Raw genomic sequence first — 56181 nt, 5'->3', positions numbered from 1 at the left:
TTGGTGGCCAACCCCTCGATCAGTTCTATGAAGGCACCCAACGCACTGGCAGCACGGCCCTTGAGGGCCTTGGCGGCGAGCAGCTGGCACATGGCTTCCCACATCGACAGCTGGCTGTGGCGGGCGTGATCGCGAATGGCTTCGACGGTTTTTTCGCCGATACCGCGCGGCGGCACGTTGATTACCCGCTCCAGCGCCGCATCGTTGCCACGGCCTTCGAGCAGGCGCAGGTAGGCCATGGCGTTCTTGATTTCGGCACGTTCGAAGAAGCGCTGGCCGCCATAGATGCGGTAGGGGATGCGTTCGCGCAACAGGGCTTCTTCCAGCACCCGCGACTGGGCGTTGGAACGATACAGAATAGCGATTTCGTTGCGCGCATTGCCTTGCTTGACCAGGCTCTCGATGGTTTCTACCACATAGCGCGCTTCATCGTGTTCGTTGTAGGCCGCGTACAGGGTCAGCGGCTCGCCTTCGCCCATGTCGGTCCACAGTTCTTTGCCCAGGCGCCCGCTGTTGTTGGCGATCAGGGCGTTGGCCGCCTTGAGGATGCCGCCGGTGGAGCGGTAGTTCTGCTCCAGGCGGATCATTTCGGCGTCTGGGAAGTCGGCCGTGTACTGGTGGATGTTCTCGATCTTGGCGCCGCGCCAGCCATAGATCGACTGGTCATCGTCGCCCACCGCCATCAGGCTCTGGCCGCCGCGCGCGAGCAGGCGCAACCAGGCGTACTGCACGGCGTTGGTGTCCTGGAACTCATCCACCAGCACATGGCTGAAGCGGCGCTGATAGTGCTCCAGCAGCCCGGGGTGATCGCGCCACAGGTCGAGGGCGCGCAGCAGCAGTTCGGAGAAGTCGATGACCCCAGCGCGTTCGCAGGCCTGTTCGTAGGCGGTATAGACATCGCGCATGGTCGACAGGAACAGGTCACCGCCGGCCTGGATATGCTGAGGGCGCAAGCCTTCGTCTTTCTGGCCGTTGATGAACCATTGAGCCTGGCGTGCCGGCCACTTTTGTTCATCCAGGCCGAGCTCGCGCATCACCCGCTTGACCAGGCGCTGTTGGTCGTCGCTGTCGAGAATTTGGAAGTTCTGCACCAGCCGGGCTTCCTGCCAGTGAGCCCGCAGCAAGCGATGGGCCAGGCCGTGGAACGTGCCCACCCACATGCCGGCCGGGTTTATCCCCAGCAACTGCTCGATGCGCTGGCGCATTTCTGCCGCAGCCTTGTTGGTGAAGGTCACCGACAAGATCGAATGCGGCGAGGCCTGCTCGACCTGGATCAGCCAGGCGATGCGGTGCACCAGCACGCGGGTTTTACCGGAACCGGCGCCGGCAAGCACCAGTTGACGCCCGAGCGAGGCGGCTACGGCCTGGCGTTGGGCGTCATTGAGGGAGTTCAGCAGGAGGGAGAGGTCGTCTGTGCGCATCCGGCCATTCTAGGGGCAGGCTGGTTACGGGGCAAACGCCTACTGTATGAGTTTCCACCTTTACGTGCTGTCGCTCATCCGGATTGGCCTACAGCACCCTGCCAGACTCAGTTGAGTGCTACCCGGTGGCCGATCTCGACCATTTGCGAACCTTCGGCGTGAATGATCTCCAGCCGCTTCCACGAAGTCCCGCCTTCGCGCCTGAAGAATACCGGCTTCTGGGTCAGGACCTGCAGGTTGATGCCCCCCTTGTCCTCCAGTTTCAGCTGAAGCACTTCCCAGCCACCTTTGTGGCGAATCTTGGGCGCCACCAGAACCGGTTCGATGCCTGGGTGAGCAACGGTCACTGTTCCCTGAACTTCGAAGCAGACCGGTTCGCCTGGTACTTCGCTGTTGTACGCATAAAGGTTTTCGATTTTGCTCATGATGGATCCCTTTGCAGTTTGAGGTGTGCGCCAGCAGGCGCAGCGCTACTGTCTCTGCTCCAAAGGGGTAATGGGATCGGGCAGGCTTTCAGCCATGCCAATGGCTGCCGTGCCTGGCCAGCAGGCTGTTGGCCTGCTCCGGCCCGTTACTCCCGGCGGCGTAATGGCGCGGGGCCTGAAAGTGCTCTTCCCAGCCTTTGATGATCGGGTCTATCCAGGCCCAGGCCGCTTCGACTTCATCGCGGCGCATGAACAGCGTCGAATCACCTTCCAGCACGTCCAGCAGCAGGCGCTCATAGGCTTCCCAGCGGCGGGTCTGGCCGAATACCTGGGCCAGGTTCAGGTCCAGGTCGACCGGCTCCAGGCGCATGCCCTTGCCTGGGCTCTTGGTCATCATGCGCAGGCTGATGCGCTCTTGCGGCTGTAGCTGAATCAGCAGCTGGTTGACCTGGCCGCCGTTGAACAGCTCATGCGGCACGGGCTTGAACTGAATGACGATCTGCGACGAGCGGCGCGCCATGCGCTTGCCGGTGCGCAGGTAGAACGGCACCCCGGCCCAGCGCCAGTTATCGACGTGAGCGTGCACGGCCACGAAGGTTTCGGTGTCGCTGTCGTTGTCCACGTCCTTCTCGAAATAGTAAGCGGGTACTTCCTGGCCGCCGATGTGCCCGGCACCGTACTGCCCGCGCACGGTCTTGTCCTGCACGTCCTGGCCGCAGATCGGCTTGAGCGCCCGCAGAATCTTCACTTTCTCGTCGCGCACGGCCTCGGCCTCGAACTGCGCCGGCGGCTCCATGGCCACCAGGCACAGCAACTGCAGCAGGTGGTTCTGCAGCATGTCGCGGGTCGCGCCGGCGCGGTCGTAGTAGCCGCCGCGGTTCTCAACACCCAGGGTTTCGCAGACGCTGATCTGTACGTGGTCGACCTGGCTGTTGCGCCATACCGGCTCCAGCAGGGCGTTGGCGAAGCGCAGGGCCATCAGGTTCTGCACCGTCTCCTTGCCCAGGTAGTGGTCGATACGGAACACCTGGGCTTCTTCGAACACCGCTCCGATCGCCTCGTTGATGGCTGTGGCGGACGCCAGGGAATGGCCGATCGGCTTTTCCAGCACGATACGGGCTTCGGGGTCGGCCAGGCCGGCGATGCGCAGGTGGTTGGCGATGGGCACGAACAGGTTGGGGGCGGTGGCCAGGTAGAAGATGCGGGTCAGCCCGCCGGGCTCGCCGAGGTAGCGAGCCAGTCGGCCGAAATCGGCACTCTGCGAGGCGTCCATGGGGAAGTAGTCGAGCCGGGCGGAGAACCGTTGCCAGACCTCTTCGTCGAAGTCGTTGCGCGCGATCTGCGCCCGGCAGTGGCGCTCGGCGAGCTTCAGGTAGTCGTTACGTGGCAGGTTGCGCCGCGCCAGGGCGATGATCCGCACCGCGTTGTTCAGACGAGCCTCGCGAAACAGGTGATAGAGCGCCGGGAGCAATTTGTGCAAGGCCAGATCGCCGGTGCCACCGAAGACCAGAATGTCGCAAGGAATAGTCAAACCACCACTCTCCACGTTCGTTTAACTGGGCGGGTTGGCGCCCATGTAGTATAACTACAAGAAAGCTACATCCCGGCCAGCCGATCATAACCGAGTCCAGCCCGTGAATCTGTTGCAACATATCGCCCAATCGCGCCACCTGCTGCGCAAATCGGAACTGAAAGTAGCCGACCACGTGCTGCTAGACCCGGCTGCCGTCATGCACAGCTCGATGGCCGACCTGGCGCACAACGTGGGTATCAGTGAACCGACCATCGTACGTTTCTGCCGGGCGATTGGCTGTTCAGGCTTTCAGGACCTCAAGCTGAAACTCGCGCAAAGCCTGGCCGCCGGGGCCAGCTTTGGGCAGTTCGCGATCCATGAAGACGACTCGGTAGCCGATTACAGCCTGAAGATCTTCGACACTACCTTGCATACGCTGATGGAGGTGCGCGAGCACCTCGATCCACAAGCGCTGCAGCAGGCCGTGAGCGCCATGGCCCAGGCGCAGCGGGTAGAGTTTTATGGCTTTGGCGCATCGGGCGCGGTGGCTGCCGATGCCCAGCACAAGTTCTTCCGCCTGCTGCTCAGCGCGGCGGCCTATTCCGACCCGCACATGCAGGCCATGTCGGCGGTCACCTTGAAGCCGGGCGACGTGGCGGTGTGCATCTCCCAGTCGGGCCGTTCCAAAGACCTGCTGATTACCGCCAACCTGGTGCGTGAGAGTGGCGCCAACCTGATTACCCTGTGCCCGAGCGCCACCCCCTTGGCCGAGCTTTCGACCGTCAACCTGGCCATCGATGTGCATGAAGACACCGAAATCTATACGCCGCTGACCTCGCGTATCGCCCACCTGGTGGTGATCGATGTGCTGGCCATGGGTGTTGCCATGGCGCGTGGACCGAGCCTGGTCAACCACCTCAAGAGCGTGAAGCGCAGCTTGCGCAGCCTGCGCCTATCGCCCAAGTCAATCAAAGCCACCGACGATTGACTTGCGGCGCCTGCGCGGGCCTCATCGCCTGCGCAGGCAAGCAAAATTCACCATTTTGTAACCGCCCTGGCGCAAAACCGTAAACTCCCGAAGCCAGTCTGAAACTCCCGCATCCTAACTGGGAGACAGGCAATGGCTCGTGACTTCGACGGTACGTACCAACCCAACGCCAAGGCTCGCAAGCAGCAGGAAAAGGATCAGCGCCGGATGGAGTATCGCCGCGCTATCGAAAGCTACTGCGACCAGCGTCAATTGCTTCGTGACTTGGTTGACTACCCTGAGCTGCAAGCGCTCACGGTGTGGCAGACTTCGGCAGCATCTTCCCCGAAAAACGCTCAACAATCGCGCTGATCAGCACCCGTTCGCTGCGGATGAACGCCAAGAATGCCAGGGCCACCGGCGACTGCCGCTTGGCCTTGGCCTGTACCACGCACCAACTGCGGTACAGCGGCAGTTCCTCCACCGGCAACTCTTTGAGCACGCCCGCGGCCAGCTCCATGTTCAAGGCATGGCGGGTCAGCAGGGCAATGCCCAAGCCGGCGATCACGCATTCGCGCTGGGCATCTGCCGATGCCACTTCGAGGGTCTGGGTGAAGTGCACGCGTTTGTCCTTGAAGTATTCCTCACAAGCCTTGCGCGTACCCGAACCTTGTTCGCGGACCAGCAGCGTATGAGGCTCAAGGTCTTGCAGGCGCAGGTGGTCGAGCTTGCACAGCGGATGATCCGGCGGGGCCACGGCGACGATCGGATTGTTCAGAAACGGCAGGAATTCCAGCCCCATGTCCTGCGGCACCATCGACATGATGATCAAATCGTCACGGTTGTCCGAAAGGCGTCGGATCGCCTGGGCGCGGTTGACCACCGTGAGCGTCAGGTTGACCTCCGGGTGGCGCTGCTTGAAGGCGGCGAACAGGTGTGGCACGAAGTACTTGGCACTGGACTCGATCGCCAGTTTCAACTGCCCTTGCAGTGAGCCCTGCATGTCCGACAGTTGCATGTCGAGGCTTTCCAGGCGGCCAAAGATATCCCGGCTGGCACGTTGCAGGGCTTCGGCTGCCTCGGTCAGGTAAAGCTTCTTGCCGACGTACTCGAACAGCGGCTGGCCGATAAGCTCTTCGAGCTGGCGAATCTGTAGACTAACGGCGGGTTGCGTGAGCGCCATTTCCTCGGCTGCACGGCTGTAGGAGCGTAAATCGCACACCTCATTGAAGATCTGCAATTGACGCAAAGTCATACGCATCAAGGACTTACGCATTTTTGTCGCGGCTCCGGCAAAACCTTGTTACGGCACTATAAGCTTTTGCTAATACTGCCCCTAACAAATATTGATTTTTGTTTATCGACCTACAGCGCTAGGGTGAATGTGCGACTGGCCAGCAACGTCTGGTCACGCGCCGACCGGTAGAACCGGCTCGACTGTTCCTACGGCTTTGGGAAGACTCCAGTGATAAAAAAAATCCTGATCGCCAACCGAGGTGAAATCGCAGTCCGCATCGTGCGTGCCTGCGCCGAGATGGGCATACGCTCGGTAGCGATCTATTCCGACGCCGACCGTCATGCGCTGCACGTCAAGCGCGCTGACGAGGCCCACAGCATCGGAGCCGAGCCACTGGCCGGTTACCTGAACCCGCGCAAGCTGGTGAACCTCGCTGTCGAAACCGGTTGTGATGCCCTGCACCCAGGTTACGGTTTCTTGTCGGAAAACGCTGAACTGGCAGAGATCTGCGCCGAGCGCGGGATCAAGTTCATCGGCCCGGCTGCCGAAGTCATTCGCCGCATGGGCGACAAGACCGAAGCGCGCCGCGCCATGATCAAGGCCGGCGTACCGGTCACACCGGGCACCGAAGGCAACGTTGCCGATATCCATGAAGCCCTGAGCGAAGGTGACCGCATCGGCTATCCGGTGATGCTCAAGGCCACTTCCGGCGGTGGCGGCCGCGGCATTCGCCGTTGCAACAGCCGTGAAGAACTGGAACAGAACTTCCCCCGCGTGATCTCCGAGGCCACCAAGGCTTTTGGCTCTGCGGAAGTGTTTCTGGAAAAGTGCATCGTCAACCCCAAGCACATCGAGGCGCAGATCCTGGGTGACAGCTTTGGCAGCGTGGTGCACCTGTTCGAGCGCGATTGCTCGATCCAGCGCCGCAACCAGAAGCTCATCGAGATTGCCCCGAGCCCTCAGCTGACTCCCGAGCAGCGCGCCTACATCGGCGACCTCGCGGTGCGTGCAGCCAAGGCCGTGAATTACGAAAACGCCGGTACCGTGGAGTTCTTGCTCGCCGATGGCGAGGTGTACTTCATGGAGATGAACACCCGGGTGCAGGTGGAACACACCATCACCGAAGAAATCACCGGCCTGGACATCGTTCGCGAGCAGATCCGCATCGCTTCGGGCCTGCCGCTGTCGGTCAAGCAGGAAGACATCCAGCACCGCGGCTACGCGCTGCAGTTCCGTATCAACGCTGAAGACCCGAAGAACAACTTCCTGCCCAGCTTCGGCAAGATCACCCGCTATTACGCACCCGGCGGCCCAGGCGTGCGCACCGACACGGCGATCTACACCGGCTATACCATTCCGCCCTTCTATGACTCCATGTGCCTGAAGCTGGTGGTCTGGGCGTTGACCTGGGAAGAAGCCATGGACCGCGGCCTGCGGGCCCTGGACGACATGCGCGTGCAGGGGGTGAAGACCACTGCTGCGTATTACCAGGAAATCCTGCGCAACCCGGAATTCCGTAGCGGCCAGTTCAACACCAGCTTCGTCGAAAGCCACCCTGAACTGACCAACTACTCGATCAAGCGCAAACCCGAAGAGCTGGCCCTGGCCATCGCCGCCGCCATCGCCGCCCACGCAGGCCTATGAATTCAGCTGCAAGCTGTAAGCGGCAAGCTACAAGTAAAAGCAGACCAGCTTTTCTTGGCGCTTGTAGCTTGAAGCTTGCCGCTATGAGGAGATAACAATGTCCAAGAAAATTCACGTAACCGACACGATCCTGCGCGACGCCCACCAGTCCCTGCTGGCCACCCGCATGCGTACCGAAGACATGCTGCCGATCTGCGACAAGCTCGACAAGGTCGGCTACTGGTCGCTGGAAGTCTGGGGTGGCGCCACCTTCGATGCCTGCGTGCGCTTCCTCAAGGAAGACCCGTGGGAGCGCCTGCGCAAACTGCGCGCCGCACTGCCCAACACCCGCCTGCAAATGCTGTTGCGCGGCCAGAACCTGCTGGGCTACCGCCACTACAGCGATGACGTGGTCAAGGCCTTTGTCGCCAAGGCTGCGGTCAACGGCATCGACGTCTTCCGTGTTTTCGACGCGATGAACGATGTGCGTAACCTGCGCGTGGCCATTGAAGCGGTCAAGGCCGCCGGCAAGCACGCCCAGGGCACCATCGCCTACACCACCAGCCCGGTGCACACCATCGAAGCCTTCGTTAACCAGGCCAAGCAGATGGAAGCCATGGGTTGCGACTCGGTGGCGATCAAGGACATGGCCGGCCTGCTGACCCCCTATGCCACGGGCGAGCTGGTCAAGGCGCTGAAAGCCGAGCAGTCGCTGCCGGTGTTCATCCACTCCCACGACACCGCTGGCCTGGCTGCCATGTGCCAGCTCAAGGCCGTGGAAAACGGCGCCGATCATATCGATACGGCAATCTCCAGCTTCGCCTGGGGCACCAGCCACCCGGGCACCGAGTCGATGGTCGCCGCGCTCAAGGGCAGCGAGTTCGACACCGGCCTGGACCTGGAACTGCTGCAGGAAATCGGCCTGTACTTCTACGCCGTGCGCAAGAAGTACCACCAGTTCGAAAGCGAATTCACAGCGGTGGATACCCGAGTACAGGTCAACCAGGTACCGGGCGGCATGATTTCCAACCTGGCCAACCAGCTCAAGGAGCAGGGCGCCCTCAACCGCATGAACGAAGTGCTGGCGGAAATCCCGCGCGTGCGTGAAGACCTCGGCTTCCCACCGCTGGTAACCCCGACCTCGCAGATCGTCGGCACCCAGGCGTTCTTCAACGTGTTGGCCGGCGAGCGCTACAAGACCATCACCAACGAGGTGAAGCTGTACCTGCAAGGCGGTTATGGCAAGGCCCCAGGCGTGGTCAACGAACAACTGCGCCGCCAGGCGATCGGCAGCGAAGAAGTAATCGACGTGCGCCCGGCCGACCTGCTCAAGCCAGAAATGACCAAGCTGCGTGGCGACATCGGCGCCTTGGCCCGCTGCGAAGAAGACGTGTTGACCTTCGCCATGTTCCCGGACATCGGGCGCAAGTTCCTTGAGGAACGCGAAGCCGGCACCCTGACCCCGGAAGCCCTCTTGCCGATCCCTGAAGCCGGGGCCATCGCCGCACCCGGCGGCGAAGGCGTACCGACCGAGTTCGTCATCGACGTGCACGGCGAAACCTATCGCGTCGACATCACCGGTGTGGGCGTCAAGGCAGAGGGCAAGCGTCACTTCTACCTGTCGATCGACGGCATGCCGGAAGAAGTGGTGTTCGAGCCGCTCAACGAGTTCGTCGGCGGTGGCGGCAGCAAGCGCAAGCAAGCCACCGACCCAGGCCACGTCAGCACCACCATGCCAGGCAACATCGTCGATGTACTGGTCAAGGAAGGTGACATGGTCAAGGCCGGCCAGGCCGTGCTGATCACCGAAGCCATGAAGATGGAGACCGAAGTGCAGGCGGCCATCGCCGGCAAGGTCGTGGCCATCCACGTGGCCAAGGGCGACCGTGTGACGCCGGGCGAGATCCTGATCGAGATCGAAGGTTGATGGAAACCTTCGTTTAACTAGCGGTTTACCTCTGGGGAGCGGATGCTCCCCTTTTTTATGCATTAGATTGCATATTATTGAAGATAATTGTCAAAAATGTGCATTTTAATGCATATTTTTAGCGTTCAGAACGACTGAACGAACGGGGCGAGGGGAACCCTACCCTCAAATCAATGAATGCGGTACTTCGCCCGTTCGGCTTGCAGATAGGTGTGGTCAGGCGCCAGCGTCAGATCACCTGACCCTCACTGCTGATAGCCCTTGCCAAAGTGCCTTTCCAGCTTGGCCTGCACCAGCTCCAGCAGAATCGACAGCACCCAGTAGATCACCGCTGCAGTCGTCAGCATCTCCAGGTAGCGGTAGCTGGAGCGGCCGTAGGACTGGGCCAGGAACATCACTTCCCACACGCCCATCACCGAAATCAGCGATGAATCCTTGAGCATCGAAATGAACTGGTTCGCGCTCGGCGGGATGATGGTGCGCATGGCCTGGGGCAGGGTGACGTGCCAGAAGATCTGCGCTGGGCCAAGGCCCAGGGCCATTGCCGCCTGACGTTGCCCAGGCGCCACACCGAGGATGCCGGCGCGGAAAATTTCGCTGAGGTAGGCGCCATAGTTCAGCGACAGGGCAATGATGCCGGCGCTGATGGCCCCAGGGACCACGCCCAGCTGCGGCAGGCCCAGGTAGATCAGCAGGATCTGGATCAGCAGTGGCGTGCCACGGAAAAACGACGTGTAGAAGCTGGCGATGCCCAACAGCACCGCGCTGCTCGACAGCCGTGCCAGCGCGGCGGCGAAGCCCAGTGCCACGGAAACCACTATCGAGCACAGGCACAGGAACAGGGTCAGTGCCGCGCCTTGCAAAAAGCCATTCGGCCCCAGCTTGAACCCCGCCAGATACGGGAATTTTTCGACAATGATCGAAAACTTCAAGTCAAAGCTGAGGAAGAACGCCGCAAACAGCACAAACAACCCGACCCAGGTCAGATACAGGCGTGTGCGAAAGCCGAACAGTTGTGTGCCCGACGCTTTGACGGCGGGACGCGGGGCAGGTTGTTGAGCACTCATTTACTGATATCGGCGCCGATCCATTTCTGTGACAGCTTGGCCAAGGTGCCATCGGCCTTCAGCTCGGCGAATACCTGACGCAGCTTGGCATCCCACTCGGGGTCGCCTTTTTCAATCGCCACCGAATTGGGTTCTTCGTACAGCGGCGCACCGGCCAATTTGAAGCGCTTGTCCTGATCCAGGCGCGGCTGGGCGGTGACCAGGTTGGTCAGGATGGCATCCAGGCGCACACCTGCGCCCAGGCCCAGGTCCTGGAAGGCGACGTTGTCAGTGTCATAAGGGGCGATCTGCACCCTCTCGAAGGGATAGTCGATCTTCTTGTCCTCATCACCCTCGATGACCAGGTTCTTGTTCAAGTAGCTCTCGTAGCTCGAGGCGCTGGTCAGGCCGACCTTCAGGCCGTCCAGGTCTTTGGCCGAATGGATGCGTTCGTCCTTGGCGTTGACCACGATCACCGCAGGCGAGGCGTAGTACTCCACCGGGAAATCAAACACCTCGGCGCGCGCCTTGCTTGGGGTCATGGAGCACACACAAAGGTCATAACGGCCGCTCCAGCGCCCTGCGGCAATCACATCCCAGGAGGGTGTTTCCAGGCGCAGCTTGACGCCCAGCTTGTCGGCGACGGCCTTGGCCACATCCACGTCGAAACCATCCAGCTGGTTCTGATCGTTCAGAAACGAGAACGGCGGATAGCTTTCCATCAGCACGTTGACCATTTCCTTGCGCGCTTGCACTCGGTCCAGCGTGGCACCTGCGAAGGCCTGAGTGGTGGCACACAGGGCGATGAGGCCGGTGCCGAGCAAGGGAAGCAAGCGCATGGAGGTACCTGAAAAAGTTGTTGGACAATCCGTGTCGGGTATTTAATAGTTATAACAAGTTACACACTAATGAATTTTATTTATAAACATATAAGTGATAGGCATATGGGCGAACAATCGCTGGTAATTCTGGATGGCGGTATGGGGCGAGAGCTGCAGCGTCGTGGTGCGCCGTTCCGGCAGCCCGAATGGTCAGCGTTGGCCTTGAGCGAAGCACCTGAAGCGGTGGTGGCGGTGCATGCGGCGTATATCGAGGCCGGGGCGCAGGTCATCACCAGCAACAGCTATGCGGTTGTGCCGTTCCATATTGGGGAAGCGCGCTTCGCCCAGGAAGGGCGTGCATTGGCCGCAACGGCAGGGCAACTGGCCCGTGCCGCAGCCGATGCGGCTGCTGTACCTGTTCGTGTTGCCGGGTCGTTGCCGCCGCTGTTCGGCTCTTACCGCCCGGACCTGTATCAGCCGGAGCGGGTCAGCGAAGTACTGACACCGCTACTGGCAGGGCTGGCGCCTTATGTGGACCTGTGGTTGGCCGAAACCCAGAGCTCGATTGAAGAAGTGCGGGCCATCAGCTCGCACCTGCCGCAGGACGGCAGGCCGTTCTGGGTGTCGTTCACCCTTGAAGATGAAGGCGTCGTGGACGTGCCGCGCCTGCGCTCCGGGCAGACCGTTGCCGCGGCAGCCGAAGCGATTGCCGAGCTGGGCGTCAGCGCGTTGTTGTTCAACTGCAGCCAGCCCGAAGTGATCGGTGCTGCGCTGGATGTTGCGCGCCAGGCCTTCGAGCGCTTGGGCGTGGACATCGCCATTGGCGCTTACGCCAATGCCTTCCCCCCGCAACCCAAGGACGCCACCGCCAACGATGGCCTGGATGAGCTGCGCGAAGACCTCGACCCGCCGGGTTATCTGAGCTGGGCCAGCAGCTGGCGCCAACGCGGTGCCAGCCTGCTCGGCGGTTGCTGTGGTATCGGCCCGGAGCACATTGCAGAACTCAGGGCCAAGCTGGCCTGATCACGCGTTGCGGCAAGCTTCCAGCGTCCTGGCTTGCCCTTCAGGGCGTTGGTTGTCGGCACTCAACCAGCGCTCGAACCCCGCCGCTACCGTTGGCCACTCGTCATCGGTGATCGAGTACCACGCGGTATCCCGGTTGTGGTCCTTGACCACCAGGTGCTTGCGGAACACCCCCTCATAGACAAAGCCGAACCGCTGCGCCGCGCGCTTGGAGCGGGCATTGGCGTTGTTGCACTTCCACTCGAGCCTGCGGTTGCCCAGCTCGAAACCCAGCTTGCCCAGCAGGTATACCGCTTCGGTCCCCTTTGGCGTGCGCTGCATGGCGGCGCCGAAGGCGATGTGGCCGATCTCGATGCGGCCATGGTCGGGCACGATCGACATCAGGCTGAGAATGCCTTGGGCCTGGCCGGTTGGGCGGTCGATAACGGTGTAGAACAACGGATCAAGGCTGGCGGCATGGCCTTGCAGCCAACGGTCGAAGGCGCCGCGTTCGGGGAATGGGCCATAGGGCAGGTAATCCCACAGGGCCGGGTCGGCTTGCGGGCCTTGCAAGACGTTCCACAGGTCGTCGCCGTGACGTGCCGGGTCGAGTTTTTCAAGGCGGATGAAGCGGCCCTCGATGGTGTCTGCCGTGGGTGCCTTGGCGGGTTTCCAGTTCAGTGCGTCGGTCATGTCGTGCCTACAACCCTTTGCGGAATTGAATGAAGCCCGGCCGCTCGGCAACCTGCTGGTACAGGCTGATGGCGGTGGCGTTGGTTTCGTGGGTCAGCCAGTGCACCTTGGCACAGCCGGCCGCCTTGGCGGTGGCGTAGACATGCTCGATCAGCTGGCGACCGATGCCCAGGCCGCGTTGCGTGCCATCCACATAGAGGTCCTGCAGGTAGCATGAGTTCTCGATGCTCCAGTTGGAACGATGGTAGATCCAGTTGACCATCCCCACTGCCTTGCCATCGACCCAGGCCAGGGCAGAGTGGGTCGGCTCGTGGCTGTCCAGCAGGCGCTGCCAGGTGCTGGTGCTGACCGCTTCGGGCAATTCGGTCTCATAGAAGCGCAGGTAAGCCTGCCACAGGTCAAGCCAGGCGGGATGGTCGTTGGCGCTCACGGGGCGCAGAGTGACGCTGGGCATGGGCTTTTCCTTCAGAGTTGGCGCATGTGCGCTGCAAGTTGGTTGTCCTGGTAGTCGGCACTGTCGCCGAGGCTTTGACGCACCCCGGCGATGTCCTCGGCCGAACGGTTCTGGCTGAGCTTGCGGGCCCCTTGCAGGCGCGTGATCGGCAGGCGAATGCCGACAATGGCGCGGAGCATGCCTTCAAGGTAGTCGCTGGGGGCGTCGGACACTTTCCAGGGTTCGCTGCGGCCGTGCTCATGGCGCTCGGTCAGGCGGCTGACGATCTGCAGCAGCGGCTCGGCCTCGTGGATGACTTCGACTGGGCCATAGGCGTGCACCGCCAGGTAGTTCCAGGTGGGGACCACCTTGGGGTTGTCGGCCTTGCTGGGGTAATAGCTCGGGCTGACATAGGCGTCGGCACCGGGGAACACCAGCAGCGCTTCAGCGCCTTGCTGCAGGTCTTGCCACTGAACGTTGGCCCGGGCCAGGTGCGCGTAGACCGTGCCAAACTCGCCTTGCTGGGTGTCGACCAGGACGGGCAGGTGGGTCGCCTGCAAGCCGTGTTCACCGTGGCTGATGAGGACGGCGAGGCGCGTATCGGCCATGTGCCGGTGCAGGCGTGCTAGGTCATGTTCCTGGTGGGGCTTGCTGTTGTACATGGCGGGTTCCTTGTCGAATGGCTCCATCCTAGGCAGGCTATTGGTTCTGTGTAAGATCCATTTATGGCTGATTTGATAGGTCCAATACGGTGAACAAGCGCCCCCTCATATTGCCTTTCGACCCGGCTGGCATCGTGCTCGACCGCCGCCGCGGGCTCAGCCAGCAGCTCTACCAGGCCTTGCGTGCGCGGGTGTTGGATGGGCGCCTGAGCAGTGGTACGCGATTGCCGGCCAGCCGTGACTTGGCGGCGATACTGGCGCTGTCGCGCAACAGCGTGGTGCGTGCCTATGACCAGTTGTATGCCGAGGGGTATATCGAAAGCCGGGTGGGCGACGGCACCTATGTGATTCAGCTTGAAAAACTATCCACACAACTGTCCACAGGGTTATCCCTAGGGTTATCAACAGGGTTATCCACATTTTCTTTAGAAAATGCTGAGGATTTATCCAGCTCTGAGCGCTCCAGCGAGGCGCTTGAGCGTCTGAAAAGTAACCACTTGCCCGTTCCTAGAAGTGGCGCCCCACGTGCGTTCAGGGTCGGCATCCCGGCCTTCGATCTGTTCCCGTTTGACGTGTGGGCCAAGCTGCAAGCGGCTTTCTGGCGTAACCCGGACCCTGCGCAGCTGGGTTACGGTGACCCGGCGGGTGAGCTGCAGCTTCGCGAGCTGATCGCGGCCTATCTGCGGCGTTCACGGGGCCTTTCGTGCACGGCTGAACAAATTGTGATCACCAGTGGTGCACAGCAGGCCATCAGCCTTTGTGCACAGTTGCTGTTGCAGCCTGGCGAGGGGGTAGCTGTGGAAAACCCTGGCTATCGGGCCGCTGGGCATACCTTTGCCGTGGCAGGGGGCAAGGTGATGGGCGTACCGGTGGATGAAGAGGGCATGGACTGTGAGCGCCTCGTACAACTGGCGGACTGCCGCCTGGCCTACGTCACGCCGGCGCATCAGTACCCCACCGGGGTGACCATGAGCCTGGCGCGACGCCTGGCATTGCTGGCCTGGGCCGAGCGCAACGATGGCTGGATCATCGAAGACGATTACGATGGGGAGTACCGCTACAGCGGTGCGCCATTGGCACCGCTGGCGGCGCTGGACCGACAGGGGCGGGTGCTGTACGTCGGCACGTTCGGCAAAATTGCCTTTCCCGCGTTGCGTCTGGGCTACCTGGTGTTGCCTGCGCGCCTGGTACAGGCGTTCAGCCAAGGGCGGGCGCTGGCCATGCGGCATTCGGAAGTGGGCAGCCAGTGCGTGATGGCCGAGTTCATGGCCCAGGGGCATTTCCAGCGCCACATCCGGCGTATGCGCCGGGCGGCGTTGAGCCGGCGCAATGTACTCAAGGCTGGTTGGCCGCTGGGTGTGCCTGGGTTGGGTGGTATGCCGGAAGTAGCGGCGGGGCTGCATGTGAAGGTGGATGTGGATAACTTTGCGCGCGAGCAAGAACTGGTCGCCACGGCAGAAGCGGTAGGGGTTGAGGTAAATCCGCTGAGTAGCTATTGGCTGGAAGACAGCCAGGTGGCTGTGGATAACCGTGCGGGGTTGGTGCTGGGGTTTGCCGCAGTGCCAGAGGCCGACATTGCCAATGCGCTGATGCGCTTGCGCCGGGCCTGGAAAAAGTGAGCGGGGCCGCCTAGCGACCCCGCCACGGCTCAGGTGCCGGACTTGATGCGGGTCCAGGCTCTGGTGCGTGCCCGTTCGGCATCACGTGGCAGTGGTTTGAGGGTGTACAGCTTGGCCATCGCCTCTGCCGTCGGGTACAGGTTGGGGTTATTGCGAATCGCTGGGCTGACCTTGTCGGTCGCGTCCTTGTTCGGGTTCGGGTACCCGACAAAGTCGCTGATCGGCGCTATCACCTCGGGGCGCAGCAGGTAGTTGATGAACGTGTGAGCCTCTTGCGGGTTGGCGGCGTTTTTCGGAATCGCCAGCATGTCGAACCAGATCGGCGCGCCTTCCTTGGGCAGGCGCATGTCGACCACCACGCCGTTCTTCGCATCGTGAGCCCGATTGGCGGCTTGCGAGAAGCTGCCGCTGTAGCCCACCGCCACGCAGATATCGCCATTGGCGATGTCGGCCATGTATTTGGAAGAGTGGAAGTAGGTGATGTGCGGGCGAATCTTAAGCAACAGCGCCTCGGCCTTCTTGTAGTCGTCGGGCTTTGCGCTGTTGGGGTCCAGCCCCAGGTACTTCAGGGCCAGCGGCATAATCTCGGAAGGCGAATCGAGCAGGGCAACGCCACACTGCTTGAGCTTGGCGATGTTCTCTTCCTTGAAGATCAGGTCCCAGCTGTCCACGGGTGCGTTTTCACCGAGCGCCGCCTTGACCTTCGCCGGGTTAAAGCCAATCAGCACGGTGCCGTACATGTAGGGCACGGCAAACTTGTTGCCGGGGTCGTTGGCTTCGATCAGCTTCATCAGGGCCGGGTCCAGGTGTTGCCAGTTCGGCAGCTTGCTGCGGTCCAGCGGCTGGAACACACCGGCTTCGATCTGCTTGGCCAGGAACACGTTGGACGGCACCACCACGTCATAGCCGGAGTTACCGGTAAGCAGTTTGGCTTCCAGCGCCTCGTTGGTGTCGAAAATGTCGTAGATCAGCTTCACGCCGCTGTCTTTCTGGAAGTCGACCAAGGTCTGCGGGGTGATGTAGTCGAACCAGTTGTAGACGCGCAAGGTACGCTGCTCGGCCTGGGCCTGCAGGGCACCGGTGAACAGGGTGGCAGCGATTAACGGGGCGAGCAGACGCTTGAGTCGGGCCATTACCGGGCTCCTGGCTGGGCGTGCTGGAAGCCTTCCAGCACATTGACCGCGTTGATACCGATTTCTTCCACAGCGTAGCCGCCTTCCATCACGAACAGGGTCGGCTTGCCGAGCTGGGCGATGCGCTTGCCCATCGCCAGGTAGTCCGGGCTGTCCAGCTTGAACTGCGAGATAGGGTCGTCCTTGAAGGTGTCCACGCCCAGCGAGATCACCAGCACATCGGCGTCGTAGTCGGCGATGCGCTGGCAGGCGTCCTCCAGTGCGGCGCTCCAGGCTGCCCAGTCACTGCCGGCCGGCAAAGGGTAGTTGATGTTGCAGCCTTCGCCGGCCCCTTCGCCGGTTTCGTCGGCGTAACCGAGGAAGAACGGGAACTCGGCTTGCGGATCGCCATGAATCGAGGCAAACAACACATCGTTGCGGGCGTAGAAGATGTCCTGGGTGCCGTTGCCGTGGTGGTAGTCGACGTCGAGGATGGCGACTCTGCGGCGGCCCTGGTCAAGGAAGGCCTGGGCGGCGATGGCGGCATTGTTGAGGTAGCAGTAGCCGCCCATGACTTCGGCGGCGGCATGATGCCCTGGTGGGCGACACAGGGCGAATGCCGAATGGGCGCCTTGCTGGATCGCCGCCTGGGCGGTGAGTGCGACCTGGGCGGCGCTGTAGGCAGCCTGCCAGGTACCGGCTGTGATCGGTGCGCCTGCGTCGAAGCTGTAGTAGCCGAGTTCACCATGCAGGCCGGTGGGTTTTAGCTGGCGCAGGGTGCGGGCTGGCCAGGTGAAGGGCAGCAGGTCGCCGTCGTGGCCCAGTGCGGCCCAGCGCGCCCAGGCGCCCTCGAAGAAGTCCAGGTAATCGGCGCTGTGGATTCGCAGCAGCGGTGCACGGCCGAAGTCGGTTGGGCCCTGTACATCGCCGAGTTGGCGTTTGTTCACTTGATCGAGCACATGGTCGGCGCGCGAGGGCATTTCGAAGCAGGGCATCAGCTTGCCGTCGATCAGCTCGCAGCGGCCGTGGTGCAGGCGGTGGTCATCGGAATAGATCGTCAGCATTGTTGTTCTCCGGTTGAACTGGCGTGGGCCCATTTTCAGTGCAGGCCCTGCCAGGGAGAACGACGCAAACGGCCAAAAGGGGATCGATGTGGCCAAGCTCGCTGGCCACTTTTGCGGGCTTACCCGCGAAAATGGCTAGGCGCCACTCCGCTCCAGCGTTGGAAGGCATGGCGGAAGCTGGCCGTTTCGCTGAACCCCAAGGTTTCGGCAATGCGGTAGATCGGCATGTGCTCATCGGCCAGCAACTGCTTGGCCCGCTCGAAGCGCAGTTCATCGAGCAACTGTTGATAACTGCTGCCCAGTGCCTGCAGGTGCCGGCGCAAGGTCCGCGATGAGCAGTTCATCTGCCGCGCCAGGCCCTCAAGCCCGGGTGCTGCATCCAGTTGTTGGGCCAGTAGTTGGCGAATTCGCCCGAGCCAGGCCTGGCGCCCTGTGAACTCCAGGTTCAGGCGCCGGCAGCGCTCGCCCATGGCTTTGTGGGTGATGGGGTCGGCCAACGGTAGCGGCATGTCCAGCCAACGCCGTTCGAAGGCAAAGGCGTTGTCCTCGGCAGCGAAGCCGATCGGGCACTGGAAGGCACGGGTATATAGGCTGTGGTAGCCCGGCCGGGCATGTTCGAAACGGGTGCCGAGCAGCGGCAGTGGACGGCCAAGCAGGTCGTCGCAGATCACTTTCAGCGAGACCAGGCAGAACTCGGCGTTGAAGGCGGTCAGCGCGGGGCTGTCACGGTAGTCGCTGGCGCTGAGCCAGACGCGCTGGCCATCGTCGATCAGGCGTAGCTCGAAGACTGTTCCCAGCAGTGCCGGAAAGCGCAGTGCCAGGCGCAGGGCGTCACCCAAAGTGGCACTGGAGAGCAGGGCGTAACCGAGCATGCCATAGCACGACACATGCATGCGCTGGCCCAGCTCCAGGCCGATGTCTTCACGCCGGGCAACGGCATTGGCACACACTTGCAGCTCTTGCTGGGTGGTGATGCGTGCGTCGGCATGCCCCAGGTCCGCCGGGCCGATGCCGCTGCCGGCCAGCAAGGCCGCCGCCTCGCAACCCTCTGCCTGGAAGACGTTGAGGATCAGCGAAACCGCGTTGAGGGTGGTCAGGTGGCTGTGCAGCATGCTCGGTATCCCGTTGGGTGGGATGCATTATGGAGCAAGTTGTGTGCCGGGATGCGCAGGTTGCACGGCGGCTCGAAACGCGCAGGCAAAAAAAAGGCCCGAAGCATGCGCTCGGGCCTTTGAAAGGTTGAGAGGTGTCTAGTCCCTCGACCTGGTGAGACAGGTGAAGCGGTCGGTTACGCCTTCAGCGGAACCAGACGCGGTGCGATCATGTTTTCCGGACGCAGGATGTCGTTGAGCATCTCTTCGTCCAGCAGCTTCTCTTCGCGCACCAGTTCCAGCACACCGCGGCCTGTTTCCAGGGCAACGCGGGCGATACGGGTGGCGTTTTCGTAGCCGATGTAAGGGTTCAGGGCGGTGACCAGGCCGATCGAGTGCTCGACCAGTTCACGGCAGCGCTGTTCGTTGGCAGTGATACCGACGATGCAGTGCTCGCGCAGCATGTCCATGGCGCGCTGGAGCAGGCGGATCGAATCGAAGATCTTGTAGGCGATCAGCGGCTCCATCACGTTCAGCTGCAGCTGGCCACCTTCGGCGGCGACGGTCAGGGCCAGGTCGTTGCCCATGATGGCGAAGGCCACCTGGTTGACGGCTTCCGGGATAACCGGGTTGACCTTGCCTGGCATGATCGAGCTGCCTGGCTGACGCGCTGGCAGGTTGATCTCGTTGATGCCGGTACGCGGGCCGCTGGAAAGCAGGCGCAGGTCATTGCAGATCTTCGACAGCTTGACCGCGGTACGCTTGAGCATGCCGGAGAACAGCACGAAGGCGCCCATGTCGGAGGTGGCTTCGATCAGGTCGGCAGCCGGTACCAGCGGCTGGCCGCTGATGGTCGCCAGGCGCTGAACGGCCAGCATCTGGTAACCAGGGTCGGCGTTGATGCCGGTACCGATGGCGGTACCACCCAGGTTGATTTCGGTCAGCAGCTCTGGCGCCAGCGAACGCAGACGGTTGAGGTCTTCGGTCATGGTGGTGGCGAAGGCGCGGAATTCCTGGCCCAGGGTCATCGGCACGGCGTCCTGCAGCTGGGTGCGGCCCATCTTCAGTACGTGGTCGAATTCCTTGCCCTTGGCAGCGAAGGCCTGGATCAGGCTGTCGAGGCTGGCGAGCAGGGCGTCATGACCCAACAGCAGACCCAGACGAATAGCGGTCGGGTAGGCGTCGTTGGTCGACTGCGCCATGTTCACGTCGTTGTTCGGGTGCAGGTACTGGTACTCACCCTTCTGGTGGCCCATGGCCTCCAGCGCAATGTTGGCGATGACTTCGTTGGCGTTCATGTTGGTAGAGGTACCAGCACCGCCTTGAATCATGTCCACCACGAACTGCTCGTGGTAGTCGCCCTTGATCAGTCGTCCGCAAGCGGCGCTGATGGCGGCGTGCTTGGCATCGCTCAGGTGCCCCAGCTCTCGGTTGGCGTCAGCAGCTGCCTGCTTGACCATCGCCAGGCCGACTACCAGTTTCGGGTAGTGCGACAGCGGAACACCGGAGAGGTGGAAGTTGTTGGCAGCGCGCAGGGTCTGGATGCCGTAGTAGGCATCAGCAGGAACTTCAAGGGTACCCAGCAGATCTTTTTCGACGCGGAACGATGCAGCGGAAGACATGATGTATATCATCTCGAATTTGACCCGGCACATGCCGGAATGGCGCTAATCCTAGGCCTGAAGAGGATTTTGCGGCCAATGCTGTTGCACGCTAACCTATGCACAAACGGCATAGTGTTTCATGTGACGCCAATTGACATTCGAGCGTGTTCCATTTTGGTGCATGCCGGGAGATGTGCTTCGTGAACCTGGAAAGCAAATGGCTGGAAGACTTCAGCGCGCTGGCCGCCACCCGCAGTTTTTCGCAGGCGGCAGAACGGCGTTTCGTCACTCAACCGGCCTTCAGTCGTCGTATTCGCAGCCTGGAAGCAGCCTTGGGCCTGCAGCTGGTGAACCGTTCCCGCACGCCGATTGAGCTGACCGAGGCCGGGCAGCTTTTTCTGGTCACAGCGCGTACCGTTGTCGACCAGTTGGGCGAAATTCTGCGCCATTTGCATCACCTTGAAGGTGGCCAGGGCGAAGTTGTCCAGGTGGCAGCAGCACACTCCTTGGCCTCGGGGTTCTTCCCGCGGTGGGTTGCCCAGTTGCGCAACGATGGCTTGAACATCGCCACCCGCCTGGTTGCGACTAACGTCGGGGATGCGGTGCATGCCCTGCGTGAAGGGGGTTGCGACCTGATGCTGGCCTTCTATGACCCCGACGCCGCGCTGCAGATGGACGCCGAAATCTTCCCCTCGCTGCACATGGGCAACACCGAAATGTTGCCGGTGTGTGCCGTCGATGCCGGCGGGCAGCCATTGTTCGACCTGGAAGGCGAGGGCAGTGTGCCGCTGCTGGCCTATACCGCCGGCGCCTTCCTCGGCCGGTCGGTCAACCTGCTGCTGCGCCAGCGCAACCTGCGCTACACCACCGTTTATGAAACCGCCATGGCCGACAGCCTCAAGAGCATGGCGCTGGAAGGCATGGGCATCGCCTGGGTGCCACGCCTGTCGATGCGCGGCGAGCTGGAACGGGGCGAGCTGGCGATCTGTGGTGGCAGCCAATGGCATGTCCCCCTGGAAATCCGCCTGTACCGCTGCGCCCTGGTGCGCAAGGCCAACGTGCGCTTGCTGTGGCGCAAGCTCGAAGGTGCAGCGGCGGTTGACCCAAAAGTCAGCCAAAGCCCCGAAAAATAGGGCCGACAGTTGGTCGCCGGGGGTGCCAGCATCGCCCTGGGTTACGGTATACTGCGCGGCCTTTCGACCGGATAGCTCCGGTCCTGATCAGCAAACAAGCCACGCCGGTCGTCCCGCGTGGCTTGTTGTTTTTTGACGCGCCCAAGGGCGCACAAGCGAAGAGGCTCGACGATGAGTGCACTGGTTGGCGTGATCATGGGCTCCAAGTCCGATTGGTCCACCCTTAGCCACACCGCCGATATGCTGGAAAAACTCGGCATTCCCTACGAAGTGAAGGTGGTTTCCGCCCACCGTACTCCGGATCTGCTGTTCCAGTATGCCGAAGAGGCCGAAGGCCGTGGCATCGAGGTGATCATCGCCGGTGCCGGTGGCGCAGCCCACCTGCCAGGCATGTGCGCCGCCAAGACCCACCTGCCGGTGCTGGGCGTGCCGGTCCAGTCGTCGATGCTGTCGGGCGTCGATTCGCTGCTGTCGATCGTGCAGATGCCTGCCGGCGTACCGGTCGCGACCCTGGCCATCGGCCGGGCTGGCGCGATCAACGCGGCACTGCTGTCGGCGAGCATCCTGGGCGCCAAGTACCCGCAGTACCACGCGGCGCTCAAGCAGTTCCGCACGGAACAGACCGACACCGTGCTGGACAATCCAGACCCGCGCCAGGCTTGAGGCTGACCCCATGAAGATCGGTGTAATCGGTGGTGGCCAGCTCGGCCGCATGCTGGCTCTGGCGGGTACTCCGCTGGGCATGAACTTCGCTTTCCTCGACCCGGCACCTGATGCTTGCGCCGCGCCGCTGGGCGAGCACCTGCGCGCCGACTACGGTGACCAGGACCATCTGCGCCAGCTGGCCGACGAAGTCGACCTGGTGACCTTCGAGTTCGAAAGCGTTCCGGCCGAGACCGTAGCGTTTCTCTCGCAGTTCGTCCCGGTCTACCCCAGTGCCGAGGCACTGCGCATTGCCCGTGACCGGCTGTTCGAGAAGAGCATGTTCCGCGACCTGGGCATCCCCACCCCGGCCTTCGCCGACATTCTCTCCCAGGCCGACCTGGACGCGGCAGTCGCCAGCATCGGCCTGCCGGCCGTGCTCAAGACCCGCACCCTGGGCTACGACGGCAAGGGTCAGAAGGTCTTGCGCAGCGCTGAAGACGTGGTCGATACCTTCGCCGAGCTGGGCAGCGTGCCCTGCCTGCTGGAAGGCTTCGTGCCGTTCACCGGCGAAGTCTCGCTGGTGGCCGTGCGTGGCCGCGACGGTGAAACCCGCTTCTATCCGTTGGTGCACAACACCCACGACAGCGGCATCCTGCGCCTGTCGGTGGCCAGCGCAGCGCACCCGCTGCAGGCCCTGGCCGAAGACTACGTCGGCCGCGTGCTGCAGCAGCTGGACTACGTGGGCGTGATGGCCTTCGAGTTCTTCGAAGTTGACGGTGGCCTGAAGGCCAACGAAATCGCCCCGCGTGTGCACAATTCCGGGCACTGGACCATCGAAGGCGCCGAGTGCAGCCAGTTCGAGAACCACCTGCGTGCCGTGGCCGGCCTGCCGTTGGGTTCAACCGCCAAGGTCGGTGAGAGCGCCATGCTCAACTTCATCGGCGAAGTGCCAGCGGTGGACAAGGTGGTTGCCATCGGCGACTGCCACCTGCACCACTACGGCAAGGCTTTCAAGGTCGGGCGCAAGGTTGGCCATGCCACCCTGCGCTGCCATGACATGGCCACCCTCGAGCGCAAGATCGCCGAGGTAGAGGCTTTGATCGCCAGCTGATCGAACTTCTGCGTGCTACCTGCCCTCTGAAATGGCAACAAGTCAAAGCGCTGTCTAGGCTTTGGCTTGTTCCATTTTCACTGCAGAGGGATTGCCATGGGCATCATCGGGACCATCTTCATAGGCCTTATCGTCGGGCTGCTGGCGCGTTTCATCAAGCCAGGGGACGACAGCATGGGCTGGATCATGACCATCCTGCTGGGTATCGCAGGCTCCTTGCTCGCCACCTACGGCGGCCAGGCGCTGGGCATTTATCAGGCCGGGCAGGCGGCAGGTTTCTTGGGGGCACTGGTCGGTGCCGTCGTCCTTCTGGTGATCTACGGATTGATCAGAAAGCGCTGAATACCGTTTAGAATGCCCGGCAATTCATCCGAGTTGCCGAGCATTGCCATGCGTGCCTTTTTTCTCATCCCCTTGCTTCTGGCCAGCACCCTGGCCCGTGCCGAGCTGCCTGAAACCGACTGGCTGGAGCTGATGCCCAAGTCGGACCAGAAGGCTCTCGAACAGATGCCCGAAATCGATCACGACTCGCCGGAGGCCCTAGGCACCTTCACCGACAAAGGCGGCCTCAAGCAGAGCAAGGGCTTGCCGGCGGTGATGTACTCGACCAAGACCGTGGCGGCCATGAACGGCAAGGACATCCGCCTGGGCGGCTACCCGGTGCCGCTGGAAAGCGATGCCAAGGGCAACAGCACCTTGTTCTTCCTGGTGCCATACCCTGGCGCGTGCATCCATGTGCCGCCACCGCCACCGAACCAGCTGGTGCTGGTGCGTTATCCGAAGGGGCTGAAGATTGATGATATCTACACGCCGCTGTGGGTCAGCGGGGCGTTGAAGGTGGAGAAGGTCAGCAACGACCTGGCCGATGCAGCCTATGCCTTGGATGCGCAGAAGGTGAGGGTGGTGGAAGAAGCTGATCTCTGAGGTTGCCTGTACCGGCCTCCTCGCGGGGCAAGTCGGATCGCCGCACCGCGAAGAGGCCGGCAAAGTCACCGCAAGGCTCAGATGGCTTCACTGCCGATACTGACACTCAGCGAGCAAGTCGCCCCAGGCCTCAGCTCCACCACGTCATCCCACACATTGGCCGTCTCGATGCACAGCATCCGCTGCCATCCGTCATCGGCCATGTCCGCCAGCTCCCGGGCCCGCTCGGTCCACGGGTTCCAGATCACCGCCGAGCGTGAGCCGCTGCTGGTCAAGGTAATCCGCCGCTGCCAATGCGGGTCGACAATGCTCAGGGTTTGCGGGGTGGCGAGGTAAATTCGGTCGGTCTCCCCGGCAAACCCCAGCGGCCCTTGCTGCTGGCGCTGTTCCCAGTCAGCCAGGGTCTCGATATAGCCCAGCCCCTCGACCCCTTCGACCCGCGCCTGGCGCACATCGCTCACCGCAAAGTAGCTGTGCAGGGCCTGGCTGAGGGTGACAGGGGTATTGCCCATGTTGCGGCTGGTCAGGCTCAGCGCCAGGCGCTCGCCGAGTTCCACCACCAGTTTCAGCTGCACATCATGGGGCCAGCCGGGCAGGTCGCCCTGGGCTTCGGGCAGTTCGAACTCGATGCGCAGGCCATCGCCCACTTCCTCGATACCCAGCAACTGCCACTCACGCGCGCGCGCCAGGCCGTGGGCGGGCGCTTGCTCGCCGCAGTACATGGCCTGCACGGCCTGGGGGTTGCGCTGCAGGTTGCCGAACCAGGGCCAGCACACCGGTACACCGGCGCGTACCGATTTGCCCTGGCGGAAAATGGCCTGATCGCTCAGCCACAGCAGCGGCGGTTCGCCCACACGCTGGTAGCTGAGGATCTGCGCGCCCTGCTGGGCGATCAGTAGTTCGGCCCGCTCGCTGGTGATGCGCCAGCAGTTGAGTTCGCCGTGTTGCTCGGTGTCGACCTTGAAGGTAGCCATTACGTTCGTCTCATTGATTGCCAGTGGGCCTTGGACCCGGGCACATGCAATGAGTTTACCGCTGGCCGGGCTTAGCGACGAGGCACAGAGCGGGTGCGGCCACTGCCATCGATGGCGACGAACACGAAGACCGCTTCGGTCACCTTGCGCCATTCGCTGGACAGCGGGTCGTCGCTCCAGACTTCGACCATCATCTGGATCGAGCTGCGGCCGATCTCCAGGGTCTGGGTATAGAACGACAGCTGCGCGCCCACGGCTACCGGGACCAGGAAGGCCATGCGGTCGATGGCCACCGTGGCCACACGGCCGCCAGCGACGCGGCTGGCCATGGCGGTGCCGGCCAGGTCCATCTGGGCAACCAGCCAGCCGCCAAAGATGTCGCCGAAGCCGTTGGTCTCACGAGGGAGTGCGGTGATCTGCAAGGCCAGGTCGCCTTGCGGGATTGGATCTTCTTGTTCGAGCTCAATCATGCGATGGGGCCTCTGACCCGTGACGCTTTTCGTTGGTGTGGCGCAAAGGCCGGGTAAACGATTCAGCTGGAAACATACTACGCCGATTTCGTTTCACTGGGCGGCCGTAGGGAAACTCTGCGAAACCGCCTGACATAAAGACCGGCGTTTTCGCACAACATCCCACGCTAGGAGCAACCTTTTCCTACGAATGGCCAGTATATAGAGCATAACGGCCAGCGACGACCGCGCATTCATGAATATCTGTATGGATTTTGTATCGCTTTCGGCGCGGCTCGGCAATTTGCTATCTTCGCCCGTCTACCAATCCAGAAGTCGCGCACCCAGCGGCCTGCATGACCTACAAGAGAAAGACCGATGACCTCCGTGCCGAGCAGTATCGAGCAGCCTTCGCGGCCGCTGACCCGCAGCGACTACAAGACCCTTTCATTGTCCGCACTGGGCGGTGCCCTGGAGTTCTACGACTTCATCATCTTCGTGTTCTTCGCCACGGTGGTCGGCAAGCTGTTCTTCCCGGCCGACATGCCTGAATGGCTACGCCTGATGCAGACCTTCGGCATTTTCGCTGCCGGCTACCTGGCGCGGCCACTGGGTGGCATCGTCATGGCGCACTTCGGCGACCTGCTGGGGCGCAAGAAGATGTTCACCCTGAGCATCTTCATGATGGCCCTGCCGACCCTGATCATGGGCCTGTTGCCCACTTATGCACAGATCGGCCTGTGGGCGCCGATCTTGCTGCTGTTGATGCGCGTGATCCAGGGCGCGGCGATTGGCGGTGAGGTGCCGGGGGCCTGGGTGTTCGTCTCCGAGCACGTCCCTGCACGCAATACCGGTTACGCCTGCGGCACGCTGACGGCCGGCCTGACTTCGGGCATCTTGCTCGGCTCGCTGGTCGCCACGCTGATCAACAGTGTCTATACCCCTGGCGAAGTGGCCGATTACGCTTGGCGTATCCCGTTCCTGCTGGGGGGGGTGTTCGGCCTGTTCTCGGTGTACCTGCGCCGCTGGTTGCACGAAACCCCGGTGTTCGCCGAGATGCAGCAGCGCAAGGCCCTGGCCGAAGAGTTGCCCCTGCGTGCGGTGCTGCGTGACCACCGTGGCGCGATCGTCCTGTCGATGCTGCTGACCTGGCTGCTGTCGGCCGGCATCGTGGTGGTGATCCTGATGACACCGGCGCTGCTGCAGAGCTTCTATCAGGTCAGCCCGACCGACTCGCTCAAGGCCAACAGCCTGGCCATCGTCCTGCTCAGCCTCGGCTGCATCGCTGCCGGCCGCCTGGCCGACCGCTTCGGCGCCGGGCGCGTATTCATCGTTGGCAGCCTGCTGCTGCTGGCCAGCTCCTGGACCTTCTACCACAGCCTGCCAACCCGCCCCGACCTGTTGTTCCCGCTGTATGCGCTGACCGGTCTGTGCGTCGGTATCGTCGGCGCCGTGCCCTACGTGATGGTCAAGGCCTTCCCGCCGGTGGTGCGTTTCAGCGGCTTGTCGTTCTCCTACAACATGGCCTACGCCATCTTCGGTGGATTGACGCCGATGGTGGTAACCGCGCTGTTGAAGGTCAGCCCAATGGCGCCGGCTTATTATGTGGCGGGGCTGTGTGCCGTCGGGCTGGTGGTAGGGCTATATCTCTTCGCCAACAAGCGTTAATGAGTGAAATTTCTGCGGGTGCAATTATCTCGAACAAGAAATTGCCCCATGGAGCAACTTCCACGTCATTGATTGAGTAATGGGCTCTGGTGGGAGCGGGCTTGCCCCGCGAATACCGGCGAAGCCGGTGCCAGGCACCGCGTGCCCCCATTCGCGGGGCAAGCCCGCTCCCACAGGTAACATCTCAGCACGTGCCGAAGCGCCTCTGTAGTGTCTGCCGCAGTGGCATCCGGTGTGGCCGCCTCGCCCAGCAACATTTTGAAAAGGCCATCCCGGACAACCGGTGATGGCCTTTCATCCAATTGTCATATTGAAGTCATATCGTATTCATGCGGCCTGCAGATACTTGGGCCCGATCCATCCAACACCCCCAATATTCCTGCTAGGAGCAAGGCATGAAACTGAAGCGTTTGATGGCGGCCCTTACCTTTGCCGCCGCTGGCGTTGCCACCGCCAATGCGGTAGCCGCTGTCGACCCAGCAATCCCGACCTACACCAAAACCACCGGTGTATCGGGCAACCTCTCCAGCGTTGGCTCCGACACCCTGGCGAACCTGATGACGCTGTGGGCCGAGGCCTACAAGAAGGAATACCCCAACGTAAACATCCAGATCCAGGCCGCCGGCTCCTCCACCGCGCCACCCGCGCTGACCGAAGGCACCGCCAACCTGGGCCCGATGAGCCGCAAGATGAAAGACGTCGAGCTGCAGGCCTTCGAGCAGAAGTACGGCTACAAGCCAACCGCCATCCCGGTTGCCGTAGACGCCCTGGCAGTCTTCGTGCACAAGGACAACCCGATCAAGGGCCTGACCATGGCGCAGGTCGATGCGATCTTCTCGTCCACCCGCCTGTGCGGCGCCAAGGCCGATGTCAAAACCTGGGGTGACCTGGGCGTGACCGGCGACCTGGCCAACAAGCCAGTGCAGCTGTTCGGCCGTAACTCGGTATCGGGCACCTACGGTTACTTCAAGGAAGAAGCCCTGTGCAAAGGCGACTTCAAGCCTAACGTCAACGAACAGCCTGGTTCGGCTTCGGTCGTGCAGTCGATCAGCTCCTCGCTGAACGGCATCGGCTACTCGGGTATCGGCTACAAGACCGCCAGCGTCAAGACCGTCGCCCTGGCCAAGAAAGAAGGCGGCGAGTTCGTCGAAGACAACGAAGCCAACGCCCTGAACGGTACGTACCCGCTGTCGCGCTTCCTGTACGTCTACGTCAACAAGGCCCCGAACAAGCCTCTGGCCCCGCTGGACGCCGAGTTCATCAAGCTGGTGCTGTCGCAAGCTGGCCAGCAGGTCGTGGTGAAGGATGGCTACATCCCGCTGCCTGCCAAAGTGGTCGACAAGACCCTGGCTGACCTGGGCCTGTCCCACGCCGGTAACGTTGCAAAGAAGTAAGTAACTGAGGAAGAGGCCGGTACCGATGCCCGGCCTCCTCCACGAATTCTCAGTCCGAAGCCAGGATCCCTGCGCGTCGGGCTTTCTTGCGTCACTGCATTGTCATGTTTTTGTCATACGGGACCGCTAGGGTGTGCGCATGAATGATCTGGCCAACTCCACCATGACCCAAAATTCCCAACCCGTGCGGATTGATTTCAATACGCCGGAGTTGCAACGCAAGCGCCGCATGCGTGCGCTCAAGGACCGCCTGACCCGCTGGTATGTACTGGTGGGCGGGCTTGCCGTCTTGGCGGCAATTACCCTGATTTTCTTCTACCTGGCCTACGTGGTGCTGCCGCTGTTCCAGGGCGCCGAACTGACCAGCAAGAAGGCCCTGGAGCCGACCTGGCTGCAACAGGATGCCGGCAAGCCGCTGATGATCGCGCTTGAAGAGCAGAACCTGGTGGGCATGCGGGTTTCCGACAAGGGCCAGGCGCTGTTCTTCGACACCAAGACCGGTGCCGAGCTGCAGCGCGTCGACCTGCCGCTGCCGGCAGGTACCCAGGTGAGTTCGATCAGCACCGATCAGCCGGGTAGCCCGCTGGTTGTGCTGGGGCTGTCCAATGGTCAGGCGCTGGTGTTCCACCACACCTACAAGATCACCTACCCGGACAACAAGAAAACCATCAGCCCAGGCATCGACTACCCCTACGGCAAGGACGCGTTCGTGCTTGACGACCAGGGCCGCGCGCTGGAGCACGTGAGCGTCAACGTCAACGGCGAAAACCTGATGCTGGCGGGCTCCACCGGTTCGCACCTGCAGGTCACCCAGCTGACCCGCGAAGAGAACATGATGACCGGTGAGGTCACCAGCGAGCAGAGCCGTATCGACCTGCCGCAGATGACCGAGCCGGTCAAGGCCATCTACATCGACCCGCGTCAGCAGTGGCTGTATGTGGTCAACGGCCGTGCCACCGCCGACGTCTTCAGCCTGCGCGACAAAAGCCTCAACGGCCGCTACAAGCTGCTGGAAGATGGCAATGCCGAGATCACGGCCAGTGGCCAGCTGGTCGGCGGTATCTCGCTGATCTTCGGTGACTCCAAGGGTGGTTTGAGCCAGTGGTTCATGGCCCGTGACCCCGATGGCGAGTCGCGCTTCAAGTTGATCCGCAGCTTCCAGATGGGCAGCGCGCCGGTCGTCCAGATCGATGCCGAAGAGCGCCGCAAGGGCTTCATCGCCCTCGACGCCGACGGCAAGCTCGGTGTGTTCCACAGCACCGCGCACCGCACCTTGCTGGTCGAGCCGGCTGCAGAGGGTGCTGGCATCCTGGCCCTGTCGCCGCGTGCCAACCGCATCATCATCGAGGAAGGTGGCAAGCTGTTGCCGCTGAGCCTCAAGAACCCGCACCCGGAAGTCTCCTTCAGCGCGCTGTGGGGCAAGGTCTGGTACGAGAACTATGACGAGCCCAAGTACGTCTGGCAGTCGACCGCGTCGAACACCGACTTCGAGCCCAAGCTGAGCCTGTCGCCGCTGACCTTCGGTACCTTGAAGGCTGCGTTCTACGCGATGATCCTGGCAGCCCCGCTGGCCATTGCCGCCGCCATCTACACCGCCTACTTCATGGCCCCGGGCATGCGCCGCAAGGTCAAGCCGGTGATCGAGCTGATGGAAGCGATGCCAACGGTGATCCTTGGCTTCTTCGCCGGCCTGTTCCTGGCGCCGTACCTGGAAGGCCACCTGCCGGGTGTGTTCAGCCTGTTCCTGCTGATGCCGTTCGGCATCCTGCTGGCCGGTTTCACCTGGAGCCGCCTGCCCGAGTCGTTCCGCCTGCGCGTCCCGGATGGCTGGGAAGCGGCGATCCTGATCCCGGTGATCCTGTTCACCGGCTGGTTCGCCCTGACCATGAGCCCTTACCTGGAAACCTGGTTCTTCGGCGGCGACATGCGCCTGTGGATCACCAATGACCTGGGCATCACCTACGACCAGCGCAACGCCCTGGTGGTCGGTATCGCCATGGGCTTCGCGGTCATCCCGAACATCTACTCGATTGCCGAAGACGCCGTGTTCAGCGTGCCACGCAGCCTGACCCTGGGCTCCCTGGCCCTGGGTGCGACGCCGTGGCAGACCCTGACCCGCGTGGTCATCCTCACCGCCAGCCCGGGTATCTTCTCGGCGCTGATGATTGGCATGGGCCGTGCGGTGGGCGAGACCATGATCGTGCTCATGGCCACCGGCAACACCCCGGTAATGGAGATGAACCTGTTCGAAGGCATGCGCACCCTGGCCGCTAACGTGGCGGTGGAAATGCCGGAGTCGGAAGTCGGTGGCAGCCACTATCGCGTGCTGTTCCTGGCGGCACTCGTGCTGCTGATGTTCACCTTCGTCATGAACACCTTGGCCGAGCTGATTCGCCAGCGTCTGCGCAAGAAATACTCGTCGCTTTGATAGAAAGGTAGAGATCCGTGAAAAAGGATTCCCTCAAAGGCTGGTTCAAGAGCGGCGCCCCTGGCGTCTGGATCAGCGGTGGCGCGGTTGCCATGGCGGTGATCATGACCATCGGCCTGCTGTCGGTCATCGCCGTGCGCGGCCTGGGCCACTTCTGGCCGGCCGACCTGATCCAGGCCACCTACAAGGTGCCGGGCCAGGCTGATCACGTCGTCATCGGCGAAGTGGTGCAAAAAGAAGAGGTGCCCCGTGCCCGCCTCAAAGGTGCCGGCTTGCCGGTACCTGAGCAGGGCCCGGAGTTCATGACCCGTGAGCTGATCAAGGTCGGTAACCGCGACCTCAACGGCAGTGACTTCTCCTGGGTGGTGGGCGAGTGGCTGGTCGACGAGCAACGCCCGGCCGACCTGATGGCGCTGGAACGTCGCGAGTGGGGCAACTTCTACGGCTACCTGGTCAGCGTCAAGGAACAAGGCCGCGTGGTTGCCGAGGGCCCTGCCGCCTGGAACGAGCTGCAGGCCCGCCTCAAGCGCGCCAACCAGCTCAACGGCGAGCTGCAGCAACTCGAGAAAAAAGACATCGGCGCCATCAACCATGGCCTGGAGCGCCTGCGCCTGCACAGCCGCAAGCTGGAACTGGACGGCAAGCTCGACGCCGCCGCCCAGGCCGACATGGACGCCGAGCGTGCCGAGCTGAACAGCCGCTACAAGGCCATCGAAGACCGTCTCAGCGGCCTGCATCAGGCCTTCTCCCGCGACAGCCTGGTAGCGCGCGACGGCAACGGCCGTGAAGTGGAGATCAACCTGAGCAAGGTGGTGCACGCCATTCAGCCGAACGGCATGTCCGGCCTGACCAAGATGGGTACCTACTTTGCCAAGGTCTGGGAGTTCCTCAGCGACGACCCACGCGAAGCCAACACCGAAGGCGGGATCTTCCCGGCCATCTTCGGTACCGTGATGATGACCCTGATCATGGCGGTGATCGTGACCCCGTTCGGCGTGCTGGCTGCAGTGTACCTGCGCGAATACGCCAAACAGGGCCCGGTGACCCGCCTGATCCGCATTGCAGTGAACAACCTGGCAGGCGTACCGGCGATCGTCTACGGCGTATTCGGCCTGGGCTTCTTCGTCTATGTGCTGGGTGGCTCGATCGACCGGCTGTTCTTCCCCGAATCGTTGCCGGCACCGACCCTGGGTACCCCGGGCCTGCTGTGGGCCTCGCTGACCTTGGCGCTGCTGGCGGTGCCGGTGGTGATCGTGGCCACCGAAGAAGGGCTGGCGCGTATCCCACGTACCGTGCGCGAGGGCTCCCTGGCCCTGGGCGCGACCAAGGCCGAGACACTGTGGAAGATCGTCCTGCCAATGGCCAGCCCGGCCATGATGACCGGCATGATTCTCGCCGTGGCCCGTGCTGCGGGTGAAGTGGCGCCGTTGATGCTGGTGGGTGTGGTGAAACTGGCACCGTCGTTGCCGCTCGATGGCAACTACCCGTACCTGCACCTGGACCAGAAGATCATGCACCTGGGCTTCCACATTTATGACGTCGGCTTCCAGAGCCCGAACGTCGAGGCCGCCCGGCCGCTGGTGTACGCCACCGCGCTGTTGCTGGTGCTGGTGATCGCCACCCTCAACCTCTCGGCAGTGTGGATCCGTAACCACCTGCGCGAGAAGTACAAGGCCCTCGACCACTGATTGAAGCTTTAAGCCACAAGCGGCAAGCTCCAAAAGGAGTGCCGCTTTGCCCTAACTTGCAGCTTGCAGCTTAAAGCTTGCAGCTACAAACGGAGTGAGACCATGCAGCACGAATCCCATACCCACGGCATCGACATGTCTGCCCTGGGCCGCGACAAGCAGAGCCTGCGCCTGGCCGAAGAGACCGTGGCCATCGAAGTACCGGGCCTGAGCCTGTACTACGGCGACAAGCAAGCCTTGTTCGACGTCAGCATGAATATCCCCAAGCAGCGCGTGACCGCCTTCATCGGCCCGTCCGGCTGCGGCAAGTCGACCCTGCTGCGTACCTTCAACCGCATGAACGACCTGGTTGACGGTTGCCGCGTGGAGGGCGCCATCAACCTGTATGGCACCAACATCTACCGCAAGGGCGAGGACGTGGCCGAGCTGCGCCGTCGTGTGGGCATGGTGTTCCAGAAGCCGAACCCGTTCCCCAAGACCATCTACGAGAACGTCGTCTACGGCCTGCGTATCCAAGGCATCAACAAGAAGCGCACCCTCGACGAAGCGGTCGAATGGGCCCTCAAGGGCGCTGCCCTGTGGGACGAGGTGAAGGACCGCCTGCATGACTCGGCCCTGGGCCTGTCCGGTGGCCAGCAGCAGCGTCTGGTGATCGCCCGTACCATTGCCGTGGAGCCGGAAGTGCTGCTGCTCGACGAACCGTGCTCGGCACTGGACCCGATCTCGACGCTGAAGGTCGAAGAACTGATCTACGAATTGAAATCCAAATACACCATCGTCATCGTGACCCACAACATGCAACAGGCGGCGCGCGTTTCGGACTACACCGCGTTCATGTACATGGGCAAACTGGTCGAATTCGGGGATACCGATACCCTGTTCACCAACCCGGCGAAGAAGCAGACCGAAGACTACATCACCGGTCGCTACGGCTAGCCGGTCTGCCAGCCGCAGGCCGGGGGCCAAGGGATAACACGAACGACTTGAAGCTTGCGGCTTGAGGCTTGCAGCTTTTTCGCGGAGCGAAACGATGATCAACAAAGAAAGCCTTACGCATCACATCTCCCAGCAGTTCAACGCCGAGCTTGAAGAGGTGCGCAGCCACCTTCTGGCCATGGGCGGCCTGGTCGAGAAACAGGTCAACGACGCGGTTACTGCTCTGATCGAGGCCGACTCGGGCCTGGCCCAGCAAGTGCGCGAGGTCGATGAGCAGATCAACCAGATGGAGCGCAACATCGACGAGGAGTGCGTACGCATCCTTGCCCGCCGCCAGCCGGCGGCCTCCGACCTGCGGCTGATCATCAGCATCTCCAAGTCGGTGATCGACCTGGAGCGCATCGGCGACGAGTCGACCAAGATCGCCCGTCGTGCCATCCAGCTGTGCGAAGAGGGCGAGTCGCCACGCGGCTACGTCGAGGTGCGCCACATTGGCGACCAGGTGCGCAACATGGTCCGCGATGCCTTGGATGCCTTTGCCCGCTTCGACGCCGACCTGGCACTGTCGGTGGCACAGTACGACAAGACCATCGACCGCGAGTACAAGACCGCCCTGCGTGAGCTGGTGACCTACATGATGGAAGACCCGCGTTCGATCTCGCGGGTGCTCAGCGTCATCTGGGCCTTGCGTTCGCTGGAGCGCATCGGCGACCACGCGCGCAACATCTCCGAGCTGGTGATTTACCTGGTACGCGGCACCGACGTCCGCCACATGGGCCTCAAGCGCATGAAGGCGGAAGTGCAGGGCACCCCCGTCGAAGAGGCTGAAAGCGCTAATGTTCCGGCTGAACCGGACGATAAATAGTACTGCTCCCGAGCATCAACGCCCGGCCTAGGCCGGGCGTTTTCGTTTGCGGTCGAGCAGCCACCAGGCACCCGCGAACGGTGTGAAGAAGTCCCGCTACACGCGCAGCTGTGGCAAATGGCCATTGCTTGCCGGTAGGCTAGTCGGGATTCAAGAGGAGTATCGATGAGTAAAGTCAATGTACTGGTCGTGGACGACGCCCCGTTCATCCGCGACCTGGTCAGGAAATGCCTGCGCAATGCCTTTCCCGGCATGGTCATCGACGATGCGGTCAACGGTCGCAAGGCCATGGCCATGTTGGGCAAGGAGCCGTTCGACCTGGTCCTGTGCGACTGGGAAATGCCGGAAATGTCTGGCCTTGAGCTGCTCAGCTGGTGCCGCCAGCAGCCTGCGTTGAAGAGCCTGCAGTTCATCATGGTGACCAGCCGTGGTGACAAGGAGAACGTGATCCAGGCCATTCAGGCGGGGGTTTCCGACTTCGTCGGCAAACCGTTCACCAATGAGCAGTTGCTGACCAAGGTGAAGAAGGCCTTGGCCAAGATCGGCAAGCTCGACAGCCTGATGGCAACCGGGCCTGCGCGGGTGAATTCGGCGTTTGCCAATGACTCCTTGAGTGCTTTGACCGGCGGCAACCCTCAGGCGGCCAAGGTTGCGGCACCTGCGCCAGCGCCGGTGAAGCCTTTGGCGAAGGCACCTGCGCCAGCCACAACCGCACCGTCTGGCCGTGGCCAAGGCCAGCTGCGCTTGGCCAGCGGGATTCAGCCTTGCGTGATCAAGGCATTGAGCCTTAAGGAAGCGCTGTTGGTGGTACGCCGCAGCGAAGCGCTGCCGCAAGTGCTAGAGGGTGCAGTACTGGACCTGGAGCAGGGCGAAAACGCCGAAGTTGCGCGGCTGAACGGTTACCTGCATGCCATCGCGGCGCTGGAGCCCAAGCCCGATAGCGACTGGCTGCAGCTGACGTTCAAGTTCGTCGATCAGGATGCGCAGAAGCTCGATTACCTGTCGCGGCTGATTGCTCGCGGCACCGCGCAAAAGCACTTCACGCCCGGCGCCTGATAGCCACTGCCCTCCTGTGGGTGCGTGCGGCCTTGCGCGACGCAAGGCCGCTGCCACAGCGGACGATCACCATCCGACCAACTGTCATACTCACCGCAAAAGCCGCTGCTAGGCTTCGACAGATCATACCTGTCAAAAAGCCACTATCATGCCCGCCCGCCTGCTGCTGTTCTGTGCATTGCTCATGGCCTCGGCGTCGAGCCTGGGCGTGACCCTCTACCCGATCACCGATGCCGACGGTGTAGCGGCCTATTCCGACCGCCCAGGCCCCGGCGCCAAGCCACTGGAGCTGCGCGAATCCATGGTCGAGTACCAGGAAAGCCAGGTGCGGCTCAACGCGGTCGTCTTCCAGGGTGGCGTCAGCTTTTCTGCGCGCAATGAGTCGCACGTGCCGGTGCAGGTCGAGTTGCACCTGGACAAGCTGATAAACGCGCAGGGCGGCAATGCCCCCCGTATCGTGCGCAGGGTGCTGCCGGGGCGTTCAACGCAAATGCTCAGCGTGCTCAGGGGCCGCCCCGGTACGTTGCTGGGTTACCGCTCGACGCTGCTGCAAGCCATGGGCGACCCGGGGCTGCGGCCGCAGGGCTTTCGCTACGCCTTCCCCTGGCTTGGCGGGCCATTCCGGGTGAGCCAGGGGCCCAACGGCCGTTTCAGCCACTTCGGCCCCAAAGGGCGCTACGCCATGGACATCGCCATGCCTGAAGGCACCACCATCGTTGCCGCGCGCGAAGGCGTGGTGGTGAGGGTCGAGAACAGCCAGACCGGGCGCGGCAGCAACCCCTCGGGCAATTTCGTCAGGGTGCTGCACGCGGACGGCACCATGGGCGTGTACCTGCACCTGATGCGCGGTTCGGTGGTGGTGGGCGAGGGGCAGCGGGTCAAACAGGGGCAGATGCTGGCCAAGTCGGGCAATACCGGCAACAGCAGCGGGCCGCACCTGCATTTTGTGGTGCAGCGCAACGTGGGCTTGGCGCTGGAGTCGATACCGTATCAGTTCGACAGGCCAATCAGCGGGTTGCCGGACTTCACCGCCGGCAACCCTTGAGCGGGCTGGGGCCGGAAGGCGGCCCCGCCTGAGGTCAATCCAGCTTCAGCACCTTGGCCAGGACGATCTTCGGCCCTTTCATCTTCTTGATGATGATGCGCAGGCCTTCGACCTCCAGCACTTCCTCTTCCTCAGGCACGCGCTTGAGGGTTTCATAGATCAGCCCAGCAAGGGTTTCGGCCTCGATGTGGTCAAGGTCAATACCCAGCAGGCGCTCGACCTTGAACAGCGGCGTGTCACCGCGCACCAGCAGCTTGCCCGGCTGGTAGGCGAGGATGCCGCGCTCGGTCTTGCGGTGTTCGTCCTGAATATCGCCCACCAGCACTTCCAGCACGTCTTCCATGGTCAGGTAACCGATCACCTTGCCATCGGCTTCTTCCACCAGCACGAAATGCGCACCGCCCTTGCGGAACTGCTCCAGCAGCTGCGACAGCGGCATATGCCGGGAGACGCGCTCCAGCGGCCGGGCCAGGTCTTCGAGGTCGATGGTTTCGGGCAGGTGGTCGAGCTCGGCCAGCTCCAGCAGCAGGTCCTTGATGTGCAGCAAACCGGTGAACTCTTCGCGCTCGGCGTCGTACACCGGGTAACGGCTGAACTTGTGGCGGCGCAGCAGTGCCAGGATCTGCTTGAGCGGGGCGTGGGCGTCGATGCTGACCATGTCCTCGCGGGAGTTGGCCCAGTCGACCACCTCCAGCTCGCCCATTTCCACCGCCGAGGCCAGCACGCGCATGCCTTGGTCGCTCGGGTCCTGGCCGCGGCTGGAGTGCAGGATCAGCTTGAGCTCTTCGCGGCTGTAGTGATGCTCGTGGTGCGGGCCAGGTTCGCCCTGGCCGGCAATGCGCAGGATGGTGTTGGCGCTGGCATTGAGCAGGTAGATGGCCGGGTACATGGCCCAGTAGAACACGTACAGCGGCACTGCCGTCCACAGCGACAGCAGCTCGGGCTTGCGGATCGCCCAGGACTTGGGCGCCAGCTCACCGACCACGATGTGCAGGTAAGAGATGACGAAGAAGGCGACGAAGAACGAAATGCCCTTGATCAGCTCCGGCGTGTCGACGCCCAAGTAGGCCAGCAGCGGCTCCAGCAGGTGGGCGAAGGCCGGCTCACCGACCCAGCCCAGGCCCAGCGAGGCGAGGGTGATGCCCAGCTGGCAGGCGGACAGGTAGGCGTCCAGCTGATTGTGTACCTTGCGCAGGATGCTGCCACGCCAGCCGTGCAGTTCGGCGATGGAATCGACGCGGGTGGAGCGCAGCTTGACCATGGCGAACTCGGCGGCTACGAAGAAGCCGTTGAGCAGTACCAGGAGCAAGGCAAAGATGATCATGCCGAAATCGGCGAATAACGAGGTGAGGCTGATACCAGGGGAAGGGTCCATGATGGATTTTTTACGGGGTCCGTCTTTGGGGAATGGAGAAAAAAAGTGCCAGCACAGGCTGGCACAGGGGATCCAATGTAGCGGTTGAAGCCGCAAAAGCAAAGGGTGATGGACGTGATGGGGCTGTTGGGCAGCCCACTCAACCCTTGCCGTTAGCCAATTGTGCTGGTGCAAAATGGCAGGTGAAGGTGCTCCCATGCCCCGGCACACTGCTGATCTCCAACCGCCCGCGATGGCGCAACAGCACATGCTTGACGATCGCCAGGCCCAGCCCTGTGCCCCCGGTATTGGACGCCCGGCTGGAGTCGACCCGGTAAAACCGCTCGGTCAATCGCGGCAAATGCTTGGCATCGATACCAATGCCAGAATCCTGCACGCTCAGGTGTGCGCCGTGCGCATCGGCCCACCAGCGGATGCGAATGCTGCCCTCGTCCGGGGTGTACTTGACCGCGTTGAACACCAGGTTGGAGAACGCACTGCGCAGCTCGGCCTCGCTGCCCTTGAGGCACACGCCGGGTGTGGCCTCCAGGCTGATGCGCTGGTTGCGCGGCCCGGACAGCGCCTGGGCATCACCCTTGATCGACTGCAGCAGGGCTTCGACCGGCACTGGCAGGTTGTCGGAGGGGTAGTCGGTGGCTTCCAGCTTGGCCAGCAGCAACAGGTCGTTGAGCAGGGTCTGCATGCGCGAGCCTTGCTGGCTCATCTGCTGCAGGGCCCGGCGCCAGCGCGGGTTCACGTCCTCGACGTTGTCCAGCAGGGTTTCCAGGTAGCCGGTAATCACCGTAAGCGGTGTCCGCAGCTCGTGGGAAACGTTGGCGACGAAGTCCTTGCGCATCTGTTCAAGCTGGTGGATGCGGGTGACGTCGCGTACCAGCATCAGGTGCTCGTTGTTGCCGTAGCGAGTGATGTGCAGTTGCACGCGCATACGGTCATTGATCGGCGAGGGGATTTCCAGCGGCTCGACGTAGTTTTCCGCTTCGAAGTACTCCTTGAAGCGCGGGTGGCGTACCAGGTTGGTCACCTGCTGGCCGCCGTCCTGCGGGGTCTTGAAGCCCAGCAGGGTTTCTGCGGCGCGGTTCCACCACTCCAGGTTGCCGTCGCTGTCGAGCATGATCACCGCATCGCGCAGCGCGGCAGTGGACTCCTGGACCCGGTCGATCACTGCCTGCAGGCGGCCGCGCACGCGTTGGTCGCGACGTTGCAGGTGATAGATGCTGTCGAACACTTCGCCCCACAGGCCGTAACCGTCGGGTGGCGCCTCGTCGGGTTGGTGGTTGCGCAGCCAGTCATGCAGGCGCAGCAGTTGCTTGAGGGTCCAACCCAGGTACAGCGCCAGGCCGATGGCCAGGCTCCAGCCGTAATAGCCGCTGACCAGCCCGCCGACCAGGCAGACAGTGATCAGCAGCAGCAGGTGGCGAATCAGGGTCGCGTGCCAGTTCTGGTTCAATTGACGGTCCTTGTACAACGACGTGCAGCCAGGCGTGCAGGCTTGTCAGCTCTTGGTCGAGAAGCGGTAGCCAGTGCCGCGGACGGTTTGTACCAGATTTTCGTAAGCTTCACCCAGCGCCTTGCGCAGGCGGCGGATGTGCACGTCGACGGTACGCTCCTCGACATAGACGTTGCCGCCCCAGACCTGGTCGAGCAGCTGGCCACGGGTGTAGGCGCGCTCCTGGTGGGTCATGAAGAACTGCAGCAGGCGGTATTCGGTGGGGCCCATCTCGGCGGGCTTGCCGTCGATGGTCACGCGGTGACTGATCGGGTCGAGCAGCAGGCCGCCCACTTCAATCGGTGCCTCGCTGTCGCTCGGGCCGGTGCGACGCAGCACGGCCTTCAGGCGGGCGACCAGTTCGCGCGGTGAGAACGGTTTGGTGATGTAGTCGTCGGCACCCACTTCCAGGCCCTGGATCTTGTTGTCCTCCTCACCCTTGGCAGTGAGCATGATGATCGGGATGTCCCCGGTCAGCTCGTCACGCTTCAGGCGGCGGGCCAGCTCGATACCCGAGGTGCCCGGCAGCATCCAGTCGAGCAGGATCAGGTCAGGCTTGCGGTCGACGATGATCGCGTGGGCCTGCTGGGAGTTTTCTGCTTCCAGGCAGTCGTAGCCGGCCATTTCCAATGCAACGGCGATCATCTCGCGAATAGGCGCTTCGTCGTCGACGATCAGAATGTTCCTGCCAACCATGCTCAAAACCTCTCCTGGAAAATCGTGTCTGGCCCGCATTAGATAACGGAATTATTGCAGCTGTGTGACAGGACATTGGCTGTTATGGCGACATTGCATGACTGGGCTAGGCTTCAAGGGGCCGCTGTGGCGGTTAGTCGAACTCTTTCCACCCCCGAATACATGGTGATTCCAATGACACGACACACGCTGAACTGGATGGCCCTTTTCGCTGCACTGGCGCTGCCGGGGGTAGCGTCGGCCCACCATCAGGCCAAGGAAATGAACGGCATGTTGGTCACGCCTAAAACAGAGATGACGCTGTATACCTTCGACAAAGATTCTGGCGGCAAGTCGATGTGCAATGGTGAGTGCGCGAAGAACTGGCCACCGTTGGCGGCCCAGGCAAACGAAAAGAATGAAGGCAAGTGGACGCAGATCAAGCGCGATGATGGTTCGATGCAGTGGGCCTATGACGGCAAGCCACTGTATACCTTCATCAAGGACAAGAAAGCCGGTGACATGACCGGTGATGGCGTGAAAGACGTCTGGCACGTCGCCAAGCCTTGAGGCACTTTGCATGACCCTGTGGAAGCGGTTAGACCCGCTCCCACAGGGTCTGTATTGACTGTCAGCGCAGCGCGTAGTCCAGGACAACGCCAATGAAGACCAGCAGCCCCGCCCAGTGATTGTGCAAAAACGCCTTGAAGCATGAATCCCGGTCCAGTTTGCGTGTCGACCAGAACTCCCAGGCAAAGCACACGGCAGCCGCCAGCAGCCCCAGGTGGAACCAGCCGCCCAGTTCGAAGCGGCTCCCCGCCAGCAGCAGGCAGCCCAACGACAGCAGCTGCAAGGTCAGGATGATCACCCGATCCGCTTCGCCGAACAGGATAGCCGTCGACTTCACACCGATCTTCAGGTCATCGTCGCGATCGACCATGGCGTAATAGGTGTCATAGCCCACGGTCCACAGCAGGTTGGCGATGTACAGCAGCCAGGCGCTGGCCGGCAGCTCGCCCCCGGCCGCCGTGAAGGCCATGGGGATGCCCCAGGAATACGCGGCGCCCAGCACCACCTGCGGGTAATAGGTGTAGCGCTTCATGAATGGGTAGCAGAACGCCAGGGCTACCGCCCCGAACGACAGCCAGATCGTGCGGCTGTTGGTGCACAGCACCAGCAGAAAACTTACCGCGACCAGGATCGCGAACAGCGCCAGCGCCTCGCGTGGCTTGACCCGGCCGCTGGCCAGGGGGCGGTCGGCGGTGCGTTTGACGTGGCCATCGACCTTGCGGTCGGCAAAGTCATTGATGCAGCAACCTGCGGCGCGCATCAGCACAACGCCAAGGCCGAAGATCAGCACGTTGGCCAGGGTCGGCGAACCTTGCCCGGCAATCCACACCGCCGACAGGGTAGGCCACAGCAGCAGGTAGATACCGATCGGGCGGTCCATGCGGCTTAGCTGGACAAAGTCCCAGGCGCGCGGGTGCCAGCGGTTGAGCGACTTGAGCAATTGCAGGTACATCAGCGGGTTTCCTCCTTGGCCGCTTGCCACAAGGCTGGCAGGAATACCTCGGCCACCAGCAGGTCCAGGCCGTCCCGTTCGAAACGTGAGCGGCGGCCCCAGAGCCCGTCGTGCGCGGCTTCGGCCGGCAACCAGGCCTGTGGATAACTGCACACCTGGATTGGGTGGCGAATGAATGCCTGATCACAGAACAGCAACTCGCCCAGCGAGCGGCTGCCCAGGGTCTCGAGGTCCAGGCCGCCGCGCTCCAGGGCGCTGCGGCTGGCCACGCTGCGGGCGAATACCCAGGGCTGGCCATGGCCGCGCAGGTAGACTTCGCGCACCCAGCCTTGTGCCCCGGGCGCAATGCCCAGCGCCTGGCACTCGTCATCGCGCAGGGTCTGCCAGCCTTCATGCAGCGGGGTCACGCAGAAATGCTCGCGGGACAGGTGGGTGAGGCGGCGAGTCAGCGAGCCCTCGTCGAACAGCCAGCCCAGGGTCGGCTGGTCGAGCTTGGTCGCCAGCTGTGAATACGCCAGCCACGCGACAGCGGCTGCTTGCGGGGATTCGTACGACACGTCGGTATGCTTGTTACAGCCAGAGAGGCGGCGAGCTTAGCATGTTGCCCCGACTGCTTGCATACTGCTGGCAGGGCCAGTAAAAAGCCCCCAAAGATTGCGCGATGGCCCTATGTGCGGCTTGCCCGCGAAAAGCCCATCAGCAGCGACACAACGCCTGAACCGAGGAACCGCGTACCCATGAAGAAGTGGCAATGTATTGTCTGTGGCCTGATCTACAACGAAGCCGAAGGCTGGCCGGATGACGGCATTGAGCCCGGTACCCGCTGGGAAGATGTGCCGCAGGACTGGCTGTGCCCCGACTGCGGCGTGGGCAAGAGCGACTTCGAAATGATCGAGATTGGCTGATCACAACCCTGTTTCAACTGAGGAAAGCACGACATGACGTCCCCTGTAGTCATCATCGGTACTGGCCTGGCCGGTTACAACCTGGCCCGTGAATTTCGCAAGCTCGATGGCGAGACGCCGCTGCTGTTGATTACCGCCGACGATGGTCGTTCCTACTCCAAACCCATGCTCTCCACGGGCTTCGCCAAGCTCAAGGATGCCGATGGGCTGTGCATGGCCGAGCCGGGCGCGATGGCCGAGCAGCTCAAGGCCGAAATCCGCACCCACACGCGCATCAGCGGTATCGACCCCGGGCACAAGCGCCTGTGGATCGGCGAAGAGGCTGTGGCCTATCGCGACCTGGTACTGGCCTGGGGGGCCCAGACCGTGCAGGTGCCGATCGAGGGCGATGCTGGCGGGCAGGTTTTCCCGATCAATGACCTGGAGGATTACGCACGCTTTCGCGCCGCCGCTGCCGGCAAACAGCGCGTGCTGGTGCTGGGGGCCGGGCTGATCGGCTGTGAGTTTGCCAATGACATGAGCCTGGGCGGGCTCAAGGTCGATGTGGTGGCCCCGTGCGAACAGGTCATGCCGACCCTGTTGCACCCAGCCGCCGCCGCCGCCGTGCAGGCCGGGCTCGAAGGGCTTGGCGTGCGCTTTCACCTGGGCCCGGTGCTGACGCGTCTGCAGCGTGTGGCTGAAGGCCTTGAAGCGCATTTGTCGGACGGCAGCGTGATCGCCTGTGACTTGGTGGTGTCGGCTATCGGCCTGCGCCCACGTACCGATCTGGCCGCTGCCGCCGGCCTCAAGATCAACCGCGGCGTGGCTGTGGACCGCCAGTTGCAAACCTCCCACGACAACATCTACGCCCTGGGTGACTGTGCCGAGGTCGATGGCATCAACCTGCTTTATGTCATGCCGCTGATGAGCTGTGCCCGGGCCTTGGCGCAGACCCTGGCGGGCAACCCCACGGCCGTCAGCTACGGCCCGATGCCGATCACCGTGAAGACCCCGGCGTGCCCGCTGGTTGTCTCGCCGCCACCGCAAGGGCGTGAAGGCAATTGGCAGGTGCAAGGGCAGGGCAGTGACCTCAAGGTGCTGTGCCACGATGCCGACGGCACGCTGCTGGGCTATGCCCTGACCGGTGCGGCAGTCATGGAGAAGCTGGCCCTGAATCGCCAGTTACCGCCTGTAATGGCCTAAATAGACGTCGTTCTGTCGGATTTACCCTGTTGTTGCCCACACAATGGCCGCCCAGATACTGGCGCGGCCTCGGTGGGCGTGCCATTCTCACTTCCGTCTGCCGCAGATTAGAGCCTGCGGTGCCTTGAGCGCTGCCCCCAGAGGCAGCACGGCATAACAACAAAAAATCCCGTCAAAGAGGCTTTACCATGCGCAAACCAGAACTCGCCGCTGTCATCGCCGATAAGGCCGATCTGACCAAGGAAAAGGCCAACGTGGTGCTGAATGCGATTCTCGACAGCATCACGGGTGCCCTGGACAAGGACACCGTAACCCTGGTCGGTTTCGGCACCTTTGAAAAACGTCACCGCGGCGCGCGTACCGGCAAGAACCCACAGACCGGCGAGCCGGTAAAGATCAAGGCCAGCAACACGGTAGCCTTCAAGCCTGGCAAAAACCTGCGCGACAGCGTCAACACGACTGCCAAGCCGGCCAAGAAAGTCAAATGATCCACACCTGACAACCCCCAGTGTCAGCCAAACGGGCGCCCTAGGGTGCCCGTTGTGCTTTGTGTGGGGATATGTTGCGAACTTGCGTAAATCGTTCGAGAAGAGGATAAACTGCGCGACTCAGTCATTTTTTATTCGAGGCGCGTTGATGAAGTTCCGCTTTCTTCTCTGGGCCATGGGGCTGTTGATGGCCAGGGCCAGCCGTAACAACCCGGCGTTCAAGCAGCAGCTCAAGGACAAGGACCTGGTTTTCCAGATGCAGACTCTGGACGGCAAAATCGCCCGGCACTTCATCGTCAGTGACGAACGCATCAGCAGCAAAGGTGGCGTACACCCACAGCCGGCTTTCGCCATTGCCTTCAAGGATGCCGCTTACGGGTTCGCCACGCTGCAGGCGGGCAACAAGCAGCTGGCCTTCATGCAGGGGATTCAGGACAAGAACATCCAGATCAAAGGCAATCCGGCGCTGGTGATGTGGTTCCAGGGCTTGATGAAATACCTGAAGCCGAAGAAGAAGCGCTGAGGTCGCATGTACTGTGTGGGCGGGTTAACCCGCCCACACAGGGCCAATATGCATCAATGCGGGGCGTGGAACTGCGAAGCCAGTTCGCGCAGCAAAGTCTCTGCCTCCAGCACCTTGTTCACCACATCCTCGGCCTTTTCCCGCGTTACCCCCAGCCGCTCCAGCAGCTCATCGGGTACTTCCTCCTGTGGCCCCGAGCCAATGCCGCGCGAACGCAGCAGGCGCGTCGCCAGGCATACCAGGTTGGGGAATGCCGCGTAGTCGCCGTCATAGGACGGGTCGTGCTGGAAGCGCAGCGCAGTCGAGAGCTCTTCGGGCATGTCCCACAGCTTCATCAGCCAGGCGCCGATCTGTTCACGGTTGATACCCAGCAGGTGTTGTTCCACGTAGGTGTGGCACAGGTGCGGGTTGACCTCCAAATGGCGGCAGATCAGCGAGAAGTGGGGCGGGAACACATGCGCCAGCAGCAGGTAGCCAAAGTTGTGCAGCAGCCCGGCCAGGTAGGTCAGGCCAGCTTCGGGGCGTTCTGCCCGCGGCATGGCGCGGGTCAGGCCCTCGATGATGGCTGCGGTGTAGATCGACTGTTGCCAGTACGGTGTGGCTTGCTGCGGGTGGTCTTTGGGCAGGCTCAGGGTCTTGCCCAGGGCTAGCCCAAGGGCCAGGTTGATCACCAGATCGAAGCCCAGCACGCGCACGATGGCGTCTTCCACCGAGCGGATCTTGCCGGGTGAGGCGTAGTAGGGCGATGCCGCCCAACTCACTACCTGGGCAGCCAGTGCCGGGTCGGTCTCGACCACGCCGGTAATGTCATCGATGCTGGCGTTGGGGTCTACGCGCAGCTTGATGATCTTCTGCGCGGTGTCGGCCAAGGGCGGGATTTCGATGGTTTCTTCAAGGCGCTTCTGGATACGGCGTGCTGTGAAGGCCTGGACGGCCTGGCTGATCTCGTGAGGGTCGTCATGCGGCCGGTCGAGGTTAGGGCTGATGGCCTTGACCTCCTGGCCAAAGCTGCTGGCGCTGGCCTTGGTGAGCATGCGCTTGAAGTTCGCGCGGTCGATCTCCAGCAGCAGGCCGGCTTCACCGGACTGAATCAGCACGGTCTCGCAGTCGAGCAGGCTTTTTTCGTATTGGCACGGCGAGCTGGTCAGCGCCGGAATGCCCGGCAGGCGCTTGAGGTGGTGCTTGTCGAGCATCTGCTTGAGCCGTGGCACCGATACCGCCGTCAGCTTGCGACCGGTCAGCTCGCCCAGCCGATTGAGGTCAAGCAGCTGGCTCTGTGGGAACAACACCATCAGGGCGCCGATTTCGTCGTCGAGCAAGACCGCCTGCACCCGCGAGGCGGCGGGCAATTGCGCATGCTCGACCACTTCGCGGTAGGTGACGCCCACCTTATCGAGCAGCAGCCTGATGACAGAGGGGGCGTGTGGGGTTGCGGTGTCCAGGGCAACTTCAGTCATGGTCCGTATCCACTCGTTCTTTTAAACGCGAAGTATAACCAGTCCCGCCGCAAATCTGGATCCATTCTGGGACTGGCGTCACACTTGGCCATATTGCTGGCCATGGCGCAGCCAGCGGTCAAGCAGCGGGCTGACGTGGTCCGGCCAGCGCGCGATCAGGGCTTGGGCGGCATCACGCACGGCCGGCAGCAGGTCTGCATCGCGCATCAGGTCAGCGACCTTGAACTGTAGCAGACCGGTCTGGCGGGTCCCCAGCATCTCGCCAGGGCCGCGCAGTTCCAGGTCTTTTTCGGCGATGATGAAGCCATCGTTGGTTTCGCGCATGATCCCCAGGCGTTCGCGGCCGATCTGCGACAGCGGCGGGTGATACAGCAACACGCAATGGCTTGCAGCGCTGCCCCGGCCTACCCGGCCGCGTAGCTGGTGGAGCTGGGCCAGGCCCAGGCGCTCGGGGTTCTCGATGATCATCAGGCTGGCATTGGGCACGTCCACGCCCACCTCGATGACCGTGGTCGCGATCAGCAGCTGCAGCTCTGCGGCCTTGAACTGCGCCATGATCTCGGCCTTTTCCGCAGGCTTCATGCGCCCGTGGATAAGGCCGACCCGCAGCTCGCCCAGGGCGCTGCCAAGCTCCTCATAGGTGCTCTCGGCCGCCTGGCAGGTGAGTTCTTCGGATTCTTCGATCAAGGTGCACACCCAGTAGGCCTGGCGCCCTTCGGCACAGGCGGCGCGTACCCGCTCGACCACCTCGAAGCGGCGGCTGTCGGCCACCAGCACGGTGTTAACGGGGGTACGCCCGGGTGGCAACTCGTCGAGGACCGAGGTATCGAGGTCGGCGTAGGCGCTCATCGCCAAGGTCCGCGGGATCGGCGTGGCGGTCATGATCAGCTGGTGCGGGCAAAGCTCGCCGGCCACGCCTTTCTTGCGCAGGGCCAGGCGTTGCTGCACGCCGAATCGGTGCTGTTCATCGATGATCGCCAGGGCCAGGTGCTTGAATTTGACCTCTTCCTGAAACAGCGCATGGGTGCCCACCACCATCGGTGCGCCGTTGGCGATCTGCTCCAGTGAACTGGCGCGGGCCTTGCCTTTGAGCTTGCCAGCCAGCCATGCCACCTCGATGCCCAGCGGTTCGAGCCAGCGCTTGAAGGTGATGTAGTGCTGTTCGGCGAGGATCTCGGTGGGCGCCATCAACGCCACCTGGTAACCGGCCTCCAGCGCTTGCAGCGCCGCCAGTGCAGCGACCACCGTCTTGCCGGCACCGACATCGCCCTGTACCAGGCGCATCATCGGCTCGGCCTGGGCAAGGTCGTAGGCAATTTCGTTGGCCACACGCTGCTGGGCACCGGTCGGCTTGAAACCCAGGTTGGCCAGGTACTGCGCCGGCAACCGGCTGGCCTTGGGTAGCACGGGGGCACGCAGGCTGCGCAGGCTCTCGCGCAGCCGTTGCTGCGACAGCTGATGGGTCAGCAGTTCCTCGAAGGCCAGGCGGTGCTGAGCCCAATGCTGGCCTTCGGCAAGCTCGTCGAGGTCGGCATCGGCCGGCGGGTTGTGCAGATAACGGATGGCGTCGTCCAGCGGTGCCAGCTGGTAGTCCCGGGCCAGCTCATCGGGCAGCCAGTCTGGCAGGCTGCGCGGGCCAAGCATGCCCAGGCTCTGTTGGCAGAGCAGGCGCAGACGTTGCTGGGTAAGGCCTTCGGTGGTCGGGTAGATCGGCGTCAGGGTCTGTTCTACCGGGGGTGGAGGCTCGTCGCCGTTCAGCGCCCGGTACTCCGGGTGATAAATCTCCAGGCCAGAGGCGCCAGGGCGTGCTTCGCCATAGCAGCGCAGGTGCGTGCCGCGTTTCAGGCCTTCTTTCTGCGCGTTGCTGAAGTGATAGAAGCGCAGGCTCAGCACTCCGCTGCCATCACCCAGGCGCACCACCAGGCTGCGGCGCTTGCCCATGGTCACGTCAGCGCCACTGACCACCCCTTCGATGACCGCGTCCTGGCCTGGGCGCAGGGCGCCGATGGGCACCACGCGGGTGCGGTCCTGGTAGCGCAGCGGCAAGTGGAACAATAGGTCCTGCAGGTTCTCCAGGCCGACCTTGGCGAGTTTTTCCGCCATGGCATCGCCCACGCCCTTGAGCACCGTGACCGGGACCTTCGACAGCTCACTCATGACTCAGGCCGGCTGTTCCGCAGAGGGTTTGGCGACCGAGCAGAGGCGGATCGAGTCGGCGAGGATCTCGATTGCCTTGGGCCGCGGGAAGCTGGCACGCCAGGCAATGGCTACGGTACGGAACGGTGCCGGTGCAGTCAGTGGGCGCACTTCGATGACGCCCGGCGCGTAGTGGTGGCTGTGCACAGCCGACAGCGGCAGGATCGAGACGCCAAGGCCCGAGGCAACCATGTGGCGAATGGTTTCCAGCGAGCTCGACTCCACCGTGGTGTGCCGGGCGCCTTCACCGCCCTTGTTCAGGGTCGGGCAGGCTTCCAGGACCTGGTCGCGGAAACAGTGGCCTTCGCCCAGCAGCAGCAGGCTCTTGTCGTTGAGCATGGCGGTATCGATGGTTTTTTTCGCCGTCCACGGGTGATCGGCGGGCATCAAGGCGCAGAATGGCTCATCGTACAGCGGCAGGGTCAGCACGTCGGCTTCGTTGAACGGCAGGGCGATGATCACCGCGTCCAGTTCGCCGTTGCGCAGCTTTTCGCGCAGTACGTGGGTGAAGTTCTCTTCGATGTACAGCGGCATCTGTGGTGCCACGCGGTGCAATTGCGGGATCAGGTGCGGGAAGAGATAAGGGCCGACGGTATAGATGGCACCGACCTTGAGCGGGGCGGTCAGCTGGTTCTTGCCGGCCTGGGCCAGCTCACGGATGCCCTGGGCCTGTTCCAGTACCTTCTGCGCCTGGGCAACGATGCTTTCACCGACCGGGGTCAGGCGAACCGCGCTCTTGCTGCGCTCGAAGATCAGCACGCCAAGCTCGTCCTCGAGCTTCTTCACACCGACCGACAGGGTCGGCTGGCTCACGTGGCAACGTTCGGCCGCGTGGCCGAAATGCTGTTCCTGGGCGAGTGTGACGATGTAGCGTAATTCTGTGAGGGTCATAACGTGCGTCCATGAAGTTGCGAGCCCAGCATAGCGGCTGCAATCGATAGACGCACGTTATCAGACTTGCCGATTTGTGACAGAAACAAAAGTCTCAGCGGCGGTCCAGCGAGTAGACGAACGGCGCCACGACTTCGATCGTGCCGTTGTTCAGCAACTCCGGTGGCGGCTTGGGTACCGTGCCGGCGCGACGGATCATCTCCAGCGTTGCGCGGTCCAGTGCTGCACTCCCCGAACCACCCGCCATGGCGTACGACACTACCTTGCCTTCGGCATCGACCACGAAACGCAGGCGGTTGATGCCCTGCAGGCCGCGACGACGCGCGTCTTCCGGATAGCGCTTGTACTTGGCCAGGTGGCGCAGCAGGTCACTCTGCCAGGTAGGCAGGGCGTTGCTGTTGGACGCGATGCTCGGTGCCGGTGCTGCGGACTTCTGGGGCGGCGTATTGCTTGGCGGTGCATCCACCACCTCCTCGGTCGGAGGTGCTTCCTTCGGCGGCTCAGGCTTTTTCTCAGGCTTGGGCGGCTGTGGCTTGGCCTTCGGCTTGGGCGGCTTGGCGATGGCGATCTTGGGTTTAGGCGCTTCCACCAGCTTGGGCAACGGCAGTTCTTCGACCGGTGCCGGCGGCTGTGGGGCGGCTTTGGGAGGAGGTGGTGGCGCAGGCTCCGGCAACGGTGCCAGCTCGACCATCATCGCTGCCGGCGGCAGCTCGATGGCCTGAGGCACCGACCAGTTGAGCGTGAGCAGCACAGCGACGGCATGGACACCCAGCACAAGTGCCAGGCTGCCGCTGTAACGCGCCAGATTGTGCCGCGTCTTCGTCATTTCTTGGCTGCCGTCTCGAGACCTACCAGACCGACTTTGAGGTAGCCGGCCGCGCGCATGTTGTTCATCACTTCCATCAGGTCACCGTAATCCACGCCCTTGTCGGCCTGGAAGAAGATGGTCGTTTCCTTGTCGCCCTTGGTCTTGGCGTCGAGCATCGCGCCAAGTTGCGCGGGTGCAGGTACCTGATCGTCGCCGACATACAGCTTCTGGTCGGCCTTGACGCTGACGAACACGGGTTTCTCGGGCCTCGGCGCCGGCTTGGCGGTCGAGGCTGGCAGGTCGACCTTGATGTCGACCGTTGCCAAGGGCGCCGCCACCATGAAGATGATCAGCAGTACCAACATGACGTCGATGAACGGCGTAACGTTGATTTCGTGGTTTTCGGCGAGGTCGTCGCCACCTTCGTTGAGATGCAGGCCCATGGCTTACCCCACTTTCACCATGTGCGGGGCGGCGCGCTCGCTGCCTTGGTGGTCCAGGTCACGGCTGACCAGCAGCAGCACCTGGGCAGAAGCGTCGGACACCTGAGCCTTGTAGCCGGCAATGGAGCGGGCGAAGACGTTGTAGATGACCACGGCCGGGATTGCCGCAACCAGGCCCAGGGCTGTTGCCAGCAGGGCTTCGGCGATGCCGGGGGCAACGACTGCCAGGTTGGTGGTCTGGGTCTTGGCGATGCCGATGAAGCTGTTCATGATGCCCCATACGGTGCCGAAAAGACCGACGAAGGGTGCGGTGGAACCGATGGTCGCCAGTACGCCGGTGCCGCTGCTCATGTTGCGGCCGCTGGCGGCGACCAGGCGCTCCAGGCGAAAGGCGACGCGTTCCTTGATGCCTTCTTTTTCACGCGTGTTGGCCGACAGGCGCATTTCTTCGAGGGCATCGTGGACGAGGGTGTGGGCCAGGGTGCCTTCCTTGTTGGAGACCTCGCTGGCCTCCTTGAGGCTGGCGGACTTCTTCAGCTGTGCGATTTCGCCGCGCAGACGACGCTTGGCGCCCATCAGCTCGAAGCCTTTGGCGATCCAGATGGTCCAAGTGATGATCGAGGCGATGGCCAGGCCGATCATGACGATCTTCACCACGATGTCGGCGTTCTTGTACATGCCCCATGGCGACAGGTCGTGGGCCATGCCCAGGGTAGTATCCTCGACCAGTGCTTCGACGCCCGGGTCTACGGCGACCGGTGCATCGACCGGGGCTGCGGCAGGCGCGTCGGCAACGGGCGCCGAGCCATCAGCGGCCGGGGCCGGGGCGGCGGCGGGAGTAGCGGGGGCGGCAGCGGCAGCAGGTGTGCTGGCGTTGGCGGTTGGCTCATCGGCCATGGCCACTGGGGCCAGCACCAGGCTGAACATCAGCGCGGCGATGGCACGCCAGGCGCGCGACGGGGTTGGCGAAGCGGAGGGTTGAGTACGTGTCATGCTAGCCGGACCTGATGAAGAAAAAGAGTGAACGTTCTCCAAGGCCTCGAGAGCGGCCGAGAACAGATAGGGGCGCCATTATTGCAAGTAATTCTTGTTAACAAAAGTAATCTCGTTGCTTTTTTCGCCTATCGTCTAGCCGCCCATCGTGTAGCGTGGCTGGTTTGATCCACTGGTCTAGGGAGTTTTGAGATGTTGGACCTGTCCGTAATGGTCGTAGGTTGTGGTGATGTAGGTGGCCGGCTTGCCCGGCAATTGCTTGCCCGTGGCTGGCAGGTGAGCGGCTTGCGCCGCTCGATCGCGCAACTGCCCGAGGGCGTTGTGCCGGTGGCTGCCGACCTGTCCGATGCGGCCATCCCCGCAGCGTGGCCGCAGCGTGCGCCGGATTATCTGGTGTATTGCGTGGCGGCCAGCCAGCACGATGAGGCGGGGTATCAGGCCGCCTATGTCGACGGCCTGCGCCATGTGCTGGCATGGCTAGCAGCGCGTGGGCAGCACCCGCGACGGCTGTTGTTCGTGTCCAGCAGCAGCGTGTTTGCGCAACAAGAGGGTGAGTGGATCGATGAGACGGCGGCCACTGAGCCTGAAGGGTACTCCGGGCGCGTAATGCTTGAAGCCGAGCGCCTGGCGCTGGCCAGTGGTATCCCGGCAAGCGTGGTGCGTTTGACCGGTATCTACGGGCCGGGCCGTGAGTGGCTGTTGAGCCAGGTACGCCAGGGGTATCGCGTGGCCGAGCAGCCGCCGCTGTATGGCAACCGCATCCATGCCGAGGATGCAGCCAGCCTGCTGGCCTTCCTGCTGCAGGCGGATGCCGACGGCGTGGCGCTGGACGATTGCTATATAGGTGTCGATGACGACCCGGCGCCGTTGGCCGATGTGGTGGCCTGGTTGCGCGGGTACATGGGGGTTACCGAGTGGTCGGATGAGCAGCGTGTGCGCCGTACCGGCAGCAAGCGCTGCAGCAATGCCCGCGTGCGGGCATTGGGCTGGGTGCCGGCATATCCGAGCTACAAGGAAGGGTATGCGGCCATTCTGCAAGGGAAAGGCTGACGGCCTGGGGCCGCTTCGCGGCCCTTTCCGACCGGTCCGCGGCCGGCAGGGCCGCGAATGGCTTCAGTTCTTCTCAAGCACCCACTGACGAGAACCGGCTGCCAATGCAGGCATCTCGTCCGGCTGTGCACGGTTCACCGCCTGGAAAATCTCCAGCTTGTCGCCATCACGCTTGAGAATGAACGGCGCACCACGTTGCTTGCGCTCCAGCCACAGGCTGTCGTTGCTGCCACCCATGGTCGCGCAATCGCCCGCCAGGCACAGGGCGAAACGGTCCGGGCCGGGCAGGCCGGTCACGCCGCCGTTATCGGCGAAACGCACCACGCTACCTTGGCCCTGGCCTTCGACGATCTTCCAGTCGCCGCCCAGGTAAGCCTGATAAAGCGCCTTCTCGAAGCTGCCCCCCAGGGGCGCATTGCCCGGCTGCTTGGCGCGCACGAAGGTCTGCTTGGCACCGGATTGGTCAGTGGTTTTCAGCTCGTCACCGTCCAGCTCAAGCTGCTCGGTCTGCCCGCCCTGGAAGCTGGCCTGCCACTGCTTTTCAGTGGCGCTCAGCTGGCCATCGGCGGCCTCGAAACCATTGCTGAAGCTGGCCTGCTGGTCGGCAATATCGAGTTTCCACTCGAACACCGGGCCATGCTCATTCAGGGCCTGGCGCAGGCTGCCACCCTTGACGGCGGCTTTGATGGCATCCTGGTTGATCCAGGTGCCGTTGAAGTCTTCGGGTTTATGACTGGCGCAACCGCTCAAAAGCAGGGCTGCCAGCGCGAGGGGCAGTGCTTGACGCATGGTGGGTAACCTTGGGGGAGAGAGCGTGACGGGCAGAGCGCCCGTCACCGGGGGCATCACTCGATGACCAGGATCGCGTCCATCTCGACCTGCGAGCCTTTCGGCAGCGCGGCAACGCCAATCGCGGCGCGGGCTGGGTAAGGCTGTTCGAAGTAGCGGCCCATCACCTCGTTGACCTTGGCGAAGTGGCTCAGGTCGGTGAGGAAGATGTTCAGCTTGACGATGTCCTTGAACGAACCGCCAGCGGCTTCAGCCACGGCCTTGAGGTTCTCGAAGACCTGAACGGTCTGGGCTTCGAAGCCTTCGACCAGTTCCATGGTTTTTGGGTCCAGCGGGATCTGGCCCGACATGTAGACGGTGTTGCCGGCCTTGATCGCTTGCGAGTAGGTACCGATAGCGGCGGGGGCTTTGTCGCTGGTAATGACGGACTTGCTCATGATGACTCCTTGCGGTTGGCGGACTACGTACGCATGCGGGTGATGCGGACCACACCGGTCAAGGTACGCAGCTTCTTGATCACACGCGCCAGGTGCACGCGGTCGTGCACGCTGACCACCAGTTGGACCACGCTGATACGGCCGTCGCGTTCGTCCATGCTGATCTTCTCGATATTGCCGTCGGCGGCATTGACGCTGCTGGCCAGCAGGGCGATCAGGCCGCGTTGGTGCTCCAGCTCGACGCGCAGCTCGACGTTGAATTCGCCCGCGATGTCCTTGGCCCAGGAAAGCTGCACGCACTTCTCCGGGTTGTGGCGAATTTCACTGATGTTGCGGCAGTTCTCCAGGTGCACGACCATGCCTTTGCCCGCCGACAGGTGGCCGACAATCGGGTCACCAGGGATCGGCGTGCAGCACTTGGCGTAGCTGAGTACCAGGCCTTCGGTGCCGCGAATCGCCAGCGGGCCTTCCGGCGCCGGCAGTTGCTCGCCTTCGGCCGACAGCAGGCGGCGGGCGACTACATAGGCCATGCGGTTGCCCAGGCCGATGTCTTCGAGCAGGTCTTCGATCAGCTCCAGGCGGTATTCGGCGAGAATCGCCTGAATGCGCTCCTGGGGGATTTTTTCGAGGCTGCTGTCGAAACCGGTCAGTACCTTGTTCAGCAAGCGCTCGCCGAGGCTGATGGACTCGGAGCGGCGCTGTTGCTTGAGCGCGTGGCGGATGTGCGTGCGCGCCTTGCCGGTGACCACGAAGTTGAGCCAGGCCGGGTTCGGCCGGGCGCCCGGCGCGCTGACGATTTCTACCGTCGAGCCGCTCTGCAGGGGCTCCGACAGTGGCGCCAGGCGGCGGTTGATGCGGCAGGCGATGCAACTGTTGCCAACGTCGGTGTGTACCGCGTAGGCAAAGTCGACGGCCGTGGAGCCTTTGGGCAGCTCCATGATGCGGCCTTTTGGCGTGAACACGTAGACCTCGTCCGGGAACAGGTCGATCTTCACGCTCTCGATGAATTCCAGCGAGTTGCCCGCACGCTGCTGCAGCTCGAGGATACCCTTGACCCACTGACGGGCACGGGCGTGGCTGCCTTTGGGCTGTTCGTCGTCGTTGGACTTGTACAGCCAGTGCGCGGCGATGCCGTTGTTGGCCATCTCTTCCATCTCGCGGGTGCGGATCTGGATTTCGATGGGCACGCCATGCATGCCGAACAGCGTGGTGTGCAACGACTGATAGCCGTTCGCCTTGGGGATCGCGATGTAGTCCTTGAAGCGACCGGGCAGCGGTTTGTACAGGTTGTGCACGGCGCCGAGCACGCGGTAGCAGGTGTCGACCTTGTCGACGATGATGCGGAAGGCGTACACGTCCATGATCTCGTTGAAGGCGCGGCGCTTGCCGCGCATCTTCTTGTAGATGCCATAAAGGTGTTTTTGCCGGCCGCTGACCTCGCCCTCGATACCGTCAGCGGCCAGGCAGTTGGCCAGCGACTGTTCGATCTTGGCGACGATCTCTTTGCGGTTGCCGCGGGCGCTCTTGACCGCCCGGTGGATCAGCGACGAGCGCATCGGGTGCATGGCCTTGAAGCCGAGGTCTTCGAATTCGACGCGCACGGTGTGCATGCCCAGCCGGTTGGCGATGGGCGCGTAGATTTCGAGGGTTTCCTTGGCGATGCGTCGGCGTTTTTCGCCAGACAGCACTTCCAGCGTGCGCATGTTGTGCAGGCGGTCGGCCAGCTTGACCAGGATCACGCGGATATCGCGGGCCATGGCCATGGCCATCTTCTGGAAGTTCTCGGCCTGCGCCTCGGCTTTGGTCTCGAAGTTCATCTGGGTCAGCTTGCTGACCCCATCGACCAGCTCGGCGACCGTCTCGCCAAACTGCTGGCTGAGGGCTTCCTTGGCGATGCCGGTGTCTTCGATCACATCGTGCAGCATGGCCGCCATCAGGCTCTGATGGTCCATGTGCATGTCGGCGAGGATGCTGGCCACGGCCAGCGGGTGGGTCACGTAGGGCTCGCCGCTGCGGCGGCGCTGCCCATCGTGGGCCTGTTCGGCGTAGAAATAGGCGCGACGAACCAGGTTGACCTGTTCGGGGCCCAGGTAGGTCGACAGCCGTTCGGCTAAGGCTTCTATACCCGGCATGGGTTCACCTCTTGCAGAGGAAGAGGGCCTTGTGCCGCGCGACGTCGACCTGGCATCAATCAGACAGCCTCGTTGGACTCGTCCTCGAACGCGGCGAAGACCGGATCCTCGGTGACGATCTCTTCAGCGGCGATGAACTCGTTGGTGACGATGCCTTCGGCGATTTCACGCAGGGCAACAACGGTCGGCTTGTCGTTTTCCCACGCTACGCGTGGCTCTTTGCCGCCGGTCGCCAGCTGACGGGCGCGCTTGG

At 62.7% G+C, this 56181-nt stretch carries 55 protein-coding genes and 1 pseudogene (2 of these 56 running past the window's edge); 26 read left to right on the top strand and 30 right to left on the bottom strand.

From position 1 onward, the window contains the following. The 3 genes from uvrD to zwf form a co-directional block, all read right to left on the bottom strand. Positions 1-1421: the 5' portion of a DNA helicase II gene (uvrD, locus tag PC358_RS21215; protein WP_033702406.1), read on the bottom strand. Its footprint begins 763 nt before the window's first position; only the first 1421 of its 2184 coding nucleotides appear in the window; its start codon is at positions 1419-1421; its stop codon lies beyond the left edge, outside the window. Positions 1422-1528: 107 nt separating this feature from the next. Then, positions 1529-1846: a hypothetical protein gene (locus tag PC358_RS21210; protein WP_033702405.1), complete on the bottom strand. Its 318-nt coding sequence runs from the start codon at positions 1844-1846 to the stop codon at positions 1529-1531. Between the two features lie 88 nt (positions 1847-1934). Continuing rightward, a complete protein-coding gene (gene zwf / locus PC358_RS21205) occupies positions 1935-3377 on the bottom strand; it encodes a glucose-6-phosphate dehydrogenase (RefSeq protein ID WP_033702404.1) in 1443 nt (480 codons plus the stop codon). A 103-nt stretch (positions 3378-3480) separates the two neighbouring features. Between zwf and hexR the strand changes: the two genes are divergently transcribed. Together hexR and PC358_RS28180 are read left to right on the top strand one after the other, a co-directional pair. Next, the gene (hexR, locus tag PC358_RS21200; protein WP_027592102.1) at positions 3481-4347 is read left to right on the top strand and encodes a transcriptional regulator HexR; all 867 of its coding nucleotides are present in this window, start codon (positions 3481-3483) and stop codon (positions 4345-4347) included. 132 nt (positions 4348-4479) lie between these two features. Continuing rightward, the gene (locus tag PC358_RS28180; protein WP_077068708.1) at positions 4480-4698 is read left to right on the top strand and encodes a PA3496 family putative envelope integrity protein; all 219 of its coding nucleotides are present in this window, start codon (positions 4480-4482) and stop codon (positions 4696-4698) included. Here the strand turns inward: PC358_RS28180 and PC358_RS21195 are convergent. Further along, on the bottom strand, positions 4640-5602 hold the full coding sequence (locus PC358_RS21195) for a LysR family transcriptional regulator (RefSeq protein ID WP_033702403.1): 963 nt from the start codon (positions 5600-5602) through the stop codon (positions 4640-4642). The genes PC358_RS28180 and PC358_RS21195 overlap by 59 nt on opposite strands. Before the next feature lie 189 nt (positions 5603-5791). Between PC358_RS21195 and PC358_RS21190 the strand changes: the two genes are divergently transcribed. The 3 genes and pseudogenes from PC358_RS21190 to PC358_RS28175 form a co-directional block, all read left to right on the top strand. Further along, a complete protein-coding gene (locus PC358_RS21190) occupies positions 5792-7207 on the top strand; it encodes an acetyl-CoA carboxylase biotin carboxylase subunit (RefSeq protein ID WP_033702402.1) in 1416 nt (471 codons plus the stop codon). A gap of 97 nt (positions 7208-7304) precedes the next feature. Further along, complete coding sequence (gene oadA, locus PC358_RS21185) at positions 7305-9113, top strand: sodium-extruding oxaloacetate decarboxylase subunit alpha (protein WP_033702401.1); 1809 nt, start codon at positions 7305-7307, stop codon at positions 9111-9113. Between the two features lie 140 nt (positions 9114-9253). Then, positions 9254-9355 (top strand): annotated as a pseudogene (locus PC358_RS28175) (transcriptional regulator); the annotation flags it as partial. Between the two features lie 3 nt (positions 9356-9358). Here the strand turns inward: PC358_RS28175 and PC358_RS21180 are convergent. Together PC358_RS21180 and PC358_RS21175 are read right to left on the bottom strand one after the other, a co-directional pair. Further along, positions 9359-10180, bottom strand: coding sequence for an amino acid ABC transporter permease (locus PC358_RS21180; protein ID WP_033702400.1), 822 nt, complete (start codon positions 10178-10180; stop codon positions 9359-9361). Beyond that, entirely contained in the window at positions 10177-10998 is an 822-nt protein-coding gene (locus PC358_RS21175; protein ID WP_033702399.1) for an ABC transporter substrate-binding protein, read from the bottom strand. The genes PC358_RS21180 and PC358_RS21175 overlap by 4 nt, the downstream gene beginning before the upstream one ends. A 105-nt stretch (positions 10999-11103) precedes the next feature. Between PC358_RS21175 and PC358_RS21170 the strand changes: the two genes are divergently transcribed. Then, positions 11104-12003, top strand: a complete 900-nt coding sequence (locus PC358_RS21170) for a homocysteine S-methyltransferase family protein (protein WP_033702398.1) — start codon at positions 11104-11106, stop codon at positions 12001-12003. Here the strand turns inward: PC358_RS21170 and PC358_RS21165 are convergent, their stop codons facing one another. Genes PC358_RS21165 through PC358_RS21155 form a run of 3 tightly spaced genes read right to left on the bottom strand, consistent with a single transcriptional unit; the run spans position 12004 to position 13770 of the window. Continuing rightward, a complete protein-coding gene (locus PC358_RS21165) occupies positions 12004-12675 on the bottom strand; it encodes a GNAT family N-acetyltransferase (RefSeq protein WP_033702396.1) in 672 nt (223 codons plus the stop codon). A 7-nt stretch (positions 12676-12682) separates the two neighbouring features. Next, positions 12683-13129 carry a GNAT family N-acetyltransferase gene (locus PC358_RS21160; RefSeq protein ID WP_033702394.1) on the bottom strand — a complete coding sequence of 149 codons (447 nt, stop codon included), beginning with the start codon at positions 13127-13129 and terminating at the stop codon, positions 12683-12685. A gap of 11 nt (positions 13130-13140) precedes the next feature. Further along, complete coding sequence (locus PC358_RS21155; protein WP_033702393.1) at positions 13141-13770, bottom strand: FMN-binding negative transcriptional regulator; 630 nt, start codon at positions 13768-13770, stop codon at positions 13141-13143. An 89-nt stretch (positions 13771-13859) separates the two neighbouring features. On the opposite strand from PC358_RS21155, the gene pdxR reads away from it, so the two are divergent. Continuing rightward, entirely contained in the window at positions 13860-15389 is a 1530-nt protein-coding gene (pdxR, locus tag PC358_RS21150; RefSeq protein WP_033702391.1) for a MocR-like pyridoxine biosynthesis transcription factor PdxR, read from the top strand. Between the two features lie 29 nt (positions 15390-15418). Here the strand turns inward: pdxR and PC358_RS21145 are convergent, their stop codons facing one another. The 4 genes from PC358_RS21145 to aspA all read right to left on the bottom strand — a co-directional run bounded on the left by PC358_RS21145 (position 15419) and on the right by aspA (position 20278). Continuing rightward, positions 15419-16522: a polyamine ABC transporter substrate-binding protein gene (locus PC358_RS21145; RefSeq protein ID WP_033702389.1), complete on the bottom strand. Its 1104-nt coding sequence runs from the start codon at positions 16520-16522 to the stop codon at positions 15419-15421. Continuing rightward, on the bottom strand, positions 16522-17565 hold the full coding sequence (locus PC358_RS21140; RefSeq protein WP_033702387.1) for a histone deacetylase family protein: 1044 nt from the start codon (positions 17563-17565) through the stop codon (positions 16522-16524). Before PC358_RS21140 ends, PC358_RS21145 begins: the two co-directional genes overlap by 1 nt. Before the next feature lie 119 nt (positions 17566-17684). Next, a complete protein-coding gene (locus PC358_RS21135; protein ID WP_033702385.1) occupies positions 17685-18677 on the bottom strand; it encodes an AraC family transcriptional regulator in 993 nt (330 codons plus the stop codon). Between the two features lie 176 nt (positions 18678-18853). Further along, positions 18854-20278 carry an aspartate ammonia-lyase gene (gene aspA, locus PC358_RS21130; protein WP_033702596.1) on the bottom strand — a complete coding sequence of 475 codons (1425 nt, stop codon included), beginning with the start codon at positions 20276-20278 and terminating at the stop codon, positions 18854-18856. A 182-nt stretch (positions 20279-20460) separates the two neighbouring features. Here aspA and PC358_RS21125 point away from each other — a divergent pair, with 182 nt between their 5' ends. The 5 genes from PC358_RS21125 (at position 20461) to PC358_RS21105 (ending at position 24073) form a co-directional block, all read left to right on the top strand. Further along, complete coding sequence (locus PC358_RS21125) at positions 20461-21393, top strand: LysR substrate-binding domain-containing protein (protein ID WP_077068706.1); 933 nt, start codon at positions 20461-20463, stop codon at positions 21391-21393. 171 nt (positions 21394-21564) lie between these two features. After that, positions 21565-22056 (top strand): 5-(carboxyamino)imidazole ribonucleotide mutase, encoded by a 492-nt coding sequence (gene purE, locus PC358_RS21120; RefSeq protein ID WP_016489856.1) that lies wholly within the window; start codon positions 21565-21567, stop codon positions 22054-22056. Positions 22057-22066: 10 nt separating this feature from the next. Continuing rightward, complete coding sequence (locus PC358_RS21115) at positions 22067-23149, top strand: 5-(carboxyamino)imidazole ribonucleotide synthase (protein ID WP_033702381.1); 1083 nt, start codon at positions 22067-22069, stop codon at positions 23147-23149. A 96-nt stretch (positions 23150-23245) separates the two neighbouring features. After that, a complete protein-coding gene (locus PC358_RS21110) occupies positions 23246-23491 on the top strand; it encodes a GlsB/YeaQ/YmgE family stress response membrane protein (RefSeq protein WP_033702379.1) in 246 nt (81 codons plus the stop codon). A 48-nt stretch (positions 23492-23539) separates the two neighbouring features. After that, a complete protein-coding gene (locus PC358_RS21105; protein WP_162181159.1) occupies positions 23540-24073 on the top strand; it encodes a DUF3299 domain-containing protein in 534 nt (177 codons plus the stop codon). Between the two features lie 77 nt (positions 24074-24150). Here the strand turns inward: PC358_RS21105 and PC358_RS21100 are convergent, their stop codons facing one another. Together PC358_RS21100 and PC358_RS21095 are read right to left on the bottom strand one after the other, a co-directional pair. After that, entirely contained in the window at positions 24151-25047 is an 897-nt protein-coding gene (locus tag PC358_RS21100; protein WP_033702375.1) for a D-hexose-6-phosphate mutarotase, read from the bottom strand. Between the two features lie 71 nt (positions 25048-25118). Beyond that, positions 25119-25517: an acyl-CoA thioesterase gene (locus PC358_RS21095; protein WP_003253317.1), complete on the bottom strand. Its 399-nt coding sequence runs from the start codon at positions 25515-25517 to the stop codon at positions 25119-25121. A gap of 357 nt (positions 25518-25874) precedes the next feature. Here PC358_RS21095 and PC358_RS21090 point away from each other — a divergent pair, with 357 nt between their 5' ends. The 8 genes from PC358_RS21090 (at position 25875) to PC358_RS21055 (ending at position 36576) form a co-directional block, all read left to right on the top strand. After that, complete coding sequence (locus tag PC358_RS21090; RefSeq protein WP_033702373.1) at positions 25875-27164, top strand: MFS transporter; 1290 nt, start codon at positions 25875-25877, stop codon at positions 27162-27164. 395 nt (positions 27165-27559) lie between these two features. Next, positions 27560-28558 (top strand): phosphate ABC transporter substrate-binding protein PstS, encoded by a 999-nt coding sequence (locus PC358_RS21085; RefSeq protein WP_033702371.1) that lies wholly within the window; start codon positions 27560-27562, stop codon positions 28556-28558. A 139-nt stretch (positions 28559-28697) separates the two neighbouring features. Beyond that, positions 28698-30986, top strand: coding sequence for an ABC transporter permease subunit (locus tag PC358_RS21080; protein WP_033702369.1), 2289 nt, complete (start codon positions 28698-28700; stop codon positions 30984-30986). A 17-nt stretch (positions 30987-31003) separates the two neighbouring features. Further along, positions 31004-32674: a phosphate ABC transporter permease PstA gene (gene pstA / locus PC358_RS21075; RefSeq protein ID WP_033702367.1), complete on the top strand. Its 1671-nt coding sequence runs from the start codon at positions 31004-31006 to the stop codon at positions 32672-32674. 102 nt (positions 32675-32776) lie between these two features. Then, a complete protein-coding gene (gene pstB / locus PC358_RS21070) occupies positions 32777-33610 on the top strand; it encodes a phosphate ABC transporter ATP-binding protein PstB (protein WP_033702365.1) in 834 nt (277 codons plus the stop codon). Between the two features lie 94 nt (positions 33611-33704). Further along, a complete protein-coding gene (phoU, locus tag PC358_RS21065) occupies positions 33705-34475 on the top strand; it encodes a phosphate signaling complex protein PhoU (protein WP_033702363.1) in 771 nt (256 codons plus the stop codon). 165 nt (positions 34476-34640) lie between these two features. Beyond that, on the top strand, positions 34641-35531 hold the full coding sequence (locus PC358_RS21060; RefSeq protein WP_033702361.1) for a response regulator: 891 nt from the start codon (positions 34641-34643) through the stop codon (positions 35529-35531). A 148-nt stretch (positions 35532-35679) separates the two neighbouring features. Further along, positions 35680-36576, top strand: a complete 897-nt coding sequence (locus PC358_RS21055) for a peptidoglycan DD-metalloendopeptidase family protein (protein WP_033702359.1) — start codon at positions 35680-35682, stop codon at positions 36574-36576. Positions 36577-36610: 34 nt separating this feature from the next. Here the strand turns inward: PC358_RS21055 and PC358_RS21050 are convergent, their stop codons facing one another. The 3 genes from PC358_RS21050 to phoB form a co-directional block, all read right to left on the bottom strand. Then, entirely contained in the window at positions 36611-37951 is a 1341-nt protein-coding gene (locus PC358_RS21050; protein WP_033702357.1) for a hemolysin family protein, read from the bottom strand. 139 nt (positions 37952-38090) lie between these two features. Next, positions 38091-39398, bottom strand: a complete 1308-nt coding sequence (gene phoR / locus PC358_RS21045; protein ID WP_033702354.1) for a phosphate regulon sensor histidine kinase PhoR — start codon at positions 39396-39398, stop codon at positions 38091-38093. 45 nt (positions 39399-39443) lie between these two features. Next, on the bottom strand, positions 39444-40133 hold the full coding sequence (gene phoB / locus PC358_RS21040; RefSeq protein WP_003253341.1) for a phosphate regulon transcriptional regulator PhoB: 690 nt from the start codon (positions 40131-40133) through the stop codon (positions 39444-39446). A gap of 174 nt (positions 40134-40307) precedes the next feature. Between phoB and PC358_RS21035 the strand changes: the two genes are divergently transcribed. Beyond that, entirely contained in the window at positions 40308-40682 is a 375-nt protein-coding gene (locus tag PC358_RS21035) for a COG4315 family predicted lipoprotein (protein ID WP_033702352.1), read from the top strand. Between the two features lie 61 nt (positions 40683-40743). Here PC358_RS21035 and ubiA read toward each other — a convergent pair whose 3' ends face one another. Both ubiA and PC358_RS21025 read right to left on the bottom strand, forming a co-directional pair. Continuing rightward, entirely contained in the window at positions 40744-41634 is an 891-nt protein-coding gene (gene ubiA / locus PC358_RS21030; protein WP_033702350.1) for a 4-hydroxybenzoate octaprenyltransferase, read from the bottom strand. After that, positions 41634-42191, bottom strand: a complete 558-nt coding sequence (locus PC358_RS21025) for a chorismate--pyruvate lyase family protein (RefSeq protein ID WP_033702348.1) — start codon at positions 42189-42191, stop codon at positions 41634-41636. The genes ubiA and PC358_RS21025 overlap by 1 nt, the downstream gene beginning before the upstream one ends. Before the next feature lie 180 nt (positions 42192-42371). Here PC358_RS21025 and PC358_RS21020 point away from each other — a divergent pair, with 180 nt between their 5' ends. The 4 genes from PC358_RS21020 to PC358_RS21005 all read left to right on the top strand — a co-directional run bounded on the left by PC358_RS21020 (position 42372) and on the right by PC358_RS21005 (position 44732). After that, positions 42372-42539 (top strand): rubredoxin, encoded by a 168-nt coding sequence (locus PC358_RS21020; RefSeq protein WP_033702346.1) that lies wholly within the window; start codon positions 42372-42374, stop codon positions 42537-42539. Between the two features lie 33 nt (positions 42540-42572). Next, positions 42573-43721 (top strand): NAD(P)/FAD-dependent oxidoreductase, encoded by a 1149-nt coding sequence (locus PC358_RS21015; RefSeq protein WP_033702344.1) that lies wholly within the window; start codon positions 42573-42575, stop codon positions 43719-43721. A 188-nt stretch (positions 43722-43909) separates the two neighbouring features. Continuing rightward, on the top strand, positions 43910-44209 hold the full coding sequence (locus PC358_RS21010; protein ID WP_033702342.1) for an HU family DNA-binding protein: 300 nt from the start codon (positions 43910-43912) through the stop codon (positions 44207-44209). Between the two features lie 148 nt (positions 44210-44357). Beyond that, positions 44358-44732: a helicase gene (locus PC358_RS21005; protein WP_033702341.1), complete on the top strand. Its 375-nt coding sequence runs from the start codon at positions 44358-44360 to the stop codon at positions 44730-44732. A 53-nt stretch (positions 44733-44785) separates the two neighbouring features. Here the strand turns inward: PC358_RS21005 and PC358_RS21000 are convergent, their stop codons facing one another. From PC358_RS21000 to exbB, 6 genes are all read right to left on the bottom strand, one after another. After that, positions 44786-46189, bottom strand: coding sequence for an aminoacyl-tRNA deacylase and HDOD domain-containing protein (locus tag PC358_RS21000; protein WP_033702339.1), 1404 nt, complete (start codon positions 46187-46189; stop codon positions 44786-44788). 78 nt (positions 46190-46267) lie between these two features. After that, on the bottom strand, positions 46268-48346 hold the full coding sequence (gene recG / locus PC358_RS20995; RefSeq protein WP_033702337.1) for an ATP-dependent DNA helicase RecG: 2079 nt from the start codon (positions 48344-48346) through the stop codon (positions 46268-46270). A 3-nt stretch (positions 48347-48349) separates the two neighbouring features. After that, entirely contained in the window at positions 48350-49276 is a 927-nt protein-coding gene (locus tag PC358_RS20990; protein WP_033702334.1) for a hydrogen peroxide-inducible genes activator, read from the bottom strand. Between the two features lie 94 nt (positions 49277-49370). Next, the gene (locus PC358_RS20985) at positions 49371-50102 is read right to left on the bottom strand and encodes an energy transducer TonB (protein WP_033702333.1); all 732 of its coding nucleotides are present in this window, start codon (positions 50100-50102) and stop codon (positions 49371-49373) included. Further along, positions 50099-50527, bottom strand: a complete 429-nt coding sequence (gene exbD / locus PC358_RS20980; RefSeq protein WP_033702331.1) for a TonB system transport protein ExbD — start codon at positions 50525-50527, stop codon at positions 50099-50101. Before exbD ends, PC358_RS20985 begins: the two co-directional genes overlap by 4 nt. Before the next feature lie 3 nt (positions 50528-50530). Further along, positions 50531-51520: a tonB-system energizer ExbB gene (gene exbB, locus PC358_RS20975; RefSeq protein WP_033702329.1), complete on the bottom strand. Its 990-nt coding sequence runs from the start codon at positions 51518-51520 to the stop codon at positions 50531-50533. Positions 51521-51712: 192 nt separating this feature from the next. Between exbB and PC358_RS20970 the strand changes: the two genes are divergently transcribed. After that, positions 51713-52570, top strand: a complete 858-nt coding sequence (locus PC358_RS20970) for an SDR family oxidoreductase (protein WP_033702325.1) — start codon at positions 51713-51715, stop codon at positions 52568-52570. Between the two features lie 63 nt (positions 52571-52633). Here PC358_RS20970 and PC358_RS20965 read toward each other — a convergent pair whose 3' ends face one another. The 4 genes in view from PC358_RS20965 to rpoZ are tightly spaced (at most 59 nt apart) and all read right to left on the bottom strand, a layout consistent with a single transcriptional unit that may run on beyond the window. Next, positions 52634-53359: a hypothetical protein gene (locus PC358_RS20965; protein WP_033702323.1), complete on the bottom strand. Its 726-nt coding sequence runs from the start codon at positions 53357-53359 to the stop codon at positions 52634-52636. 56 nt (positions 53360-53415) lie between these two features. Then, positions 53416-53796, bottom strand: coding sequence for a RidA family protein (locus tag PC358_RS20960; protein ID WP_033702322.1), 381 nt, complete (start codon positions 53794-53796; stop codon positions 53416-53418). A 23-nt stretch (positions 53797-53819) separates the two neighbouring features. After that, positions 53820-55928 carry a bifunctional GTP diphosphokinase/guanosine-3',5'-bis pyrophosphate 3'-pyrophosphohydrolase gene (gene spoT, locus PC358_RS20955; RefSeq protein ID WP_033702320.1) on the bottom strand — a complete coding sequence of 703 codons (2109 nt, stop codon included), beginning with the start codon at positions 55926-55928 and terminating at the stop codon, positions 53820-53822. 59 nt (positions 55929-55987) lie between these two features. Further along, a protein-coding gene (rpoZ, locus tag PC358_RS20950) for a DNA-directed RNA polymerase subunit omega (RefSeq protein ID WP_012312123.1) crosses the window boundary here: on the bottom strand, positions 55988-56181 show its 3' portion. 70 nt of this gene lie beyond the right edge of the window; only the last 194 of its 264 coding nucleotides appear in the window; the start codon falls outside the window, past its right edge; its stop codon occupies positions 55988-55990.

Source organism: Pseudomonas capeferrum (assembly GCF_000731675.1).
In the GTDB taxonomy this organism is placed as follows: Bacteria; Pseudomonadota; Gammaproteobacteria; order Pseudomonadales; family Pseudomonadaceae; genus Aquipseudomonas; species Aquipseudomonas capeferrum.
The sequence above is the reverse complement of the archived record's forward strand: the minus strand, read 5'-3'. Positions and strand labels throughout refer to the sequence as shown.

Coding starts and splice junctions, on each gene's coding strand:
- PC358_RS21145 (WP_033702389.1), bottom strand. CDS start 16,522: ATGGCCCGACTCAAGCGTCTGCTCGCCCCGTTAATCGCTGCCACCCTG.
- PC358_RS21135 (WP_033702385.1), bottom strand. CDS start 18,677: ATGCTGCACAGCCACCTGACCACCCTCAACGCGGTTTCGCTGATCCTC.
- PC358_RS20985 (WP_033702333.1), bottom strand. CDS start 50,102: ATGACGAAGACGCGGCACAATCTGGCGCGTTACAGCGGCAGCCTGGCA.
- phoU (WP_033702363.1), top strand. CDS start 33,705: ATGATCAACAAAGAAAGCCTTACGCATCACATCTCCCAGCAGTTCAAC.
- PC358_RS21055 (WP_033702359.1), top strand. CDS start 35,680: ATGCCCGCCCGCCTGCTGCTGTTCTGTGCATTGCTCATGGCCTCGGCG.
- PC358_RS21010 (WP_033702342.1), top strand. CDS start 43,910: ATGCGCAAACCAGAACTCGCCGCTGTCATCGCCGATAAGGCCGATCTG.
- PC358_RS20970 (WP_033702325.1), top strand. CDS start 51,713: ATGTTGGACCTGTCCGTAATGGTCGTAGGTTGTGGTGATGTAGGTGGC.
- PC358_RS21090 (WP_033702373.1), top strand. CDS start 25,875: ATGACCTCCGTGCCGAGCAGTATCGAGCAGCCTTCGCGGCCGCTGACC.
- PC358_RS21175 (WP_033702399.1), bottom strand. CDS start 10,998: ATGCGCTTGCTTCCCTTGCTCGGCACCGGCCTCATCGCCCTGTGTGCC.
- PC358_RS21005 (WP_033702341.1), top strand. CDS start 44,358: ATGAAGTTCCGCTTTCTTCTCTGGGCCATGGGGCTGTTGATGGCCAGG.
- PC358_RS21195 (WP_033702403.1), bottom strand. CDS start 5,602: ATGCGTAAGTCCTTGATGCGTATGACTTTGCGTCAATTGCAGATCTTC.
- PC358_RS20990 (WP_033702334.1), bottom strand. CDS start 49,276: ATGACCCTCACAGAATTACGCTACATCGTCACACTCGCCCAGGAACAG.
- PC358_RS21000 (WP_033702339.1), bottom strand. CDS start 46,189: ATGACTGAAGTTGCCCTGGACACCGCAACCCCACACGCCCCCTCTGTC.
- PC358_RS21115 (WP_033702381.1), top strand. CDS start 22,067: ATGAAGATCGGTGTAATCGGTGGTGGCCAGCTCGGCCGCATGCTGGCT.
- PC358_RS21060 (WP_033702361.1), top strand. CDS start 34,641: ATGAGTAAAGTCAATGTACTGGTCGTGGACGACGCCCCGTTCATCCGC.
- PC358_RS21140 (WP_033702387.1), bottom strand. CDS start 17,565: ATGCTGACGATCTATTCCGATGACCACCGCCTGCACCACGGCCGCTGC.
- PC358_RS21100 (WP_033702375.1), bottom strand. CDS start 25,047: ATGGCTACCTTCAAGGTCGACACCGAGCAACACGGCGAACTCAACTGC.
- ubiA (WP_033702350.1), bottom strand. CDS start 41,634: ATGTACCTGCAATTGCTCAAGTCGCTCAACCGCTGGCACCCGCGCGCC.
- PC358_RS21050 (WP_033702357.1), bottom strand. CDS start 37,951: ATGGACCCTTCCCCTGGTATCAGCCTCACCTCGTTATTCGCCGATTTC.
- PC358_RS21095 (WP_003253317.1), bottom strand. CDS start 25,517: ATGATTGAGCTCGAACAAGAAGATCCAATCCCGCAAGGCGACCTGGCC.
- PC358_RS21085 (WP_033702371.1), top strand. CDS start 27,560: ATGAAACTGAAGCGTTTGATGGCGGCCCTTACCTTTGCCGCCGCTGGC.
- PC358_RS21080 (WP_033702369.1), top strand. CDS start 28,698: ATGAATGATCTGGCCAACTCCACCATGACCCAAAATTCCCAACCCGTG.
- PC358_RS21015 (WP_033702344.1), top strand. CDS start 42,573: ATGACGTCCCCTGTAGTCATCATCGGTACTGGCCTGGCCGGTTACAAC.
- recG (WP_033702337.1), bottom strand. CDS start 48,346: ATGAGTGAGCTGTCGAAGGTCCCGGTCACGGTGCTCAAGGGCGTGGGC.
- spoT (WP_033702320.1), bottom strand. CDS start 55,928: ATGCCGGGTATAGAAGCCTTAGCCGAACGGCTGTCGACCTACCTGGGC.
- PC358_RS21020 (WP_033702346.1), top strand. CDS start 42,372: ATGAAGAAGTGGCAATGTATTGTCTGTGGCCTGATCTACAACGAAGCC.
- PC358_RS20960 (WP_033702322.1), bottom strand. CDS start 53,796: ATGAGCAAGTCCGTCATTACCAGCGACAAAGCCCCCGCCGCTATCGGT.
- PC358_RS21110 (WP_033702379.1), top strand. CDS start 23,246: ATGGGCATCATCGGGACCATCTTCATAGGCCTTATCGTCGGGCTGCTG.
- aspA (WP_033702596.1), bottom strand. CDS start 20,278: ATGTCTTCCGCTGCATCGTTCCGCGTCGAAAAAGATCTGCTGGGTACC.
- PC358_RS20965 (WP_033702323.1), bottom strand. CDS start 53,359: ATGCGTCAAGCACTGCCCCTCGCGCTGGCAGCCCTGCTTTTGAGCGGT.
- PC358_RS21180 (WP_033702400.1), bottom strand. CDS start 10,180: ATGAGTGCTCAACAACCTGCCCCGCGTCCCGCCGTCAAAGCGTCGGGC.
- phoB (WP_003253341.1), bottom strand. CDS start 40,133: ATGGTTGGCAGGAACATTCTGATCGTCGACGACGAAGCGCCTATTCGC.
- exbB (WP_033702329.1), bottom strand. CDS start 51,520: ATGACACGTACTCAACCCTCCGCTTCGCCAACCCCGTCGCGCGCCTGG.
- PC358_RS21035 (WP_033702352.1), top strand. CDS start 40,308: ATGACACGACACACGCTGAACTGGATGGCCCTTTTCGCTGCACTGGCG.
- PC358_RS21210 (WP_033702405.1), bottom strand. CDS start 1,846: ATGAGCAAAATCGAAAACCTTTATGCGTACAACAGCGAAGTACCAGGC.
- pstB (WP_033702365.1), top strand. CDS start 32,777: ATGCAGCACGAATCCCATACCCACGGCATCGACATGTCTGCCCTGGGC.
- exbD (WP_033702331.1), bottom strand. CDS start 50,527: ATGGGCCTGCATCTCAACGAAGGTGGCGACGACCTCGCCGAAAACCAC.
- purE (WP_016489856.1), top strand. CDS start 21,565: ATGAGTGCACTGGTTGGCGTGATCATGGGCTCCAAGTCCGATTGGTCC.
- PC358_RS21105 (WP_162181159.1), top strand. CDS start 23,540: ATGCGTGCCTTTTTTCTCATCCCCTTGCTTCTGGCCAGCACCCTGGCC.
- PC358_RS21170 (WP_033702398.1), top strand. CDS start 11,104: ATGGGCGAACAATCGCTGGTAATTCTGGATGGCGGTATGGGGCGAGAG.
- PC358_RS28180 (WP_077068708.1), top strand. CDS start 4,480: ATGGCTCGTGACTTCGACGGTACGTACCAACCCAACGCCAAGGCTCGC.
- PC358_RS21165 (WP_033702396.1), bottom strand. CDS start 12,675: ATGACCGACGCACTGAACTGGAAACCCGCCAAGGCACCCACGGCAGAC.
- PC358_RS21155 (WP_033702393.1), bottom strand. CDS start 13,770: ATGTACAACAGCAAGCCCCACCAGGAACATGACCTAGCACGCCTGCAC.
- PC358_RS21160 (WP_033702394.1), bottom strand. CDS start 13,129: ATGCCCAGCGTCACTCTGCGCCCCGTGAGCGCCAACGACCATCCCGCC.
- oadA (WP_033702401.1), top strand. CDS start 7,305: ATGTCCAAGAAAATTCACGTAACCGACACGATCCTGCGCGACGCCCAC.